Here is a 54,628-nt window from a genome sequence, read left to right as displayed (position 1 = left end):
CGGCACGAGACACCCGCACCCGGACCGCCCTCACTCAATTCCGCAACAGCCCCCCCGCGGTTCATAAGTACTCACGGGCGGCGAAGCCGCAATGCTCTTACTAGCGGACGCTGCCCCTTGACCAGCTTCGTCTCGGCGACGCTCGCCGGGAACCAGCGGGCGTCGTCGACCTCGGGGAACTGTTGACGCTTCCCCGACCGCGGCGGCCACTCCAGTTCGAACGTGTTGCTCTTCACGAACGTGACGTCCTCGCTCACCTCGGCCGCGTAGACGGTGATCAGCTTGCGTGAGGGCTGCCGGAATTCGCCGAGCAGCTCGTACTCGACGGCCGGCGGCGGCGCGCCGATCTCTTCCTCGAACTCACGCAGCGCGGCCTTGTAGGGGTCCTCGCCCTCGACGTACTCACCCTTGGGGATCGACCACGCGGCCTCGTCCTTACGCGCCCAGAACGGGCCACCCATGTGCACGATCCACAACTGGAGCACCCCCGCATCGTCGGTGCGATACAGGAGCACTCCAGCGCTGGTGACGGTCATGGACCCAGGTTAGGCTGCGGCATCCTCTCGCTGGTCGCGCAGCTCGGCAGGTTCGATTTCCTGGGCGTAGTGGAAGTGCGGGCGGCGGTGTCCGAGGAACGAACCGCACCACGACATCACCGCGACGTACCGGTTGCGGAATCCGACCAGGTAGACGAGGTGCACGGCGAGCCACAGGAACCAGGCGAGCACACCGGTCAGCTCGACCTTGCCGACGCGGGTGATCGCACGGAACCGGTTGATGATCGCCATGCTGCCCTTGTCGCGGTACGTGAACGGCGTTCCGAGGGCGCGTTTCCCGGTGATGATGGCCGCGACGTGCCGTCCACCCTGCATCGCGAACGGCGACTGCGCGGGCAGATTGTTCAGCGACGCCATGTCGCCGATCGCGTAGATGTCGTCGTAGCGACCCACCGTGAGGTCCTCGTCGACCAGCAGACGGCCGCCGCGGCCGGTCTCGCAGCCGGTCCGGTCCGCGAGCACCGCTGCGAAGTCGTTGGCCTGGATGCCCGCCGACCAGATGATCGTGTCCGCCGTGAGGCGCTTCTCGAAGCCGGTGCTCGGCGACGACAGGGTGGCACCGTGTTCGTCGATGTCGGTCACCATCGTGCCCAGCACCACCTCGACTCCGGCCCGTTCGAGCGAATCCTGGGTGTACTTGCTGAGCTTGCCGCCGAACACGGGCAGCGTCTCCCCCGCACCCTCGACGAGGGTGACGGTGACGTCTTCGGACGTGATGTCGCGGAGCGACTTCTCGAAGTAGCGGCCCGCCAGTTCCTTGATCTGACCTGCCAGTTCGACACCGGTCGGACCGGCACCGATCACGATGAAGTGCAGCAGGTCGCGGCGACGCTCCGGGTCCGAGGTGGTGTGCGCCTCCTCGAAGCAGCGGACGATCTGGCGGCGCAGCCGGTCGGCGTCGGCGACGGTCTTGAGCGCGTACGTGACCTCGGCGAACTCGTCGTGGCCGAAGTAGGCCTGCCGGGCGCCGGTCGCGGCGATCAGGCTGTCGTAACCGATCGTGTGGCTCACCCCGCCGGCCTCGTAGACGACCTGCTTCTTGTCCGGGTCGACGTCGACGACGCGGCCGAGCCGGACGTCACCGCTGGGGTACTTCGCGAGGATCGCGCGGATGGACGGGGCGATCTCGCCGGGCGAGATGACACCGGTGGCCACCTGGTACAGAAGGGGCTGGAACAGATGCTCGGTGGTCTCGGAAATCAGCACGAAAGGCGTGCCTGCCTTGCCGAGCTTCTTCGCCGCCGCGAGGGCGCCGAACCCCGATCCCACGATGACGACCTGTGTGCGATCCACCGAAAACCTCCTACTGCTTCTGGCGTCTACTTAGCGCCGCGTATGAGCTCCACATTAGGGATCGACCATTGTTAATCGCCAGTAAGCTGGGGAAATCGAAATTGTGTTATCTCGATTGCTCATAAGTCTTCACGGAAGGACGTAACCTCAGGTCATGGAGTTCCGACAGCTTCGCTACTTCCTCGCGGTCGGCGAGGAGGGCAGTTTCTCGCGCGCGGCGCAACGCTGCTTCATCTCCCAGTCCGCGATCAGCCACCAGATCGCGAAGCTCGAACACGAGTTGGGCACCACCCTCCTGGAGCGGTCGACTCGCGCCACGCGGCTGACCGCGGCAGGCGAACGGCTGATGCCCATCGCGGCCGAGATGATGGGCCTCGAGGCCCGCGCGCTGTCGGTGGGACTCGATCCCCGCAACCGGCTCCGCATCAGCGCGAGCATGAGCTTCGCGACACAGAGCCTCGAGGCGATATCGGCTGTCCGCGAAGACTTCCCACAGCTCGATATCGAATTCGTCATCAAGGACTTCACCGACCGGATGACCGCCGTCGCGTCGGGGGACGCCGATCTCGCGCTCATCCGCGGCGGCGTCGACCGGCCGGGGCTCGAAACCGTGGAATTCGGGCTCGAAGACCTGGTGATCGTCACGTCGAGCAAACACCCGCTGGCGGGGGTCTCGACCGTCGACCTGAGCGAACTGGCACCGTACCCCCTGCTGCTACCGCCACGCAGCAGTCAGATCCTGATCCACACCGTGGTCGAGGACGCGTTCCGGCAGGTCGGGCAGCGGGTCATGCTCGGACCGTCGATCCCCAGCGACCACACCGCGACCCTCGACGTACTGACGACGCCGCGGTCGTGGACGGTGCTGTACGCGGACACCGCCGATGCGACTCCCCGCCGCGGGCTGAGCTTCCTGCGCGAGGCGCACGACCGACTGCGCATCCCGGTGTGCGGGGTCGTCCGGAGCGGAACGGCGACGAGACCCGAACTCACCCACCTGTTCCGCGCGCTCGCACAGTCGATCGCCGGGTCCCGCGGATCGGCCGAAACCTAGGCGTCGATCAGTCCGTGACGGTCAACCCACGTGAGCACGTGGTCGAGCATCGTGTCGGGAACCTCGAGCTGCGGGGTGTGCCCCACGTTGCCGAGAATCACGCTGTCCCACCGCGGGTTTGCCGTTGCCACCTTGCGGGCGGCCGCGACCGGGACCAGTCGGTCGCGGTCGCCGTGGAGCAGGAGAACGGGTTGTGCGATCGACCGCATGGTGTCGAGGTATCGGCGCGGGCGAGCCAGGACCCGCATGAGGGACCGGCTGGCCTGAAGGAACGCCGCATCCTCGGACGGCAGCCCGCGCCGGTATCCCGCGAGAGCCGCTGCGGCGTCGAGGGAATCTTCCGATGCCCGGCTCGGCTCGGCGAAGCACAGGTCGATCATCCGCTGGACCAACTGCCGGTCCGTCAACTTCCTGCTCGAGTACTGCAGGAACCGCTCCCCCACGAACGGCGTGAAGTACATCGCGAACTGCGCGGCGATCCGTGGGTCCGGGATCCGTTGCGCAACAGGCAGTGCGGGATCGACGAGAACCAGCGCCGAGACCATCTCGGGGTGCGCCGCCGTCTCGAACAGCGAGATCATGCCGCCCATCGAGTTGCCCATCAGGATCACGGGACCGCCGACGACGTCACGGAGGAAGCGATGCAGCACCTTCGCATTGGCGCCCACCCCCGTCCGGCGGCGCCCGGACGGACTGAGCCCGAAGCCGGGGAGATCCACGGTCAGCACCCGGGTGCGCTCCGCGAGGACCGGTGCGATCCGGACCCAGTTGAGATGCGAGCCGCCGAGTCCGTGAACCATCACCACGGGAGGAGATCCGGTGTCGGCACCGTATTCGACCCAGTGGACGGGACCGTCGAGGTCGACGACGCTGCCGGAGCCGCCCCACTGCTGCGCGAACTCCTGCCGGGAAGGTTCGCCGACTCTGTTCGGATCCACCATGTGTCCGTCCGTTCCGACTGTTGGCGTGTCGAGGCCACCGGCCAGTCTACGGTGCAGTTCGCGACGTGGGAGCGAAGCATGGATCGACCGCGACGTCGTCATCGCCGGGCCGGCGGGCAAGTACCCCGGCATCACCGCCGAGGACTACATCTACCAGCGCGTCGACGCGAACTTCGCCGAGGAAAAGTATGTTGAACGCATGCAGCGCGGACCGGTGAGACCACGATGACGATCGGGGGCGTGCTGCTCGCCGCCGGGGCCGGTTCGCGCATGGGCATGCCCAAGGCTCTCGTCGTCGGCGCGGACGGAGAACCGTGGCTCGCGCGCGGAGTGCGAGTGCTGTCGGAGGCGGGATGTGAGCCCACCGTCGTGGTGCTCGGTGCCCGCGCCGAGGAGGCCGAGGACCTACTGCCGGGCGGTGTCCCCGTCACCGTCGGGATCGCGGAGGACTGGCAGTCGGGGCTGTCCGCGTCCCTGCGCCGGGGGCTGGAGGTCGCGGCAACGTTCGACGACGTCGATGCCGTCGTCATCACCCTCGTCGACCTCCCCGACCTCGGCGCCGACGCAATCCGGCGGGTGGCGTCGGTGCCGCCCGGCGACGCCCGAGCGTCGCTGCGTCAGGCTCACTACGCCGGCCGTCCGGGCCACCCCGTGCTGATCGGCCGGGACCACTGGCTCCCGTTGCGGCGCAGCCTCACCGGCGACTCCGGTGCACGCACGTACCTCGGGGCACACGGCGCCGAGACGGTCGACTGCTCCGACCTGGGGTCGGGACGCGACGTCGATTCACCGCGCGAACTCCCCTAGCCCTCTGGACGAACGGGACGCTCGTTCGATCTGACGCAACGAGCGTCCCGTTGGCCCGGCGGAGGTGGGTATACGCCGCGACGTGATCGGCAGACAATGGAGTCATGTCACTGGAAACGAACAAGGAATTGATCCGGCGTTTCTACACCGAGATCGACGCAGGCAACATCGACGCACTGGACGAACTCGTCGACGAGAATTACCTCGACCATTCACCGCCGCCGTTTCCCGGCCTCGAAGCACCGGGGCGCGAGGGACTGAAACAGGTGTTCCGGTTGTTCTGGGAGGCCACTCCGGGGACGCACCTGATCGAGGATCAGGTGGCCGAGGGCGACAAGGTCGTCACCCGGCTGCTGTGCGCCGGAACGCAGACGGGTGATCTGCCCGGAATTCCCGCGACGGGGAACCGCATGGAAATGACCGCCACCGTCATCCACCGCATCGAAAACGGGCGGATTGCGGAGAAGTGGTCGGACAAGGACGTCCTCGCCATGCTCCAGCAGTTGGGGGTGATCCCTGCCGCGGGGCGGTGACCGTCGCCCTCAGCGGCTGACGGCCTTCTTGTAGCGCCGGATCGCGAACGGCACGAAGATCACCAGCAGCACCGCCGACCATGCCAGTGAGGCGATGATCGGGTGCTGCAACGGCCACGCGTCGGGAACGGTCATGTCCGGGTTGGTGTTTCCGAACAGTTCCCGCACGGCCTGCGTCACCGCGGACACCGGATTCCATTCCGCGATCACCTTCAGCGGACCGGGCAGGTTGGTGGTCTCGACGAACGTGTTCGCGATGAACGAGAGCGGAAAGATGACGATGAAGCTGGCGTTGTTGAACACCTCCGGTGTCCGGATCCACAGGCCGACCACCGCCATCACCCACGACAGCGCGTAGGCGAACAACAGCAGGAGCAGGTAGCCGAGCAGCGCTTCGCCGAGACTCGAGTGGATGCGCCACCCGATGATCAGACCCGTCAGTGACATCACGATGAGGCTGACGATGTTGATCAGGACGTCGGTGGAGGTGCGGCCGAGGAGGACGGCGGACGGGGCCATCGGCAGCGACCGGAACCGGTCGATGATCCCCTTCTGCAGATCCTCGACCATCCCGAGACCCGTCCACGTGGCCCCGAAGATGACTGTTTGCGTGAAGATCCCGGCGATCAGGAACTCCCGGTAGGACATCCCGGGAACCTGAATGGCACTACCGAACACGTACGCGAACAGCAGCACGAACATGATCGGCGACAACGTGGTGAACACGATGAGGTCGGGGACGCGCTTGATCTTGATCATGTTGCGCTTGGCGATCGTGAGCCCGTCCGCGAGCGCGGTGTGTACGGACGCCGTCTGTGGGGCGCTCATGAGACGTGCTCCTCTTCGGCTTCGTGTCCGGTCAGGGTGAGGAAGACGTCGTCCAGGGTCGGTCTGCGCAGGCCTACGTCGAACACCTTCACTCCTCGAGTGGAAAGGCGGCCCAGCGCCTCGACGAGGGCGTCCGCACCGCCGGTCACCGGCACCGTCACCCGGCGGACGTTTTCTTCGACCAGAATGTCGCCTGCGGCGAGCGGGGCCAGTTCGTCGCGCACGACGGAGAGTTCGATGCCCTCCCGGACGCTCAACTCGATGCGCTCACCGCCCACGCGGTCCTTCAATTCGTCGGCGGTTCCGCGGGCGATGACCGAACCGTGGTCGATGACGGCGATCTGGTCGGCGAGGCGCTCGGCTTCTTCCATGTACTGGGTGGTCAGGAGAAGCGTGGTGCCCCTGGCTACCAGATTGTCGATGACGTCCCACAGCGCCAGCCGGGCGCGGGGGTCGAGCCCGGTGGTCGGTTCGTCCAGGAACAACACTTCCGGCTCGGCGACGAGCGCTCCCGCGAGGTCGAGCCGACGACGCATGCCACCCGAGTAGCCCTTGACGGGGCGATCTCCTGCCTCGACCAGGTCGAACTGTTCGAGCAGTTCGCGGGCGCGCGCCTTACTGCGTTTGCCCCCGAGGTGGTAGAGCCGCCCGACCATCTCGAGGTTCTCGAACCCGGTGAGGTACTCGTCGACGGCGGCGTACTGACCCGACGCCCCGATCCGGGACCGGAGCACCCGCGCGTCGCGGACGACGTCGAGACCGGCCACCTCCGCCCGGCCTGCATCCGGGACGAGAAGGGTGGTGAAGACCCGGACCGCGGTCGTCTTGCCGGCGCCGTTCGGGCCGAGCAGCGCCATCACCGTTCCCGACGGGACCGCGAGGTCGACCCCGTCCAGTGCGGTGACCTTGCCGTACTTCTTGACCAGACCCTCTGCCGATATCGCATCGACCATCAGAAGTTCCCATCCGTTGGCGTGTGGACCCAGTGTGACTCGAGGCACCGACAGGTTGCAGGGAATATTCACCGTTCCCGGCGGGCCCGGTGCGGCGGTAGTCTGAAATCCGAGCAGGTCAGCGCGCAGATCTTCGGCAGGAGACAGTGATGTCCGACGCGGCGTCGGAACTCCGGACGGGCCGTGCGGCCTTCGAACGACGAGACTGGCGCGACACCTACGCCCGACTGTCGGGCGCCGACCGGCAGGACCCGCTGTCCGGTGACGACCTCGAACTGGTCGCCACCGCCGCCTACCTTCTCGGTGACGACGACGCCAGCACCGAATGGTGGGAACGGGCGGTGCACGAGTGGGCCCGCGCGGGTCGGCCGGTGCGCTCCGCGCGGTGCGCGTTCTGGCTCTCGCTCGTCCTGATCATGCGGGGCGAGCAGGCGCGCGGTGGCGGCTGGCTGAGCAAGGCCCAGCGACTGCTGGACACCGCGGGCGTCGATTGCGCCGAGCGGGGCTACCTGCTGGTGCCGCAGGGACTGCAACGGATCGACGCCGGTGACGGCAAGGCCGCCCACGACATCTTCCGTGCGATCACGGAGGCGGGCACCCGGTTCGCCGACCCGGATCTGACGACGCTCGGGGTGCTGGGCACCGGCCATTCGCTCGTCCTGCTGGGGGACGTTGCCGACGCGGTGTCGGCGTTCGACGAGGCGATGGTCGGGGTGACGTCCGACGAGGTGTCCCCGGTGGTGGCGGGGATCGTGTACTGCGCCGTGATCGAGCAGTGCCAGAACATGTGCGATCTCCGCCGGTCCCGGGAATGGACTGTGGCGCTGGAGGAGTGGTGCTCTTCGCAACCCGACCTCGTCCCCTACCGCGGTCAGTGCCTCGTCCACCGCGCCGAGATCCTGCAACTGCAGGGCGAGTGGCCCACGGCGATGGATTCGGCGCGGCGGGCGCACGAGCGGCTCGCCTCGCATGCCGCGGCCGGGTCCGCCGCCTACGTGATGGCCGACCTCCACCGCCTGCGCGGCGAGGTCGCCCAGGCCGAGAAGTTGTTTCTGGAGGCGAACCGCTGGGGCAGGCGGCCGCAGCCCGGACTCGCGCTGCTGCGGATGGCGCAGGGGCGGGTCGGCAGCGCGGTCGCCTCGATCCGCTGCGCGGTGGACGAGTCCACCGGCGCGGTGGAACGCGCCCGGCTGCTGCCCGCCTGCGTGGACATCCTGCTCGCCGCCGGCGACGTCCCGGCGGCTCGCACCGCAGCCGACGAACTCGACTCGATCGCAACACGATTCGCGATCCCCTACCTGTGTGCTCTGTCCGCTCAGGCGTCGGGGTCGGTGCTGCACGCCGAAGGACGGGGTAGCGACGCGCTGACCGTTCTGCGCGACGCGTGGCGGCGCTGGCAGGACATCGGCGCGCCCTACGAGTGTGCGCGGGTCCGGGAGTCGGTCGCGCTGGTGTGCCGCGACCTGGGTGACGACGACACCGCGCAGATGGAGCACGACCTCGCGTCCGCCACCTACCGGCAACTGGGTGCGGTCCCGGACCTCGAGCGACTGCGGGCGGAGTTCCGCCCCGACCCGACGGTCAGCACTCCCCTGACTCCGCGTGAAGTGTGCGTGCTCCGCCTCGTGGCGGCAGGCAAGAGCAACCGGGCGGTGGCGACGGAACTGTTCCTCAGCGAGAAGACGGTCGCGCGGCACCTGAGCAACATCTTCCTCAAGCTGGGGATCTCGTCGCGGTCCGCGGCCACTGCCTATGCCTACGAGCATCGCCTCGTCGGCCCGTCTGCATGAAAGTACCCATACGGTCGTACGTATCTGCGCCATTCTCCCGACGCGCCGAGATCGGCCCGGTCATAGCGTTGAGCACGACCACCGATCACCCGAGGGAAGAAGACAGACGATGTCCACAGAACGCTTCGACACGATCGTGATCGGCGCCGGACAGGCCGGCCTCGCCACCGGATACCACCTCACACGATGCGGGCAGCGATTCGTGATCCTCGACGCCCACGACCGCGTCGGGGACGTGTGGCGGGAGCGATTCGACTCGCTTCGGCTCTACAGTCCCGCCCGGTACGACGGCCTGCCAGGCTGGGGAATTCCCGCCCCGGCTTGGTCCTGGCCCGGGAAGGACGAGGTCGCCGACTACTTCGAGGCGTACGCGCAGCGATTCGCACTGCCGATCCGGACCGGCACCACCGTCGACGGCCTGTCCCGTGCCGGCGACCGTTACGTCGTCACGGCCGGGACGGACCGATTCGAGGCCGACAACGTCGTCGTCGCCTCCGGAACGTGGCAGTCCCCGGTCCTCCCGGATCTCGCCGAGCGTCTCGACCCCCGGATCCGGCAACTGCATTCGAGCGACTACCGCAATCCCTCCCAACTGCAGGACGGGCCGGTGCTGGTGGTCGGGTGCAGCCACTCCGGCGCGGACATCGCGCTGGAAGTCTCCCGTTCGCATCGCACCACGATCTGCGGGCCCGTCCGCGGGGAGGTGCCGTTCGACCTCGAGGGGCGCCTCGCCCACATCGCGATCCCGATCATGTGGTTCATGGCCAATCACTTTCTGACGGAACGCACACCCGTCGGCCGGAAGATGCGCACCCACGTCCGTTCGGGTGGCGGACCACTCCTGCGGGTCAAACGGGCCGACCTGGCCGCCGCTCGTGTGGAGCACTTCCCCGCGAAGGTCACCGGTGTCCACGACGGCAGACCGGTCCTCGACGACGGCACCGCACTCGACGTCCGCAACGTCATCTGGTGCACCGGGTTCCGCAAGGACACGTCGTGGATCCAGATCCCCGTCACCGGATCGGACGGGTGGCCCGAGCAGTCCCGCGGAGTGTCGCCGGACCATCCCGGACTGTATTTCGTGGGGCTGCCGTTCCTGCAGGCGTTCGCCTCGATGCTCACCGGCGGGGTGGGCAGGGATGCCGGGTATGTCGCGAAACACATTGCGCACAGACAGACTCGGGCCGGACTCAGGCCGTCAGCACCAACCCTGACGTAGGCACACCGGTCCCGGCGGTGACGAGGACGTTCTGCACATCGGAGACCTGGTTCACGGACGTGCCGCGGATCTGACGCACACCCTCGGCGATGCCGTTCATCCCGTGGATGTAGGCCTCGCCGAGCTGGCCTCCGTGGGTGTTGAGCGGCAGACTGCCGTCGAGGTCGATGGCACCGTCGGCGATGAAGTCCTTGGCCTCGCCGCGGCCGCAGAAGCCGAGTTCTTCGAGCTGCATCAATACGTATGGGGTGAAGTGGTCGTAGAGGACGGCCAGATCCATGTCCTGCGGTCCGAGCCCGGCCTGATCCCACAGCTGCCTGCCGACCAACTCCATCTCGGGCAGTCCCGCGAGCTCCGGGCGGTAGTAGCTGGTCATGATGTACTGGTCGCTGCCGCTCCCCTGAGCCGCCGCGGCGATCACGGCCGGTTTCTGCTTCAGATCCTTCGCCCGCTCCGGTGACGTGACCACGATCGCGATGCCGCCGTCGGACTCCTGGCAGCAGTCGAGCAGGTGCAGGGGCTCGGCGATGAATCGGGAGTTCTGGTGGTCCTCGAGGGTGATCGGCTTGCCGTAGAAGAAGGCGTTCGGATTGGTGGCGGCGTGCATGCGGTCGGTGACCGCGACCCGTCCGAAATCCTCGCTCGTAGCGCCGTATTCGTGCATGTACCGCTGGGCGACCATCGCGACGAACGCCGCCGGCGTCGACAGGCCGTGCGGGTAGGAGAACGCGTTGTCGGTACCCGACGAGTTCACCTGCTGCACCAGACCGGAGTTCACCTGCCCGAACCGCATTCCCGACCGCTCGTTGAACGCCCGGTACGCCACCACCACGTCGGCGACACCGGTGGCGACGGCCATCGCCGCCTGCTGCACGGTCGCGCACGCCGCACCGCCGCCGTAGTGGATGCGGCTGAAGAACTTCAGATCCGGAATTCCGACCGAACGGGCCACGGCCGCTTCGGTGTTGGTGTCCATCGTGAAGGATGTCAGGCCGTCGACGTCCGCGGGGGTCAGCCCGGCATCGTCGAGCGCCGCCGTGACCGCCTCTGCCGCCAGCCGCAATTCGCTGCGGCCCGAGTTCTTCGAGAAGTCGGTTGCGCCGATACCGGCGATGACAGCCTTGCCCGACAGCCCGCTCATGCACCCGCTCCGTTCGTGCGTCCGTCCAGGACGAGGGTCACCTTCGACGTGATGTGGTCGCCGAGACCGTTCTTCCCGACGACGTCCAGCGTGACGACGCCGTCGTCCACCGCCGCCACCGTGCCGCTCAGCGTGAGGGTGTCGTAGGCGTACCACGGAACGCCGAGGCGCAACGCGATCGACTTGATCACCGCGTTCGGCCCCGCCCAGTCGGTGACGAACCGCTGCACCAGACCCGTGTCGGTGAGGATGTTGACGAAGATGTCCTTCGACCCGCGTTGCTGCGCCAGGTCGCGGTCGTGGTGGACGTCCTGGAAGTCGCGTGTCGCCAATGCGGCCGAGACGACGAACGTCGGGTCGCCGGTGACGGTCAATTCCGGAAGCGTCGTTCCCACCGCGACATCGAGTGTGGACGTCATGACTGCTCCTTCGCTCCGCGCTGCCACGCGTACAGGGTCCACGGCGTGCCGCCCGTCTCGTCGTCGCCCGGGAAGTCGAGGTAGATCGCCTCCACCGGCATCCCGACCGTCACCTCGGCGGGGTCGACGCCGCGCAGCTCACCGAGCATGCGGACGCCTTCCTCCAGTTCGACCAGCGCCACCACGAACGGCAGCGAGCGTCCCGGCACCTTCGGCGCGTGGTGGACCACGTAACTGAACACGGTGCCGCGACCCGACGAAACGACGTAGTCCGTCGTCTCCGTCTTGTCCTTCCACAGCGCGGGCACCGGTGGGTGCTGCAGCGATCCGTCCTTACGCTGCTGGATCCGCAACTCGTGCGCGGCCACCCCGTCCCAGAAGAACTGGGTGTCCTGTGAGGCGCTGGGCCGCATCAGCTTGGTGGGGTCCAGATCGTCGAAAGACGCCCCCTGACCGTTCGCCGACTGTGACGCCGGTTCAGCGGATTTGGGCGCGAACTTCAGGATGCGGAACAGCATCTCGGCGACAACCTCGCCGGTGCCGTCGTCGCCGGCGACCCGCCACAGGCTGCGGGTGGTGAAGAACCACCCCTCACCGAGGCCCGTCTTCTTCGGACCCACGACATCCTCGAGGGTCGTGGTGATGGTGACCTCCTCACCGACCTTCAGGTAGCGGTGGTAGATCTGATCGCAGTTGGTGGCGACGACGGACGTGAACCCGGCCTCGTCGAGGATGGTCGTCATGCGGCCGAGCGGGTCGTCGGGTTGCCGAACCGCGTTCAGCCCCTGCATCGTCCACACCTGCGCCATCGCGGGCGGGGCCACGATGCCGTCGTGTCCCGCTGCCCGCGCCGCCGCCTCGTCGACGTAGATCGGATTCCGGTCGCCGATCGCCTCCACCCAGTTGCGGATCATCGGCAGATTGATCGGGTCACGCCCGGGGCGAGGGGCGCTCGGGCCCGCCGACCGGACCTCGTCCGCGGCAGCGAGAATCTGTTCGGAACTCATTTCGCGCGGCGCTCCTATCGCGGGACTCGGGGAAGTTTCAGACCGGCTGTCGCGATCAGCTCACGCATCACCTCGTTGACACCGCCACCGAACGTGATGACGAGGTTGCGCTTCACCTGCATGTCGAGCCACCTCATGAGGTCGGCGGTCTCCGGCTCGGACGGGTCGCCGTAGCGCCCGACGATCTCTTCGACGAGCCTGCCGATGCGCTGAATACGTTCGGTGGCGAACACTTTCGTCGCGGACGCGTCGGCGATGTCGACGGCGTCCGCCTCACTCGACGCCACCTGCCAGTTGAGTAGTTCGTTGAGGCGGAACGTCGCGTGGATCTCGCCGAGCGCGCGCCGCACGTCCGGCTCGTCGAGCAGGTCGTGCGCGACGGCCCAGTTGCGGATGCGGTCGTAGAGGCCGCCGACCCGGCCGGCCGGTCCGAGCATGACGCGTTCGTGGTTGAGCTGGGTGGTGATCAGTCGCCAGCCCTGATTCTCCTCACCGACCAGCATGTCCGCGGGAACCCGGACGTCGGAGTAGTAGGTGGCGTTCACGTGATGTGCACCGTCGCACGTGATGATCGGTGTCCAGCTGTAGCCCGGGTCCTTGGTGTCCATGATCAGGATGGAGATGCCGCGGTGACGCGAATCCGCCGAGCCCGTGCGGACGGCGAGCCACAGGTAGTCGGCGTCGTGACCGCCGGTGGTGAAGATCTTCTGCCCGTTGACGACGTACTCGTCACCCACGCGCACGGCCGTGGTCCGCAGCGCCGCGAGGTCGGTGCCCGCTTCCGGTTCCGTGTAGCCGATCGCGAAGTGCACCTCGCCGGCCAGGATCGCGGGAAGGAATTTGCGCTTCTGCTCCTCGGTCCCGTACTTCTGCAGCGTCGGACCCACCGTCTGCAACGTGACCGCGGGTAGCGGCACGTCGGCGCGGGTCGCCTCGTTGACGAAGATCTGCTGCTCGATCTCACCGAAGCCGCGGCCCCCGAACTCCACCGGCCAGCCCACCCCGAGCCAGCCGTCCTTGCCCATCCGGCGGATGACCTCGCGGTAGGTGCTGCCGTGGCGCTCCGTGCGCATCACCTCGGCCTCGGCAGGCGAAATCAGCCCGGAGAAGTAGCGCCGGAGTTCCGCTTGCAGCTCACGCTGCTCGTCGGTCAGATCGATGAACACCGGGCCCCCACGAGGTCGAGTCGGTACGAGGCGCCGCCCACGAGGCGGGCCAGGTCTTTGGCGGTCGAGTAATAACGGTGCAGCGGGTACGTGACGTCGACGCCGATCCCGCCGTGCAAGTGGTGCAGAACCTGCATGGCGGCAGGCACTTCGGCGGCGATCCAGTACGCCATCACGTCCAGATCGTCCTGGGCGTCCAGGCCTTCGGACACCCGCCACGACGCCGCGAGCGCCGACACGTGGAGGGTGCGGGACGTGACGTAGACGTCGGCGATCTGCTGCGACACGGCCTGGAACGTGGCGAGCGGCTTACCGAACTGGTGGCGCGTCGCGAGGTGCTCCCCTGCCAGAACCGTTGCGCCCGACAGCAGTCCGTCCGCGACCGCCCCGATCGACGCCAGGGCGATGCGGTACAGCGTCTGCACCGCGTCGTCGCCGGCGGCGAGCAGTTCACCCCGCGCGCCGTCGAACGTGATCGCGAATTCGGGGCTCCCCGACGCCGAGGGTGTCGGCGTGAGCGTGACGCCGTCCGCGCCCGGATCCACCAGCACCACCCCGGTGTCCGTGGGCACGAGAATCCGATGTGCCCGCTCGGCGAACGGAACCGCGAGCACGCGCCCGGTGACGGAGTAGCCGTCCCCGTCCGCGACCGCGGTCACCGAGGGCCGTGCCGGGAACTGCGCCCCGGGTTCGGCGAGCGCCGCGGTGAACGTGCGGCCGTCGGCGAGACCGGTGAGCAGTGCGTCCTGTTGGGCGTCGTCGCCCAGCGCGACGATGGGCAGCACACCGAATCCGAGCGTTGCGAGGGCCGGGACCCGCGCCGCCTTCCGCCCGACCTCGGTCAGCAGCGCACCGACGTCGGTGACCGAGAGCCCTTCACCGCCGAGGCGTTCCGGCAGTGCGAGGGTCAGCAGGTCGGCGTCGGCGAACGCGGCCCAGAGGGCGTCGTCGTCGAGGTCGCGGGCCAGCAGTCCGGCCGCGACCTGGGCCACGGCCTCCTGGGTTTCGTCTCGAATGAAGTCCACGCTGACAATCCCACTTTCAATTTAGAACGTGTTCTAGTTGTATCACCATCCCGGACCTCGCGAAAGACCATCGCGACGCGGCTCAGCCCCGCGGCAGCCCGAGAATCCGCTCGGCCGCGACCGTCAGCAGGATCTGCGTCGTTCCGCCCGCAATCGACAGGCAGCGTGTGTTGAGGAACTCCCGCGCCAGCGGACCCTCCACCCATCCGTCCACGCCACCGAGTTCCATCGCGAATTCCGCGACCGCCTGCCGCTGGCGGACACCGACCAGCTTGCGGACACTCGATTCCGGTCCGGGGTCCTGACCGTCCAGCTGCCGGAGGGTGGTGCGCAGTTCGAGCTGCGAGCCGACGAGCGCATTGCCGATGAGATGCCCGAGCCTGTCCTCGGTCACGGGGTCGCCGTCCCCCGCGAGCGCGAGCAGTTCCTCCATCGCCGCACCGAGCGAGGAGCCTCCGCCCATCGCGACCCGCTCGTTCGCCAACGTGGTTCGGGCCAGCTTCCAGCCGTCGCCGAGATTCCCGACCACCAGCTCGTCCGGTACGAACACGTCCTCGAGATACACCTCGTTGAACAGGGCGTCGCCGGTGATCTCGCGCAGCGGCGAGATGGTGATGCCGGGGCTCGTCATGTCGACGAGGAAGTAGCTGATGCCCTTGTGTTTGGGCGCGTCCCGGTCGGTGCGGGCCAGGCAGATTGCCCAGTCCGCTTCCTGCGCCCTCGACGTCCAGACCTTCTGACCGTTCAGCCGCCACCCGCCGTCCACCTTCTCCGCGGACGTCCGCAGCGCCGCCAGGTCGGAGCCGGCGCCGGGTTCGCTGAACAGCTGGCACCAGATGATCTCGCCGCGCAACGTCGGGGTGGCGAAGCGCTCGATCTGCTCGGCGCTGCCGTGCTCGAGGATCGTGGGCACGGCCCACCAGCCGATCACGAGGTCGGGCCTGCCGATCCCGGCGGCCGCCAGCTCCTCCTCAATCAGGATCTGTTCCGCGGCCCGCGCACCCCGCCCGTAGGGTGCGGGCCAGTGCGGGGCCAGGTAGCCCGATTCCGCGAGGGCCGCGCGTCGCTCCGACTCCGGCCGCGCCACCAGCTCGGCGATTTCGGCGCGGATCTGCGCCCGTTCGTCGTCGAGCCCGGTCAGGTCGATCGACAGGTGCCTGCGAGCACCGGTCCGCGTCAGTTCGGTGACCCGCGCCCGCCAGCGGGTGGAGCCGCCGAGCAGCTGCCGCAGCGACGTCGCCCGGCGGAGGTAGAAGTGCGCGTCGTGTTCCCAGGTGAAGCCGATACCGCCGAGCACCTGGATGCAGTCCTTGGCGGTCTCGACGGCGGCGTCGAGCGTGAGCGACGCCGCGACCGCGGCCGCGATCGGCAGCTCCCCGCCGTCCGCGTCCCACGCGTCCTCCGCCGCCACGGCCGCATCCCACGCCGCCGCACCGGCTTGTTCGACGCGGCACAGCATCTCCGCGCACAGATGCTTGATCGCCTGGAACGATCCGATCGGTTTGCCGAACTGCTCGCGAATCTTGGCGTACTCCACCGCCGTTCGCAGACACCAGGCCGCGATCCCGGATGCCTCCGCGGCGGCGAGAGTCGCCGCGAGGTCGGGCACGAGCCCGTCCCGCACGCCGGTGACCACGCGGTCGGCCGCCACCGCCACACCCTCGCAGCGCACCCGCGCGAGAGGGCGGCTCTTGTCGATCGTGTCGGCGACCGTGATGTCCAGGCCGTCGGCTTCGCCGTCGATCAGACACCACACGACGCCGTCGCCCGCGTCGGCGGGCAGCAGCACGGACACCCCCGCGTCACCGCCGATCGCGAAGCCCGCGTCGCCGGTGACCGTCAGCCCGCCGTCGGCCCCGAGCGTCGCGTTCACCGGGGAGTTGCTGCCGAGAGCCACCGCGCACGGCATCGCGCCGTCCGCGAGTTCCTCGGACCACCGTTTCGCGGCGGCGCCGGAGCTTCGGCCGACGATGAGAGCGGCGAGAGCGGTCGAGAGAACAGGACCCGGGACGAGTTCGGTCGCGGCCTGTTCGAGCATCGCGGCGAGATCGACGATCTCCGCTCCCGACCCACCGACCTCGTCGGGCACGGCGACCGAGAAAATTCCGAGCGAGGCGAAGGACGGCCACGACGTCCGCCACGAATCTGCTGGTCCTTGCCGTACTGTGACCAGCGGGTCCGTGGACCGCGCCCAAGCCTGGATCGAACCCGCTGCAGCCTTCTGTTCTTCGGTGGTGGCGATTGTCACAACGGGTATCCGCCTCTCCTGAATGACACATTCGTCTAGAACGTGTTCTAATATGACACCTGGCCATGAGTCAAGGCGCGAAGGAAAACAGGTAATGACGACCAGCTCTCGATCACGGTCCACGACGGTCGCTGCGGCGACGCTGGGCGAGGACGATCTCAGTTCCAACGCGCAGAAAGAACGGCGCAAGCGGATCCTCGACGCGACCCTGGCCCTGGCCTCCAAGGGCGGATACGAAGCCGTGCAGATGCGGGCCGTCGCCGAACGCGCCGACGTCGCCGTGGGGACGCTGTACCGCTACTTCCCGTCCAAGGTGCACCTGCTGGTGTCGGCGCTCGCCCGCGAGTTCGAGCGGATCGACTCGCGGGGAAAGAACCCGCCGGGCCGGAACCCGCTCGAGCGGATGCAGCTGATCCTCAGCCAGATCACCCGGGCCATGCAGCGCGACCCACTGCTGACCGAGGCCATGACGCGTGCCTTCATGTTCGCCGACGCGTCTGCCGCCGCCGAGGTCGATCAGGTGGGCAAGCTGATGGACCGCCTGTTCGCCCGCGCGATGACGGACACCGAGCCCACCGAAGACCAGTTGGCGGTCGCCCGCGTCATCTCCGACGTGTGGCTGTCGAACCTGGTGGCCTGGCTCACCCGCCGCTCGTCCGCGACCGATGTCGCGAATCGCCTCGAACTCACCGTCGAACTGCTGCTCGGTGACGGAAGCCGCAGACCCGAGTAGGACGCGATCGGGGCACAGCCCCGGCCGACAACGCGCTCACAGCCGTCACATCCCCTAGATTTGAACATGTGAGCGCCCATGATCTGCCCATCGAACTTCGTCGTGCCCTCTCGAGGGTTGCGCGGACCCCTCGCCTGCTCGTCGCTTCCGATTACGACGGCACGATGGCCCCCATCGTCTCCGACCCCGAGAAGGCGTTCCCCCACGCCGAATCGGTGCGCGCTCTCCGCGCCCTGGCCAGCCTCGCCGGAACGACGGCGGCCGTGATCTCGGGCCGCGCACTCAAGGACCTCGCCGCGCTGTCGCGGCTGCCCGCCGAGGTGCAACTGGTCGGCAGCCACGGCTCGGAATTCGACATCGGATTCATCCATGCGATCGACGCCGACGCCAAGAAACTTCTCGGTGAGATCACCGAGGAACTCACCCGGATCGCCACGCTGCACGCCGGTACGTCGGTGGAGGCGAAACCGGCGAGCGTCGCCCTCCACGTCCGCAACGCCGACGCCGAGGAAGGCGCCCTGGCCCTGGCCGCGGTGCGCGCCGATGCCGGACAGCGCGTGGGCGTGCAAATCACCGAGGGCAAGTCCGTCATCGAACTGGCCGTCGTCGCCACCGACAAGGGCCACGCACTCGACCTGATCCGCCACCAGGACGGTGCGACGGCAGCCGTCTTCGTCGGCGACGACGTCACCGACGAGAAGGCATTCGCGCGTCTCCAAGGCCCCGACCTCGGCGTGAAGGTGGGCCCCGGCGACAGCCTCGCCGAATTCCGGGTGTCGACCACCGAAGACGTGGCCGCGGCCCTCGCGTTCCTACTCGAGGAGCGCCGCACCTGGCTGTCCGGGGCACACGCCCCGCCGATCGAGCGCCTCACCATGCTCGCCAGCCCGCGGACCGTCGCCCTCGTCACCCCCGACGCGACCCTCACCTGGCTGTGTCATCCCGAACCCGACTCGGCGTCCGTGTTCGCGCATCTGCTCGGCGGTCCGGAGGCCGGCCACTTCAGCGTCGGCCCGCACCGCAGCGCACTGCCGCTGAGCCAGCGGTACATCGACAGCACCATGACCGTGCAGACACGGTGGGCCAGCCTCTCCGTCACCGACTACCTGCCGCACGACGTCCGCCAGGGCCGCACCGACCTGACCCGGGTGATCAGCGGGCAGGCCGCCGCCGTCGTGACGTTCGCACCGCGGCCCGAATTCGGGCAGGGCCAGGTCATCCTGGAGCCGGTCTCCGAGGGACTGCGGGTGCACGGCACCAACGAGCCGATCGTGCTGCGCTCCCCCGGCGTGCAGTGGAACGTCACGTCCGACGGCAACCAGCAGACCGCGCATGCCGTCGTCGACCCGTCCGGCGGCGACGTCGTCCTGGAATTGCGGTGCGGCACCGAAGAACTCGGACCGTCGGAGACTCCCGAGGAGGAGCGTCGCGCGCTGGCCGAATCGTATTGGTCGGACTGGGCGAAGAGCCTCACCCTGCCCACGCTCAAACCTGACCTGATGAAGCGCTCCGCCCTCACCCTCCGCGGTCTGGTGCACGTCGACTCCGGAGCGATCATGGCGGCCGCCACCACCTCGCTGCCCGAGGAGATCGGCGGCGTCCGCAACTGGGACTACCGCTACTGCTGGCTGCGCGACGCGGCGCTCACCGCGTCCGCGCTCGTCAGCCTCGGCTCCCTCAGCGAGGCCGAGGGCTACCTCGACTGGGTGCACGACGTCCTCGAGACGCTGCCCGGCCCCGAACGCCTGCACCCCCTCTACACGCTGCACGGTGGCGGTCTGCCGCCCGAGGCCGTCATCGACTCGCTGCCCGGCTACGCGGGCTCGCGGCCGGTCCGCATCGGCAACGCGGCCAACCAGCAGGTGCAACTCGACGTGTTCGGACCCATCGTCGAACTCATCCACGACCTGTCCCACGCCCGCGAGAAGCAGGGCGTCGAGGTGGCGCTCAACGACCGCGACTGGGAACTGGTCTGCGCCATGGTCGAGGCCGTCGAACGCCGCTGGTTCGAACCCGACCACGGCATCTGGGAGATCCGCGACAACCCGCGTCACCACGTGTACTCCAAGGTGATGGGCTGGGTCACCGTCGACCGTGCGGTGGCGCTGGCCGAGCACTTCGGCCGCGACGTCGAGCCCGGCTGGACGTCGTTGCGCGACAAGATCGCCGAGGAGGTGCGCGAGAAGGGCTGGAAGGACGAGGTCCGCTCGTACACCGCCGCCTACGACGGCACCGACCTCGACGCCGCCACCCTGTACATCGGACTGTCCGGGCTGATCGACCCGTCGGACGAGAAGTTCGCCGCCACCGTCACGGCCACCGAGGCGGAACTGCGCAGCGGCTCGACCGTGTACCGGTACCACCACGACGACGGGCTGCCCGGAACCGAGGGCGGGTTCCACCTCTGCGCTGCGTGGCTGGTCGAGGCGTACCTGCTGATCGGTCAGCGGTCACAGGCCGAGGCCTTGTTCGCGCAACTGGTCGACGCCGCCGGCCCGACCGGACTGCTCAGCGAGGAGTACGACCCCGTCGCCGAGCGGTCGCTGGGCAACCACCCACAGGCGTACAGCCACCTGGGACTGCTGCGCTGCGCTCAGCTCCTGGCCTAGCGCGTATGGGATGGCCGGGTCAGCGCTTGGCGGGCCCGGCCGTCGAACCCCGCAGCAGTTCGGTCTCGAGCATCTCGACGGTCGCGACACCGGAGTGCGACGGGGACATGAGCAGGGCACCTGCCCGGCGACCCTTCTCCTCCTGCGGTTGCCGCACGGTGGTCAGGCCCTCACGCAGTGCGTCGTCGACTCCGTCGAATCCGGTGATCGACAGCCGGCCGGGCACGTCGATGCCCTGCCAGCGCGCCCAGTCCAGCGCGCCGAGCGCGAGGACGTCGGTGGTGCACACGAGTGCGGTGATCCGCGGATTCACGCCGAGCGCCTGCGCGGCAGCGGCGTGCCCCGACTTCCCGGTGTGCTCGAACCGCTCGACGACGGTCAGCGTCCGAGGGTCCAGGCCGGCGTCGGACATGGCGTCGCGCACTCCCTCGATGCGTTCGCGCTGGACGTGGAAGTTCGGTGAGCGCAGACGCTCGGCGTCGGCGACCCCGTCCGAGCGGTCGCGCCCCAGCCTCATACTCAGCACGCCGATGTCGCGGTGGCCGAGCCCGATCAGATAGTCGGCGAGGCCCCGCATCGCGCCGCGGTCGTCGATCCCGACGAGCGACGCCCCCGGGATTTCCCGCGGCTGATCGCACACGACCATCGGCAGGTGACGCTCGCACACCGCCGCGAGGTAGGGGTCGTCGTCCGCCACCGAGTACACGACGAACCCGTCGACGCCCGCCTGCTGCACGACCGCGGCGGCGTCCGCCTCCTCGCGACCCGGGCCCGCCGGAATCAGCAACAGACCCTGCCCGGCCGCCTCGCACGACTCGGCCAATCCGGACAGAAAGCTCATCGCGGCGGGGTCGCGGAAGGAGTAGCTGAGAGCCTCGGTGAGCAGCAGTCCCACGGCACCGGCCTTGCGGGTGCGCAGGGAGCGGGCCACCGGGTCCGGACCGGGATAGCCGCGGCGCTTGGCCGCCTGCAGCACCCGGTCGCGGAGTTCCGCGGAGAGTTGATCCGGCCGGTTGTACGCGTTGGACACCGTCGTGCGCGAAATGTTGAGCTCGGCCGCGAGCGACGCCAGCGTGGCTTGGCGACGAGGCTGTCGAGACCTGGGCATAGGGGGACGTTAGTACCTGGCCCGCGTTCGGGCGCGTCGGGGCTGCACCGAAAGTGCACTACCAGGACCTATCCGCTAAAGTGCAACGGTAACGGTTTCCAATAGCGTTTAGCGTTCGTCTTCGGTCAGGAGTTTTCTGTGCGCGCTTCCTCAGGTTTTCGTGCCGCCACGGCGGCCGTCGGGCTGTCGTTCGCCGCGGCCCTCACCCTCACCGCGTGCGGCTCCGACACGACCGGTGACGGCACGCTGACCGTCGTCGCGTCGACGAACGTGTGGGGCAGCGTCGCGCAGGCCGTCGCCGGCGACAAGGTGGACGTCACCTCGATCATCACCGAACCGTCGTCCGACCCGCACTCGTTCGAGGCGAGCCCCACCGACGCCGCCAAGCTCACCGACGCCTCCCTGATCGTCTACAACGGCGGCGGGTACGACCACTTCGTCGACGACATCATCGGCACCGGCAACAGCGACCAGCTCACCGTCAACGCGTTCGACCTCCTCGAGGGCGGCGCGCACGCAGGCGAGGACGAACATTCCGAGGGCGGCGACTCGCACGAGGGCCACGACCACGGCGACGTGAACGAGCACGTCTGGTTCGACGTCGACACCGTCGACGCCACCGCACAGTCCATCGCGGACAAGCTCGGCCAACTCGACCCCGACAACGCCGACACCTACAAGGCCAACGCCGCCACCTTCCACGGTCAGCTCGAGCAGATCTCCGCGATCACCGACGGCATCGCGGCAGCGCACAAGGACGCACCCGTCGCCCAGACCGAACCGATCGCCTACTACCTGCTGCAGTCCGCGGGCCTGAAGGACGTCACCCCGCCCGACTTCACGAGCGCCATCGAGAACGGCAACGACCCCGCACCCGCCGCCATCGCCGCGACACGACAGCTGCTCACCGACAAGCAGGTGCAGGCCCTCGTCTACAACGTGCAGACGCAGGACCGGGTCACCCAGGACGTGCGGGCCACGGCCGAGTCTGCGGGCATCCCCGTCGTCGAGGTGACCGAAACCCTGCCCGAAGGCCTGGACTACATTCAGTGGCAGACCAACACCGCCGAGTCGCTTGCTGCGGCTCTGCAATAGAACTGATCGGCTTGTGACAGAACCCACTTCGAAGAACGCCGGCAACGGTCGCGTCCCCGCACTGGAATTGACGGGGGCGCGACTGTCCTTCGGCGAACGCACACTCTGGCAGGACCTCGACCTCACCGTGGAACCCGGCGAATTCGTCGCCGTCCTCGGACCCAACGGGTCGGGCAAGACATCGCTGCTGAAGGTGCTGCTCGGCCAGCTCGCCCTCAGCTCCGGTACCGCGCGCATCGCCGGATCCCCGGCGCGGAAGGGCAATTCGCACGTCGGGTACATCCCCCAGCAGAAGTCGCTCGACGACGGGCTGCCGCTGCGGGGCCGCGACCTCGTCGGCCTCGGCGTCGACGGCCACCAGTGGGGAACCGGCATCCTCCGGCGAGGCCGGCGCCGGGCGATCGTCGACGCGGCCATCGCCGAAGTCGGCGCCGAGAACTACGCGGACGCCCCGATCGGTTCCATGTCCGGCGGTGAGCAGCAACGACTGCGGATCGCGCAGGCCCTCGTCGGCAACCCCCAGATCCTGCTGTGCGACGAACCGCTGCTCAGCCTCGACCTGGCCAACCAGAATCTCGTGTCGGGACTCATCGACCGGCGGCGCCGCACCCACGACACCGCGGTGCTGTTCGTCACCCACGAAATCAACCCGATCCTCCCCCTCGTCGACCGCGTGCTCTACCTCGTCGACGGACAGTTCCGCATCGGCAAACCCGAAGAGGTCATGACGTCGGAGGTGCTGTCCGAGCTGTACCGCACCGACGTCGAGGTGCTGCACGTACGCGGCCGCCTCGTCGTCATCGGCACCGGCGACGCCATCGACGCGCTCGGCAGCGCGGGCGGCCTCCGCCCCGGTGAGGGTGTGCACCACACGGACGAGGGACACGCATGAGCAACAAGTTCACCGACGCGATGTCGCACATGTTCGACGTCTCGGCCACCGTCGACCTCCTGCAGTACGACTTCGTCCAGCAAGCGCTGATCGCAGGTGCCATCCTCGGCCTGTTGGCAGGAGCCATCGGCCCGCTGATCGTGAGCAGGCAGATGTCGTTCGCCGTGCACGGCACGAGCGAGCTGTCGCTGACCGGTGCGTCGGCGGCCCTGCTCATCGGAGTCAGCGTCGGGGCCGGCGCCATCGCCGGGTCGGTGGTCGCGGCGGTCCTGTTCGGGCTGCTCGGCGCGAAGGCCCGCGACCGTGACTCCGTGATCGGCGTGATCATGGCGTTCGGGCTCGGTCTGTCGGTGCTGTTCATCTGGTCGTACCAAGGGCGCACCGGCACCAGTTTCTCGCTGCTGATCGGCCAGATCGTGGCGCCCGGAGACAGCGGCCTCCAGCTGCTGCTGCTCTGCGCCGTCCTGGTCATCGGGGTCCTCGGCCTCATCTACCGCCCCCTCCTCTTCGCGAGCACCGACCCCGACGTCGCCGAAGCCCGCGGCGTCCCGGTGCGTGCGCTGTCGATCGTGTTCGCCGTCCTCGTCGGCATCACAGCCGCCCTCGGCGTCCAGATCGTCGGGGCACTGCTGGTGATGGCACTGCTCATCACCCCCGCCGCGGCCGCCGCCTACGTCACCGCCAGCCCACTCAAGGCGACGATCCTGTCGATCGTGTTCGCCGAACTCGCCGCCGTCGGCGGCATCCTGCTGTCCCTCGCACCCGGAGTGCCCGTATCGAGCTTCGTCACCACGATCTCGTTCGTCATCTACCTCGTGTGCCGGCTCAGCGGATCCTCACGACGCAAGAACGCGGGACGCATCACCCCCACCCACGCACACACGCACTGAGCCGCCCTACAGGTGGTCGGGGAAATACGGCGCCAACGCCGTAGCCACCTTCGTCGCCTGATCGCACGCCGCGTCGACGGTCGTGAAATCCTCCAACTCGCTGTACCCGATCATGAACTCCAGAATCCCCGGCTCGATCGCCACCGACACCGTGCACGCACTACCGCCGCGGAAATCCGACACCAGAGCACGCCGCCCGCCGATCTCGGTCTCACTCAGGACGTCGAAGCGGTCGTCGCTCTTGACCTTGTCGAGTGTGTCAGGGCGCGACGCGATCGTCAGCCCATATTCGGGTGCATTCGATAGATAGCCGCACCCCAGAGACTTCGGGTTGTCGTGATCGCGACGGTCTGGCGGACGGACGTCGAGCCCCAAACTGTGAATAGCCTCCGCGGGAATTGCGTCGCAGGGATGAAACGTGATGTCGGGAGCCACCTCCGCGCCCGGATCACCCTGCGTCGACGGTGCGCAGCCCGCAGTCACGAGGATCGAGGAGACGCCAAGTAGGAGTAAAGCGGCACGGCGATTCATACGTCCGCGCCCGCCGAACCCAGCTCAGCTGCAAACGCGGCATCCTGCTCGCGGTAGCGCCGCAGTACCGCTTCGAACATCGATCCCATGTCCTTCGCATAAGCCTGGTGGGCCAGAAACAGCCCAACGGCCGTGTTCGATACGGCGATGGCATCGCCGCCTCCGACTGCCTTTTCGTCGAATTTCCGCGCAAGCTCCTTCGCCGAGTCGATGTCTTTCTCACCGATCCCGAGTTCAGTTGCTCGTAGGTCATCGCGCGCCCGGTCCGCGAGAAGGCGCATATCCTCCGCATGCTCCTGGCACAGCTTGATGCACTGCTCTATGCCTGCGGGGTCGAGTTCGAGCCTGCCTCCCCCGGTGACGTTCTCGGTGAAAGCCTTCCATCCGGCTTCCGGTGCTTCTGGCCCCGCCATGTCGGTGTCCCCTCCGTGTGTCGTGCTGTGTCCCCACCTGTGCAATCGCCGGCGCGTGGCAATCTACCAACCGCGGGCACCGACCGACCCCGCTCGAGGAGTGGTGCCGACCCTGATCAGGGTGTCGAGCGACGATACGAGCTGTTCGGGGCCTGCCGGGTGCGCAGCGGATGGGTCGTGCGGTCCGATCGCGTAGCGTCCGTCGCCGGCGATGTCGATCCAGTGCATGACGCCGACGTCCCTGCCGGTGCCGTAGCGGGGGCCGCGGAAGACGCGGATCTTCCCGCGTCCCGCGTATCCCTTCTGTACGGCGGGTTCGAGTCGCGGGGCGGGGGCCGCCCGATTGACCTCCTGCAGGATTCCCTGAGAGAAGTGGGTGTCCTGTTCGTCGCGCCGCTGGAATCGGCGGCGGCCGGCGGCGTTCTGCGGGATCAGCCCGATCAGTTGGGCGCCCAGCCGCCCGGCCGCACCGGCGCCGATCACCACGTCGCCACCGATCTGCGGTGCCCGGCCGGGGAGTTGCGACGCGATCACCACCCACTGCCGGTGCTGCGCACCGATGATGCGGATCGGGGTCTCGTCGGCGGCCGAACCGGAGACCTCGACATACACGTCGGGCTCGGCGAGCACACCCAACGCCGACCTCACATCGTCGTGCTCGGCTCCCGCGAACGCTTCGCGTATCCGGTTCTGCTCGGCGACATAGGCATTGAGCCCGGGGTGCGCGCTCACGATCCGGAACGGGTACGGGATGCGGTCCTGCCCTGCGCCGGCCCACAGGGCGTCGAACAGTTCGGGACGCAGCCGCCAGTTGCGCATGTTCATGCGCCGATCACCGGCGGCGAGACGAGGGGCAGTTTGCCGATCAATTCGTTGCCGTTGTCGAGGGTGATCAGGTAGTCGGGCGTCTTGTGTTCCTTGTCCTCGCCGCCGCCCTTGGCAGCTCCTCCGCCGCCCATCATTCCCCCGCCCATCGGGCCGGTGCCCCGCATCCCGGCACCCGCGCGACCTCCGGCGTTGGCCCCCGGAACCCCGGGTGCGGTGCCGGGCCGGGCCACGGTCCCCGGCTGATTCCCGGCACCGACGCCACCGCCGAGTCCGCCGACTCCCAGTCCGCCGCCACCGGAAGCCCCACCCACACCTGCGGATCGCGAGCCGGCACCCGAGGACGAATCGGCGGTGGAAGGCATGCCCGTCCGGCTCTGCACGTGATCCCCCGTCGCCGAGGCCGGGGCCGTCGTCGCCGGTGTGGTGGCAGCCGACGGCGCGGTGGCCGCATTCTGCTGCGTGCCGTCCGCAGCGGGCGCGCCGTCCACTCCGGGCTCGGCGGACGGGTCGCTCACGGGCGCGTCGCCAAGAGAGGGCTGCCCGGCGCTCGGTCCGCCGAGCCGGTCGCTCGAACTCGGGGCGCCGCTCGGGTAGTCGCCACCGGGCCCGGCCGGACCCGAGGGAACGTCGACGATGCTCTCCGGTTTCGTGAACGACGGGACGTTGCCGTCCGACGTCGCGAGTCCGGGGTTGTAGATCGTGGCCATCTTCTCGCGCGCTTCGCCCTCGCGCCGGTAGTACTCGTCTTCGGTGTCCGTGTCCCAGGGCGTCAACTTGTCCCACAGTCCGGTGCCGATGGTTTCGGGAATCTGCGACCGAAGCGACGCGACCGTCTCCGCCAGCGGCGTCAGCGCGTCCGCCACTCCGTGAAGTTGCTGCTGCGCCTGCGGCGCGGAGGTCGAGTACCGTTCGGTCTCGCCGTAGGCCGCCGACGCGGCAGCACCGTGCCAGCTCCCGCTGATCGTCTTCTTGATCGCGTCGCTGAACTCGACGATCGCGTCGTGGGCCGTCGTCCCCAGTTCGGCCCAGGCTCGTGCGATGCCGCTGACGTTCTCGACATTCATGCCGGCGACGGCGCTCGCGATCTTCGCATGATCCCACTGGTCCGAGTGAAAGTTCTCGGGATCCTTGATGTATGCCGGGTCGGTCACGTTTCCCCCTCCGATGGCGCAGTCCACCACGCACGGTCAATTGTTCTGACGCAGCAGGACCCTCACCGGTTCCGCCCGCCCCCGCGAGAGAATCTACAAGACGGCACTCGGAACCCTAGTATCGAATATGTGCCGGCAATCGATCTGAACAGCGACCTCGGCGAGAGCTACGGTGCCTGGACCCTCGGCGACGACCTGGCGATGCTGAAGCTCGTGACCAGCGCCAATGTGGCCTGCGGTTTTCATGCGGGCGATCCCACTACCCTGTCGGCCACCTGTTCGGCGGCGTCCGAGCTGACGGTCCGGATCGGCGCGCAGGTCGGCTACCACGACCTCGCCGGGTTCGGGCGCCGGTTCATCGACGTCGCGCCGCGTGACCTGACGGCCGACGTCGTTTATCAGATCGGCGCCCTCGACGGTCTCGCCCAGGTTTCCGGCTCCGCGGTGGCGTACGTGAAACCGCACGGCGCGCTGTACAACGCGATCGTCCACCACCGCGAGCAGGCCCGCGCGGTGGTCGCGGCGGTCAGCGCGTACGACGAGACGCTGCCCGTCCTCGGTCTGCCCGGTTCCGTGTTCCTCGAGGAGGCCGAGAAGGCCGGCCTGCGGACGGTCACCGAGGCGTTCGCGGACCGCGCGTACACGCCCGAGGGAACGCTGGTGCCGCGCACGACGGACGGGGCCGTCCTGCACGATCCCGCGGTGGTGGCCGAACGGGTCCGCAGGCTCGTCGCCGATCACACCCTCGAAGCGGTCGACGGCACGGCCCTCACGGTCACCGCCGAATCCGTCTGCGTCCACGGCGATACGCCCGCAGCCGTCGAGATGGCCACCGCCATCCGGTCGTTGCTCGACACCGAGGGCATCACGGTGGAGCCGTTCGTGTGATGCGCATCCTCGACGTCGGAGAAAGCGCGGTCCTCGCCGAATTCGAGGACCTCGGCACCGTGCTCGCGCATTTTCGTGCGCTGGACGACTCCCGGCCACCCGGGGTCGTGGAGGTGATCCCGGCGGCGCGCACCATCCTGGTGCGGTTCGACCACGGCGCGACCAGCCGCGACCGCGTCGCCAAGTGGGTGCGGACCACGGAACCGGAGGAGACGGTCGCCGAGGATTCCCCGGACGAGATCCGGATAGGGGTGCGCTACGACGGTCCCGACCTCGAGGACGTGGCCGAGCTGACCGGTCTCGGTGTCGACGGCGTCGTCGCCGCACACACCGGAACACCGTGGACGGTGGCGTTCTGCGGCTTCGCCCCGGGTTTCGGTTACCTCACCGGCGGCGCACCCGAGCTGCACGTGCCGCGCCGCTCGACGCCTCGGACCTCCGTCCCCGCCGGGACCGTGGCTCTGGGCGGGGAGTTCACGGGAATCTATCCCCGCAGCTCGCCCGGCGGCTGGCAACTCATCGGCACCACCGACGAACCGATCTGGGATGCCGAACGCACTCCCCCCGCCCTCCTGCGCCCCGGCGTCGTCGTGCGCTTCGCGCCCGTGAGTACTTATTAACCGCCCGACGTTAATAAGTACTCACAGGCGCGAAGCGCATTGGCCGCGACCGACAGCGACGCGAGATCGTGGGTGGACGCGGCGTCGATCTCCGACAGCGTCCGGCGAGCGCGCTCGATCCTCGCTCGATTCGTACTCTCCCACAGCAGAATCCGGGAGTCCGGCGCATCGCCGGGCGCCCCCGACGACAGTACGTCCCGGGTCAGGAGGCGGACGGAGCGGTACAGGTCGTCCCGCAGCGCCACCCGGGCGAGGGTGTGCCACCGCCCGCCCCGCGGAAGCGCCGACACCTTGATGAGCCATCGATCCACGCCGAGGTGATCGGAGAGTGCGAAGTAGAGCGGCGCCACCTCGGCGACGTCGTGCTCCAGTTCGCGGGCGACGTCCACGATGTCGAGCAGGCTGAAGCGGTAGAGGCCGTCCGCGATACGCCGGGCGATGGACGTCTCGACGCCCGCCTCGTCGTAGGAGCGACGCGTGTCCTCCATCGCCAGCACCTCCGCGCCGCGGAGCCATCCGCCGACGTCGCCGGAATGCGTGTGGACGTGGCGCCGGAAATCGTCGATCTCGGCGTCCACCGACAGCGGCTGACGACGGTTGGCGAGGAACCACCGCGACGCCCGGTCGAGCAGCCTGCGGGCCTCGACGACCAGTTCGTACTCCGTCGCCGGTGGCAGCTTCGCCGCGGCGATGTCGGACCAGAGTTCCGCGAGCCCGAACACTTCCGACGTGATGACGAACGCGCGCACCACATCCGCGGGCCCGGCCCCCGTCTCCTCGCGCAGCCGGTACGCGTACGAGAGCCCGCCGCGGGCGAAGATGTCGTTCACGATCTCGGTGGCGAGGATCTCCTGACGGAGGGGGTGCGCGTCGACGGGGAGGACGATGCGCAGCGCGGCGGGGAAGTACGCGCCGAGCCGCTCAGAGAAGTACCCGTCGGAGAAGACGTCCGTATCCTCGAGTTCCGCTTTCAAATCCAGCTTGGCGTGGGCGAGGAGGGTCGCCAGTTCCGGCGAGCTCAGCCCGAGGCCTGCCTCCGACAGTTCGGCGAAACCCTCGGGGTTCGGAAGCGCCTCCAGGTCGCAGTCCAGACCGCGCTTGTCGACCAGGTCGTTCACCATCCTCGCGTGCACGTCCACCATCCGGTGGGCGCTCGACCGGGCGTCGCCGAGTACCCGGTTCTGCGCACGGTTGTTGGCGAGCACGAGTTCGGACACGTCGTCGGTGAGCGCCCCGAGCAGGTCCGAGCGCCGCACCGGGTCCAGCCGCCGGTCGACGGGCAGCGAGTCGAGCAGGATCTTGATGTTCACCTCGTGGTCGGAGCAGTCCACTCCGGCCGAGTTGTCCAGTGCATCCGTGTTGACGAGCCCACCCGTCCGGGCGAACTCGATGCGGGCGAGCGGCGTCATGCCCAGGTTGCCGCCCTCGGCGACAGCGCGTGCACGCAGCCGGCGTGCATCGATCCGGACGGTGTCGTTCGCTTTGTCGCCCGCGTCCGTGTGCGACTCCGACGAGGCCTTGACGTACGTCCCGACGCCGCCGTTGAACAGGAGATCCACCGGGGCGGCGAGGATGGCGCGGATCATCTCCGGCGGCGTCAACGTCGTCACCGACGAGGCGAGACCGAGCGCCGTCCGCATCTGGCTGCTCACCGGAATCGATTTGCTCTCACGCGACCAGACGCCGCCGCCTTCACCGATGAGGGTCCGGTCGTAGTCGGCCCACGACGACCGCGGCAGCTCGAACAGCCGGCGGCGTTCCTGCCAGGCCTGCTCCCTGCCGGGAGTGGGGTCGACGAAGATGTGGCGGTGGTCGAACGCGGCGACCAGCCCGATGCCGGCACTCTCCAGCATGGCGTTCCCGAAGACGTCGCCGCTCATGTCGCCGATCCCCGTGACCGTGAAACTGTCACGGTCGACGTCGATTCCGAGTTCGGCCAGATGCCGGGTGACGCTCACCCACGCACCCTTCGCGGTGATGCCCATCTTCTTGTGGTCGTAGCCGACCGAACCGCCGGACGCGAAGGCGTCACCGAGCCAGAAGTCGTACGTCCGGGCCACGTCGTTGGCGGCGTCGGAGAACGTGGCAGTGCCCTTGTCCGCCGCCACCACGAGGTAGGGGTCGTCGCCGTCCCGGCAGACGACCCGGTCAGGATGTACCGATTCGGCTGTGCCCAAACGGTTGTCGGTGACGTCGAGCAGCCCGGAGATGAACTGGCGGTAGCAGTCCTGGCCGGTGGACGACGGGTTGCGAACGACGAATCCGCCCTTGGCGCCTGCGGGCACGATGACGGCGTTCTTCACTGCCTGCGCCTTGACGAGTCCGAGGATCTCGGTGCGGTAGTCGTCGAGGCGGTCGGACCAGCGGAGCCCGCCGCGCGCGACGGGTCCGTATCGCAGGTGCACGCCCTCCATGTCCGGTGAATACACGAAGACCTCGTAGAACGGCCGTGGCCGCGGAAGTTCGTCGATCTCGCCGGAGCGGAACTTCAGCGACAACTGAGGACGAGCGGGGCCGAGCGCTCCGTCCTGATAGAAGTTGGTGCGGGTCGTCGCCGCGACGAGGCCCGAGTAGGCGCGCAGGATACGGTCGGCGTCGAGGCCTTCCACGTCTGCGAGCAGCGATTCGACCCGGCGCGCACACTGTTCGACGTCGTCGTCGCGAGACGTGCCGCCACCGGGACGGGATGGATCGAAATGCGCGTGGAACAGCTCCACGAGCGCGGACGCGAACTCAGGACGCGACAGCAGGACCGCCTCGATCCGGCCCTGGTCGTAGGGCAGAGCACTCTGCCGCAGGAAGCGTGCGTACGCGCGCAGGAGCACGACCTCCCGCCAGTCCAGGCCGGCAGCGAGCACCAGCACGTTGAACCGATCCGCCTCCGCGCGACCCGACCACATCGCACGAAACGTCTCCAGGACCGCCTCGGGTTCGACGGATCCCGACGCCACCGCGGACGTGACGAGCGGTCCCGCGGACACCCGGAAGTCGTAGAGCCGGCACACCAGTCCGTCGGCGCGGCGGAACACCGACGTCCGCTGACCCTCGACCTCGAGGTCGAGGCTCCCGAGAAGCCGCAGCACCCGTTCGAGCGACACGGTCGAGCCTCCGCTGTAGAGCGTGACCCGCAGTTGCCGGTTCTCGTTCGGTCCGACGGTGTCGACGTGCAGGTCGAATGCGTCGGCAGTCAAGCGGTCGAGGATGGCGACGTCGGGAACCGGCGGCCGATCCCGTTCTTCGACATAGCCTTCCGGCAGGGACAGTGCGAGCGTGGACGTGGTCGAGCTCATAGATTCTCTCCGTTGAGATCCGGGCGCCGTGTGTTGTCGTGGAAACGAGAAAGATCCGTCCCGCGGGCGCCATTGACCGCGGGACGGATCGAGTGTCAGGACACGGATGTGTCGGCAGACGGGGTGTCAGGAGTTGCGGTGTGCGTCCGCGATGTCGAGAACCGTGTCGAGGATCGCGAGTCCTTCGCGGGCCTCGGCCTCGGTGACGGTGCACGGCGGCACAGCGTGAATGCGGTTGAAGTTGGCGAACGGCAGCAATCCTCCTGCCTTGCACGCCGCGATCACCTCGTTCATCGCCGGACTGGAGGCGCCGTAGGGCGCGAGCGGTTCCTTCGTGGCACGGTCGGCGACGAGTTCGATCGCCCAGAACACGCCGAGTCCGCGAACTTCACCGATCGACGGGTGCCGGTCGGCCAGGCCACGCAGTCCGGGGCCGAGGATCTCGCTGCCGATCCGGGCCGCGTTCTCGACGATCCGCTCGTCCTCCATCGCGTTGATCGTCGCGACGGCGGCTGCGGTGGCGAGCGGGTGCCCCGAGTAGGTGAGTCCGCCGGGGTACGGCCGGTCGGCGAACGTCGCCGCGATCTTCTCGCTGATCGCGACACCACCGAGCGGGACGTACCCGGAGTTGACCCCCTTCGCGAACGTGATCAGGTCGGGGACGACACCGAAATGGTCGATCGCGAACCATTTTCCGGTCCGGCCGAACCCGGACATCACCTCGTCGGCGATGAACACGATGCCGTAGCGGTCGCAGATCTCGCGGACACCTGCCATGTAACCGGGCGGGGGCACCATGATTCCCGCGGTCCCGGGAACCGATTCGAGGACGATCGCTGCGATCGAGTTCGGCCCCTCGAGGCGGATCAGCTGGTCGAGGTGCTCGAGCGCGCGCTCGGTTTCCTGCTGCTCGTTCTCCGAGTGGAATTGCGACCGGTACCGGAACGGTCCGTGGAAGTGGACGACTCCGCTGTTGCCGTAGTCGTTGGGCCACCGGCGCGGGTCGCCGGTGAGGTTGATCGCGGTGTCCGTGCCGCCGTGGTACGAGCGGTACCGCGACAGCACCTTGTAGCGGCCGGTGTGCAACCGAGCCATCCGCACAGCGTGCTCGTTGGCGTCGGCGCCGCCGTTGGTGAAGAACACCTTGTTCAGGTCACCCGGGGTCCGCTCGGCGATCAGCCGGGCGGCCTCGGAGCGGGCGTCGTTCACGTACTGCGGTGCGATGGTGCACAGCTTCGCGGCCTGGTCCTGGATGGCGGCAACGACTTTGGGGTGCTGGTGCCCGATGTTCGTGTTGACGAGCTGGGACGAGAAGTCGAGCATGCGGTTCCCGGCACCGTCCCACACATACGAACCCTCGGACGCGAGGATCGTCATCGGGGTGATCTGCTCCTGCGCGGACCACGAGTGGAACACATGCGCCCGGTCGAGGGCATACGCGCGCTCCCCTTCGACACGGGCCGCGTCGAGGGACTGACCGGTGGGCAGAAGTTCCTGGGAGACTGTCGTCGTCATGACCGTAGGTCCTTTCCGGCTCAGTTGTTCTGGGGGAAGCCGAGGTTGATGCCGCCGTGGCTGGGGTCGAGCCAGCGGGTGGTGACGACCTTGCCGCGGGTGAAGAAGTGGACGCCTTCGGTGCCGTGGGCGTGGGTGTCGCCGAAGAGGGAGTTCTTCCAGCCCCCGAAGGAGTAGTACGCCATGGGGACGGGGATGGGGACGTTGATGCCGACCATGCCGACCTCGACCTCGTTCTGGAACCGTCGGGCGGCGCCGCCGTCGTTGGTGAAGATGGCGGTGCCGTTGCCGAACTGGCTGGAGTTCACCAGTTCCAGGGCCTCGTCGTAGGAGTCGACGCGGATGACGGAGAGGACGGGTCCGAAGATTTCGTCGGTGTAGACGCTCATGTCGGTGGTGACGTGGTCGATGAGGGTCGGGCCGAGCCAGAACCCGTCCTTGCCGCCGTTTGCCTGCACGGTGCGGCCGTCGACGACGATGGTGGCGCCGTCGTTTTCGCCGGCGTCGATGTAGGAGGCGACCTTGTCGCGGTGCACCTTGGTCACCAGCGGTCCCATGTCGGAGTCTTGGGTGCCGTCGCCGATCTTGAGGGTGTCGGTGCGGTCTTTGATCTTGGCGACGAGTTCGTCGGCGATGTCGCCGACCGCGACCAGGGCGCTGATGGCCATGCAGCGTTCCCCGGCGGAGCCGAAGCCGGCGTTGACCATGGCGTCGGCGGCGAGGTCGAGGTCGGCGTCCGGGAGGACGATGGCGTGGTTCTTCGCCCCGCCGAGGGCTTGGACGCGTTTGCCGTGGGCGGTGCCGGTGGCGTAGACGTACTGGGCGATGGGGGTGGAGCCGACGAAGCTGATGGCCTTGATGGCGGGGTGGGTGAGCAGTTCGTCGACGGCGGTCTTGTCGCCCTGCAGGACGTTGAACACCCCGGCGGGCAGGCCGGCTTCGGCCCAGAGTTCGGCCATCCAGATCGCGGCGGTGGGGTCCTTCTCGCTGGGTTTGAGGACGACGGTGTTGCCGGCGGCGATGGCGATGGGGAAGAACCACATCGGGACCATGGCGGGGAAGTTGAACGGGGAGATGATGCCGACCGGGCCGACGGGTTGGCGGAGGGAGGAGACGTCGATGTTGGTGGAGGCGTTTTCGGTCATGCCGCCTTTGAGCAGGTGGGCGATGCCGCAGGCGAATTCGACGACTTCCTGGCCGCGGCTGACTTCGCCGAGGGCGTCGGAGACGACCTTGCCGTGCTCGGCGGTGATGATTTCGGCGAGTTCGCCCTTGCGGGAGTTGAGCAGTTCCCGGAATGTGAAGATCACCTGGGTGCGCTTGGCGAGGGAGGTGTCGCGCCAGGCGGGGAACGCGGCGGCGGCGGCGTCGATGACGGCGCGGGCGTCCTCGACGCTGGCGAGGGCGACCTGACCGGTGACGGCACCGGTCGCCGGGTTGGTGACCGGGGCGGTGTTGCCGCTGGTCCCGGTGAACGTCTTATTGTCGAACCAGTGCGAGATGGTCCGGGTCTGCGCTGCGCCATCGCTGTGTGTCATGGGTGTCCTTACCGAGAGAGCCGATACGCGGAAACTCCGCGCGAAGTGCGATGTCTTCACTCTGGTCCGCCAACAAGGCGCTGGAGCCCGACGATCTGTAAGGAAATCCAACTTCTGATTTACACTGCGTAAATGCAGCCCACCATCGTCGACATTCTGGCGCTCCCGGTCGTGCAGGCGGGAACACCCGAGGTGATCGGCGGCGGACCGCTCGACAGACCGGTCCGATGGGTGCACGTCAGCGATCTACCCGATCTGTCGAACCTCCTCCAGGGTGGAGAACTCGTCCTCACCACCGGCCAGCCGCTCGCGGACGACTCGTCGAGCGTGGCGTACCTGGAGGGACTGGCCGCGGCGGGCGCAGCCGGACTCGTCGTCGAACTCGGCGTCCACGTCGACACCGTGCCGGACGGGGTTGCGCGCGCCGCCGACAGACTGTCGTTTCCGGTCATCGCACTGCACCGTCAGATCCGGTTCGTCGAGGTCACCGAGGAAGTACACCGCTCGATCGTCGCGGAGCAGTACGACGAGGTCGCCTTCGCACGGCACGCGCACGAGGTCTTCACCGACCTGAGCATGAAACGGGCGTCGCTCGGTGAGATCGTCGACGCCGCAGCCGGCATGCTCGGCGCCCCGATCGTCCTCGAGGACCTCAACCGGCAGGTACTGGCGTTCGCCGCGCAGGGAACCACGGCGGCGGACCTCCTCGCCGAGTGGGAACGTCGGTCGCGGCTGACGCCCGTGTCGCACCAGACCGCGATCGACGGTCCGGAGTCGTGGACGACGACGCCCGTCGGCGCACATCGGCAGGAATGGGGACGACTCGTCGCCCCCCGACCCGTCGCCGCCGAAGGTCGGGCGCGGATGACCCTCGAACGTGCCGCGCAGGCGCTCGCACTGAACCGCATGGTCGAGCAGGACCGGACCGCACTCGAGCAGCAGGCCCAGAGCGGACTCGTCGACGAACTCCGCCGCGGACGCATCCAGGACGAGGCCGAGGCGACCGCGCGCGCCCATGCGCTCGGCCTCCGGCCGGCACTAACCTACCTGCCGATGACCGTCCAGGTCAGCGAAACCCTCAGCGCCGACCAGGTTCTCGCGCAGCGACGCCGAGTGAACATGCTGGACGCCGTCCGCCACGCGGTCCGGACGTCGCGGCAAACCGCACTCACCGCGAACACCCGCGCCGGACAGATCGACGTGCTCCTGTCCCATCCACCGGCGTCCACACCCGACGCGCTGCCCGAACTCTGCGCGGCGATCCGTGCCGCGCTCGCCCGGCTCGACGGCGTCCTGCAGTGCACGATCGGCGTCGGTCCCGAGTCGACCCGGCTCCTGGACGCCGCGGGCGGCCTGACGGAATCCGCTCACATCGCCGAGGTCGCGCTGTCGTTGCCACCGGGCGACAAGGTCTTTCACCGTGCAGCCGACATCCGGTTGCGCGGTCTCCTCGCCCTCATCCGGACCGATCCGCGGGTGCAGGCCTTCGCCGAGACCGAACTCCGCGGCCTGCTGGAGCATCAGGCGCGGCACGGCGGCGACAGTGTCGACGTCCTGCGCAGCTTCCTCGAACTCGGTGGCAACAAGACGGAACTCGCGAAACAGCTTCACCTCTCTCGCCCCACGCTGTACGCGAAACTTGCCACGATCCAGCGACTGCTCGGTGTCGACCTCGACGACGCCGAGTCCCGGACGTCGCTGCACACGGCCATGCTGATCCTGCGGCTCCGCCACCCGTGAGTACTTCTTAACGTCGGGCGGTTAATAAGTACTCACGGGGCGGAGCCACCCTCCGAACATCGTTCGACGAGGACCGACTCAGGGTGCCCGCATTCGAATAGTCAAGAATCAGTACCCCGATGTTGAGAATTATCTTCACAACTCTTGGCATGAATGGTCGTTTTCTTCACTATTGGCACCTACCAATCGAATTTTCGACAGCACGGAGCTCTCATGAAGATCGGCATCCCCCGCGAAATCAAGAACCACGAATACCGCGTGGCCATCAGCCCCGCCGGTGTCCACGAACTCAGCGAACGCGGCCACGAAGTCGTCATCGAATCCGGCGCAGGCATCGGCTCGTCCTTCGCCGACGAAGATTTCAAAGCCGCAGGCGCCCAGATCCTTCAGGCCGCCGACCAGGTATGGGACACCGCCGACCTCCTCCTGAAGGTCAAGGAACCCATCGCCGAGGAATACGCCCGCCTGCGTCAGGACCAGGTGCTGTTCACCTACCTGCACCTGGCCGCCTCGAAGGAGTGCACCGACGCCCTGCTCGCGTCGAAGACCACCTCCATCGCCTACGAGACCGTCGTCGGCGCCGACGGCTCCCTCCCGCTGCTCGCCCCGATGAGCGAGGTCGCCGGACGCCTCGCCCCACAGGCCGGCGCCTACCACCTCATGCGCCACGGCGGCGGCCGCGGCGTCCTGATGGGCGGCGTCCCCGGTGTGCGCCCCGCCAAGGTCGTCGTCATCGGCGCCGGCGTCTCCGGCAAGAACGCGATCGCGATCGCCTACGGCATGCAGGCCGACGTCACCGTCCTGGACTTGTCCATCGCCCGCCTCCGCGAGATCGACGCGCTCTACCAGGGCCAGGTCAAGACCATCACGTCCAACAGCCTCGAACTCGAGCAGGCCGTCCTCGACGCCGACCTGGTCATCGGCGCCGTCCTCGTCCCCGGTGCCAAGGCCCCCACCCTCGTCTCCAACAACCTCGTCTCGCGGATGAAGCCCGGCTCGGTGCTCGTCGACATCGCCATCGACCAGGGCGGCTGCTTCGAGGACTCACGACCCACCACCCACGCCGAACCCACCTACCAGGTCCACGACTCCGTCTTCTACTGCGTCGCCAACATGCCCGGCGCCGTCCCCCGCACCTCCACCTACGCCCTCACCAACGCCACCCTCCCCTACGTCGTCGCGCTCGCCGACAAGGGCTGGAAGGAAGCCACCGCGACCGTCCCCGGACTCGCCGCAGGACTGTCCACCCACGACGGACAGCTGCTGTCCACCGAAGTCGCTGCCGCGCACGGCTACACCGCAGTCTCCTGAGCGACTGATCCGACGAGAGCGTATCCAGCAGACCTGCGGATGCGGGACAATCGAACGATGGCTTGGCTCGAGGTCGTGCGCACCGGACCCTTCACCACCGTGCAGGATCGGGGCCGCCCCGGTTACGCGTCGATTGGGGTCGGCGAGTCGGGTGCCGCCGACCGAGACGCACACGACAGCGCAAACAGGTTGGTGGGCAACCACTCCGGCGCAGCCACGCTGGAGGTCACACTGGGCGGGCTCGCGGTGCGTGCGGCCGGGACCGTCTCCGTCGCCGTTACGGGCGCCCGCAGCCCCGTCACCGTCAACTCCGAACCCCGGCCCGACTACACGATGCTGCACCTGGCTACCGGCGACCTGCTGGAGATCGCGTTCGCGTCGGAGGGACTTCGCAGCTACGTGGCGGTGCGCGGAGGTTTCGACGTGCCCGCGGTGATGGGGAGCCGGTCCACCGACACTCTGTCGGGGATCGGCCCCGATCCCGTCGCCGAGGGTGATCGGCTGCTGGTCGGTGCAGATGCCGGCGACTGGCCTGCGGACGAGATCATCCCCCCACCCGTCGCTCCCGAGGATCCCCTGATGATGCGTGTCCGGCTCGGACCGCGGGACGACTGGTTCACACCAGCGTCCGTCGCAGCCCTTCTCCGCGAGACGTGGACGGTCAGCTCCGACACCAATCGTGTGGGAGCGCGGCTCGAGGGTCCGGGACCGCTACACCGCGCCGTGACGGAAGAGATGCCGAGCGAGGCGATGGTGGCGGGGGCGTTGCAGGTGCCGCCCAACGGTCGGCCCATCCTGTTCCTGGCCGATCATCCGGTGACCGGCGGCTATCCGGTGATCGCCGTGGTGGCCGAGGCCGATCTGCCGGTGGCCGCGCAGTTGCGGCCCGGGCACCGGGTCCGCTTCCACCGAACGGTGGCGTCGACCATTCCGCGGTGACGGTCTATCTTGCGGCCAGGGCGGTCCGGAGCCCACGAAGGCGTCCGGTCACGGGATCGGCGCCGAGCGCCGACCGCCCACGGAACTTCACTTCCGAGGCCGTCTCCGGCGCGTCGTCGGACGTCGCCCGGAGGAACCGGTTGGGCAGCGCCAGTTTGTGAATGGTGCGCAGCGTCAGAAGGTACTGCCGCGCAAGCGAACCAGTGGTGTACGGCAAGTCGTACTTCTCGCACAGGCCGCGCACCGCGGTCGAGATCTCGGCGTACCGATTGCTGGGAAGGTCGGGGAAGAGGTGGTGCTCGATCTGATAGCACAGGTTGCCGCTCATGAAGGCCATGACGGCGCCGGCCCGGAAGTTCGCGGTGCCGAGCATCTGGCGGAGATACCACTCGGCCCGGCTTTCGTGCTCGAGTTCCGCGAGCGTGAACTTCTCCGCTCCGTCGGGGAAGTGCCCGCAGAAGATCACGACGTACGACCACACGTTCCGCAGGAGGTTGGCGACGAGATTCGCCTTCAGCGTTCGTCGCCACCGCCGCCCACTGAGAACGGGGAACAGCACGTAGTCCTTGCCCATCTGCCGCGCGATCTTGCCGAGCAGATCTCGCACCGGTGGACGCAGACGCCGACTCGCCCTGTCTTCGGCACTGGGCGGAAGCAGATCGTGGAGCGCGATGCCCCATTCGAACGACGCCGCGAGCAGGAGATTCTGAATCGGCTGCAGCAGGTGGATCGGACGCCATTCCTGATCACGAGTGACCCGCATGACGCCGAACCCGACGTCCTCGTCCATTCCGAGCACGTTGGTGTACTTGTGATGACGGAAGTTGTGCGCATACTTCCACTGCGACGACGGCCCCACCTGATCCCACTCCCAGGTGCTCGAGTGGATCTCGGGATCGTTCATCCAGTCCCACTGGCCGTGCGAGACGTTGTGGCTGATCTCCATGTTCTCGATGCTCTTGGCCGTACCCAGTGCCGTCGTACCGAGAACCACGCCCGTGGTCGTCCGGCTTCCGTGGATGACCAGTCGCGCGAGTCCGTCGAGCACGCGCTGGAACGCGATGGTGCGGCGGATGTACGTCGCGTCTTTCTCCCCGAGGGACTCCGCGACGTCGCGGCGAAGTGCGTCGAGTTCGAATCCGAGCGCCTCGACGTCCTGCTGGGTGAGGTGCGCGTACTCCTTGATATCGGTGATTGCCATGACCGGCCTCCAACCTCGCGGCCACTGATGATCTCAGTGAACGCCGCTGGTACCAGCCTGTCAACACTGTAGGTCTACGGTAGGTGCCGACAGCGTCGACAGCGACGCTCTCGGACCGCTACCGGTTGTGCGGGCTTCCCCGAGTACGCCGTGCTGTTCGCGGTTCCGCAGCCTAGCCGCGGCGACGGCGGGCGATGTCGGCGAGCACGACACCCGCGGCGACGGACGCGTTGAGCGATTCGACGGGCCCTGCCATCGGGATGCTGAGGATGGCGTCGCAATTCTCGCGGACGAGACGCGACAGCCCCTTGCCCTCGGAGCCGACCACGACCACCACGGGGCCGCTGCCGTCGAACTCGTCGAGTGTGGTGTCGCCACCCGCATCGAGACCGACCACCTGAACGCCCTTGGACGCCCAATCCTTCAGCGTGCGAGTGAGATTGGTGGCGCGGGCGATCGGCAGGCGGGCTGCCGCACCGGCGCTCGTCCGCCACGCGACCGCGGTGACCGACGCACTGCGACGCTCCGGGATCACGACACCGTGACCGCCGAACGCGGCCACCGAGCGCACGACGGCACCGAGGTTGCGGGGATCGGTGATGTTGTCGAGGGCCACGAGCAGCGGCGCCTCCTGGTGCTTGCGCGCTTCCGCGATCAGGTCGTCGGGGTGCGCGTAGCGGTACGGCGGCACCTGCAACGCGATGCCCTGGTGCATGCCGTTGGCACTGAGCCTGTCGAGATCGGTCCGGGGTACCTCGAGGATGGAGATGCCCGCGTCGGCCGCCCGCTGAACGGATTCCTTCAGGCGATCGTCGCTCTCGGTCCCGACCGCGACGTACAGCGCGGTCGCGGGGACGCCGGCGCGCAGGCACTCGACGACGGGGTTGCGGCCCAGCACGTTCTCCGGGCCGTCGAGCACCTTGCGCCCGGCGGTCTGACGACCGCGGCCGGGCTGCTTGTCGGCGTCCCTGGCTGCGCGGGCGGCGCGCTTGGCGGCGGGATGCTTGGTGCGGGCCTCCGCGGGCGGGGTGGCGCCGCGACCTTCCAGCCCCTTGCGGCGCTGGCCACCGGAACCGGCGACCTGCCCCTTCTTGGTACCGGCCTTGCGGATGGCTCCGCGCCTACTCGAATTTCCAGCCATTACTACTGTCCTGCCTTGAGAGACCACTCGGGCCCGTTGGGGGTATCGGTGACCTCGATGCCCGCCCGGATGAGACGGTCACGCACCTCGTCGGCCACAGCCCAGTTCTTCTCGGCGCGGGCACTCTGCCTGCGCTCGAGTTCGGCCCGGACCAGAACGTCCAGGGCATCGGTTGCCGCGGACGCGTCCGCGGTCTCCTGAGTCCAGTGCTCGTCCAGCGGGTCGACGCCGAGGATTCCGAGCATGGCCCGGACCTGCGACGCGATCTCGCGCGCACCCTCGAGGTCTCCACCATCGAGCGCGATGTTGCCCTCGCGGACCTTGCCGTGTACCTCGGCGAGCGCGGCGGGGACGGCGAGGTCGTCGTCGAGCGCGCGAGCGAACGCCTCGGTCCACAGGCCGACCGGAACCTCCCCGGCACGCTCCTGCGTACGCAGGACGAACGACTCGATCCGACGGAACGCCGCGGCCCCCTCGTCGAGCGCGGTGTCGGAGTATTCGAGCATCGATCGGTAGTGGGCACTGCCCAGGTAGTACCGAAGCTCTTGCGGGCGAACCTTTTTCAGCACGTTCGGCACCGAGAGAACGTTGCCGAGCGACTTCGACATCTTCTCGCCACCCATGGTGACCCAACCGTTGTGCAGCCAGTACTGCGCGAAGTCGTCGCCGGCGCACTTGGCCTGCGCGATCTCGTTCTCGTGGTGCGGGAACACCAGGTCCAGACCACCGCAGTGGATGTCGAACGCGGCGCCGAGGTAGAACTCGGCCATCGCGGAGCATTCGAGGTGCCAACCCGGACGGCCCCGGCCCCACGGCGTCGGCCACGACGGCTCGCCCGGCTTCTCCGCCTTCCACAGCGTGAAGTCGCGGGGATCGCGCTTGCATTCGCCTGCGCTCTCGCCCTGGTGGACGTCGTCGAGCTTGTGCCCCGACAGGCTGCCGTACCGGGGGTAGCTGCGGACGTCGAAGTAGACGTCCCCGCCCGCCGCGTACGCGTGGCCGTTGTCGATGAGGCGCTGCATCATCTCGACCATCTGCGTGACGTGCCCGGTGGCCCGCGGCTCGATGGACGGCGGCAGCACGCCCAGCTGCTGATAAGCCCAGGTGAAGGACCGCTCGAACGTGGCGGCCCACTCCCACCACGGCCTGCCCGCCTCCGCAGCCTTGTTCAGGATCTTGTCTTCGATGTCCGTGACGTTGCGGACGAACGCCACGTCGTAGTCGTGGGCGAGCAGCCACCGCCGCAGCACGTCGAATGCGACGCCGCTGCGTACGTGGCCGATATGGGGGTCGCCCTGCACCGTGGCGCCACACAGGTACACCGATGCGTGTCCAGGGGCCAGCGGAACGAAGTCACGCAAGGCCCGCGTCTCGGTGTCGAATAGGCGCAGGGTCACGACCAGCGATCCTACCTGGCGCTTCGACCGGGAATGACCAACGCGGTGGCCATGGCGGCGATCCCCTCGCCGCGCCCGGTGAGCCCGAGCCCGTCCGTGGTGGTCGCGGACACCGAAACCGGCGCGCCCAGAATGTCGCTCAGCACCTTCTGCGCCTCGTTTCGGCGTGGGCCGATCTTCGGCCGGTTCCCGATCACCTGGACCGCGGCGTTGGCGACGTCGAAGTCGTCCTCGTCGAGGAGACGGCGTACCTCGGCGAGCATCGCGGCACCGCTCACCCCGGACCACTCGGGCCGCCCGGTTCCGAAGACGGAGCCGAGATCGCCGAGTCCGGCGGCGGAGAGCAGAGCGTCGCAGAGTGCGTGAACGGCCACGTCGCCGTCGGAGTGACCCGCGCAGCCGTTCTCGTCCTCGAACAGCAGGCCGGCCATCCAGCACGGCCGTCCCTGCTCGATCGGGTGGACGTCCGTCCCGATTCCGACTCGCACTAGTGCGCTCCCTCTTCCACCAGCGCGCGGGCCAGCACGAGGTCCAGCGGCGTGGTGATCTTGAATGCTGTGGGTTCTCCGACGATGCTGCGCACCCGTTCCCCGAGGCGCTCCACCAGGCCGGCGTCGTCGGTGGCGATGCCGTCGGCGGCGGCGTAGGCGCGCCGGAGCAGTTCCGCGGTGAAACCCTGCGGCGTCTGCACGGCCCGCAGTTCGGACCGTTCGGGGGTGCCGGTGACCGCGCCGAGAACGTCGACGGTCTTGATGGTGTCCGTCACCGGCAGGACGGGGATGACCGCGTTGCGGCCGCACCGCAGCTCCGCGACCACCCGCGCGATGAGCGACGGTGGCGTGAGCGCACGGGCGGCGTCGTGGACGAGCACATATTCTGCGTCGTCCGCGACGGCGAGTCCGGCGCGAACCGAATCGGTCCGCTCACTGCCGCCGGCCACGACGGTGACCTCACCGGGAAGGAGGGTTCGCGTCGACTCGACGAGCTCCTCCGGAACGATCACGACGACGCGGTCGACAGCCCCCGACTGCAGGAGCCCGTCGACCGCGCGTGTCAGCATGGTCGTCCCACCCAGATCAACGAATGCCTTGGGCTTGTTCTCGCCCAAACGCACTCCCTGACCTGCGGCGGGAACCAGCGCGACTACAGGACCTTTTCCGTCGGCCACTGTGTGTATCGCGACTGTCTAGGACGCGGCCGCGAGGACCTCGTCGAGGATGGTCTCGGCCTTGTCGCTGTCGGTGCCTTCGGCCAGTGCAAGCTCGCCGACAAGAATCTGCCGCGCCTTCGCGAGCATGCGCTTCTCTCCTGCGGACAGGCCGCGATCCTGCTCACGACGCCACAGGTCCCGAACGACCTCGGCGACCTTGTTGACGTCACCTGACGCGAGCTTTTCGAGATTCGCCTTGTAGCGGCGTGACCAGTTGGTGGGTTCTTCGGTGTGCGGTGCCCGCAGTACCTGGAAGACCTTGTCGAGACCTTCCTGGCCGACGACGTCGCGTACGCCCACGTACTCTGCGTTGTCTGCGGGAACCCGTACGGTGAGATCGCCCTGAGCAACCTTGAGAACGAGATATTCCTTCTGCTCACCCTTGATGGTGCGGGTTTCAATTGCTTCGATCAGCGCCGCACCGTGATGGGGGTATACGACGGTGTCTCCGACCTTAAAAATCATCTGTCCCGTGCCCCTTTCGATCATTCGAGTTTAACACGTGTCCGGAAGCTGGTCGCATCAACGGTGCAGGTCAGGGGCATCATGGCCTGACCGTAGGGGTTGACAGGGTCCCCGATACGTGCATTCCGGACACCCCGATCGGGCGGTTCTCCAGCGCCGAAACCGCACGCAGACAACCATTGTGAGTACCCAGCGAGCAGGCCACGCGGACGAACTACTACTCTGCCTAGTTGAAGTGCGAACCTGACACCGGAGGACAACTCGTGACTGCTCTCGACAAGTCGACTCGCCGAGTCGCTACCGCCGTCGCTCTCGCTGCCGGCGCAGCACTCGTGCTGTCCGCCTGCAGCGCGGGCCAGATCACTCAGACGTCGAGTCAGGTCGCCGCGGTCAACGGCAACAGCGCGGACGTCGGGTCGATCGCCCTGCGGAACGTGCACGTGGTCTACCCCAACTCCGCCGAGTACAGCCTCGAGCCGGGCGGCAACGCCGTCCTCGCGTTCACCGCGATCAACAACAACGAGGACACCCCGGACAAGCTGACCCGGATCAGCACCGACTTCGCGCAGTCCGTCACCCTCGGCGACAAGGCGGGCGGCCTCGAGATCGCTCCGCAGACCGCGCTCGTCGCCGGACTGCCGGGCGAGGAAGCCGCTGAGGGCGCGGAGGCCGCGGGCCAGAAGGACGCCAGTGCCGACGCACCGGCCGACGTCGTCCTCGTCACCCTGGACGGCCTGAAGGAGGGCGTCCGCCCGGGCCTCACCTTCCCCGTCACGTTCGCGTTCGAGAAGGCCGGCGACGTCACCGTGTCCGTTCCCGTCGACGCCGGCCACGAGACCGAGCGCCACGTCTCCGACACGTCGCCCGGATCCGAAGCCGAGGGCGGCGGACACTAGCAGCCGGATCGGGTCCGCTGTCGGACCCGATACCTAGGCTGGCCCGGTGGCCAAACTCAAAACCAGCTTCCGCTGCTCGTCGTGCCAGTGCACGGTTCCCAAATGGGTCGGCCGGTGCCCCGAGTGCGGTAGCTGGGGATCGATGGACGAGGCCCCGATCGTCGCGTCCGTCGCGAGCCGCCCCGGCGCCTCGCTCGCGAAAGCCGGGGCCGGAGCGGTACTTCCGTCCACCCCGGCCACTCCGATCACGCGGATCGACAGCACGTCCACCCGCGCCAAGCCCACGGGCATCGACGAACTGGACCGTGTTCTCGGCGGCGGCGTGGTGCCCGGTTCCGTCGTTCTCCTCGCCGGCGAACCCGGCGTCGGCAAGTCCACCCTCCTCCTCGAGGTGGTCCATCAGTGGGCCCGCCGCGGCCCGGACGACCGTTCCCTCTACGTCACCGGTGAGGAATCCGCCGGGCAGGTGCGACTGCGCGCCGACCGCACCGGCGCCGTCCACGAGCGGGTCTACCTCGCCGCCGAATCCGACCTCGCGACCATCCTCGGCCACGTCGAGCAGGTGCGTCCCACCCTGCTGATCGTCGACTCGGTGCAGACCATGCTGGCCGCGGACGTCGACGGCGTGGTCGGCGGAGTCACCCAGGTGAAGGCGGTCACCAGCGCCCTCACCTCCCTCGCGAAGGCAAGCGGCGTGCCGGTGCTCCTCATCGGCCACGTCACCAAGGACGGCGCGGTCGCCGGACCACGGTCGCTCGAGCATCTCGTCGACGTGGTGCTGCACTTCGAGGGCGACAAGCACTCCACGCTGCGGATGGTGCGCGGCGTCAAGAACCGTTTCGGCGCCGCCGACGAGGTCGGTTGCTTCGAACTGCGGGAAGACGGCATCGCCGGCATCAGCGACCCGTCCGGACTGTTCCTCCACCACCGTGCCGAGGCCGTTCCCGGAACCGCCGTCACCGTCATGATGGACGGCAAACGTCCCCTCCTCGGCGAGGTGCAGGCCCTCGTGGCCGCCACGTCCATGCCCGCACCCCGGCGTGCCGTGAGCGGGCTCGACAGCGCCCGCGTGGCCATGGTCCTGGCCGTGCTCGACCGCCGGTGCGGGGTGCCGATCGCGAAGAACGACGTCTACGCGGCCACCGTCGGCGGAATGCGGATGACCGAACCGTCCGCCGATCTCGCGCTGGCCCTCGCCGTCGCGTCCGCGGTGAAGGACAAGCCCGTTCCGGATGGACTGGTGATCCTCGGCGAAGTGGGACTGGCCGGCGAGGTCCGCCGGGTACCCGGCGTCGGGCGCAGGCTCGCGGAGGCATTCCGCCTCGGATTCACCCGCGCCATCGTTCCCCTCGACTCCGGGGCGGCCCCGAAGGGCATGAAGGTCACCGAGGTCGGGAACCTGGGGGCCGCCATCGCGTCACTGCGGTGACGGTCGGATCGAGGTGTCGTTCAGATCGACGACGTGCCGAACGGGCGCTCCGGCACGCCGTCCACGAAATCCTTGGTCTTCTCGAAGTGCTCGGCGGTGACGGTGAGGAACAGCCCCCGCGACGTCGCCACCACCACGTCGGGGTCGGCCGTCGGCCCCTCGACGATGCGCGCCTCGGCGCTCGCATACACCTTGCGGCGGATCGATCCGTCGATGTTCGCGTGGAATTCGAGGACCGAACCCAGCGGGATGGGCCTGGCGAAGTCGATCTCGAGATGACCCGTGACCACCGGACCGTCGACGATCGATCGGCACACCATGCCCAGCGCCTCGTCGAACGCGGTCGAGAGGATGCCCCCGTGGATCACTCCCGGACCGCCCTGGTAGCGGGGTGCCACCTCGAGCCGGCCCCACACGTCGAGCCCCTCCCCGGCCGTGAAGCTCATCGACATCCCGGCAGGCGACTGGTCGCCGCACCCGAAGCACCGTGACCAGTGCTGCGGCACGGGCTGACCTGCGGCAGGGAAGCTGCCGACCGGTGCGGGCAGGGTCAGGTCGTCGGGCAAAGTCCAGGTACTACTCATGGATAGGTAATCTAAACGCGGGTCCGGACGTGTTTCCGCGGCGGTCCCCGACAAGTGACGTCTACCTCAGCGGGAGTATTGCGCGATGAACGATGCCGAGTCGTCGTCTGCGCTGCGCGAAACGATAGCCCGGCTGGCTCCCGGAACGGCACTTCGCGACGGCCTGGAGCGAATTCTGCGCGGTCGCACGGGCGCACTGATCGTCCTCGGCTACGACGAGCAGATGGAAGAGATCTGCGACGGCGGCTTCGAGCTCGACGTGGAGTTCGCGCCGACCCGCCTGCGCGAGCTGTCGAAGATGGACGGCGCCGTGGTCCTGTCCACCGACGGGTCCCGCATCGTGCGCGCCAACGTCCAGCTGGTCCCCGACCACAAGATCCCGACCGTCGAGTCCGGCACGCGTCACCGCGCCGCCGAGCGGACGGCCATGCAGACCGGGTACCCCGTGGTGTCGGTCAGCCAGTCGATGAGCATCGTCAGCGTGTACGTCGGTGGCATCCGGCACGTCATCGACGGGTCCGCCACGATCCTGTCGCGTGCCAATCAGGCGGTGGCCACCCTCGAGCGGTACAAGGCGCGGCTCGACGAGGTGACCCGCCAGCTGTCGGTGGTCGAGATCGAGGATTTCGTCACGCTCCGCGACGCCCTGACCGTGGTGCAGCGACTGGAGATGGTGCGGCGGGTGTCCGTCGAGATCGAGCAGGACGTGCTCGAACTCGGCACGGACGGGCGTCAGCTCGCCCTGCAACTCGAGGAACTCGTCGGCGACAACGACGTGGCGAGGGAACTCATCGTGCGCGACTACCTGGCCGGCACCGGCCCGGCGCCGGCCGAGGATGTCGCGAAGTCGCTCTCCGCGCTCGACAGGATCACGGACGCAGACCTTCTCGACCTCACGACGCTGGCCCGGGCGTTCGGCTATCCGGGCACCATCGAAGCGCTCGAGGCGCCGATGAGTCCTCGCGGCTACCGCGTCCTCACCCGCGTTCCCCGACTGCAGTTCAACCAGATTCACCGGCTCGTCGGCTCGTTCGGGACGCTGCAGTCACTGCTCGCCGCAACCGCCGCCGACCTGCAGTCGGTGGAGGGGATCGGCGGGCTGTGGGCCCGGCACATCCGCGAGGGCCTGTCCCGGCTCGCCGAGACGTCGATCTCGGGGCCGTACGACTAGGGCTTGTCTTCGTCCTTACTGCCGGCGGTCCGGGCCTGCTTCTCCGACCACGGATTCCAGTGCGACCCGGACGGCGTCCAGGTGTTCGGCCATGGCGCGGGCGGCCTTGTCGTAGCTTCCGGAGGCGATGCCCTCCACGATCCGGTCGTGCTCGTCGTTCGACTTCTGCTGCCGCCCCGCAACGAGATTCAGCGTCTCGGACTGCCGGGTGAGGGCCTCGCGAATATCGACGATCACGGATTCGAACACGCGGTTCCGGCTCGTCCGGGCGATGAACGCGTGGAACTGCGCATCCAGGGACACCCACACGAGGGGATCGTCCTCGTCCCGCATCTGGTCCACGAGGCCGCGCAGGGCGGCCAGGTCTTCGGCGGTGTGCCGCTGCGCCGCCCATCCGGCGGCGGGAATCTCCACGTGCGGGCGCGCCTCGACGAGTTCGTTGGCCGCGTAGTTCCCGAAGTCGAGGTCGCGAGCGATCGAATCGCTGACGACGAACGTCCCGAGGCCCGACTTCGTCTCCGTGAGCCCGAGCGCATGGCACGACCGCAACGCCTCCCGGATCACCGACCGGCTGACCCCGTGCCGCGCCGCGAGGGATGCCTCGGACGGAAGTCGTTCACCGACCGACAGCTCACCCGACGTGATCGCGTCACGAAGATCCGCGAGGACCGCCTCCGCGGCGCTGACCCGCGCCGTCACAGGACGCCTGGCTGCCCAGCTGTCTGACAGGTTCATGGGGATATTCTGCTCACGCCCCACCCGCAGCGTCAATACGGGACACCCCGGGGTTGACGCCCGCAAGTGAGCGAGGTAACAATTACACCTGTCTGACAGCCTGGCAGGTGGATAGCCGGGTGGCTCGACCGAGAAATCTACCTCTTCGAGCAGCAGACTCCGTCCACCGCATCCGTGCAGAGCAACGGCTCGCGCGAATCCCCGTGAGGAATGATCAAGTGCTCGAAACGCGAACAGAACACGATCTGCTCGGCGACCGCCAAGTGCCTGCGGATTCCTACTGGGGAATCCACACGCTGCGGGCCGTGGAGAACTTCCCCATCACCGGCCGGCCGATCTCCACCAACCCGTATCTGATCCGCGGGCTCGCCTACGTCAAATGGGCCGCGGCAACCGCGAACGAGAAGCTCGGGATCCTCGACCACCGCCGGGCCGACGCGATCGGGCAGGCGTGCCGGGAGATCGTCGACGGCCGCTGGCACGAGCAGTTCGTCGTCGACGTCATCCAGGGCGGCGCCGGGACGTCGACCAACATGAACGCCAACGAGGTGATCGCCAACCGGGCACTCGAGATCCTCGGCCACGGGCGCGGGGAGTACGCGGAGCTCCATCCCAACGAGCACGTGAACCTCAGCCAGTCGACCAACGACGTCTACCCCACCGCGGTCAACATCGCGACGATCTTCGCGATCGACGACCTGCTCGACGCGATGCGCGTCCTGCAGGAGGCCTTCGCGACCAAGGCGGTCGAGTTCACCGACACCGTGAAGATGGGGCGCACCCAACTCCAGGACGCGGTGCCGATGACGCTCGGCCAGGAGTTCGCCACCTACTCGGTGATGATCGACGAGGACCGCACCCGCCTCGACGAGGCCGCCCTCCTCGTCCACGAGATCAACCTCGGCGCCACCGCGATCGGCACAGGCCTGAACGCACCTGCCGGCTACGCCGAGGCAGCGTGCGACACGCTGCGGGGACTCACCGGATTCCCCCTCGTCCTGGCCACGGACCTGGTCGAGGCAACCCAGGATGTCGGTCAGTTCGTCCACCTCTCGGGGGTGCTCAAGCGGATCGCGGTCAAGTTGTCGAAGGTGTGCAACGACCTCCGCCTGCTGTCGTCGGGGCCGCGCGCGGGCCTGAACGAGATCAATCTCCCACCGGTACAGGCCGGTTCGTCGATCATGCCCGGCAAGGTCAATCCGGTGATCCCGGAAGTCCTCAACCAGGTGGCCTACGAGGTCATCGGCAACGACGTCACCATCACGATGGCCGCCGAATCCGGGCAGCTCCAGCTCAATGCGTTCGAACCGATCATCGTGCACTCCCTGTCCGAGGGAATGCGCCACCTCGGCGCAGCCTGCCGGATCCTGGCCGACCGCTGCGTTCTCGGCATCACGGCCAACACCGATCTGCTGCGTGCCCGGGTCGAGGACTCCATCGGACTCGTCACCGCGCTCAACCCGTACATCGGCTACACCGCCTCGACCCGGATCGCGCAGGAAGCGCTGGTCTCCGGTCGCAGGGTCGCCGACCTCGTGATCGAGGCCGGTCTGCTCGACCGTGAAGAACTCGACCGCCTCCTCAGCCCCGAGCATCTCGCCAACTTGAGAGCGACCGGTTCGCCACGGCAGACACCCGTCGCCGCTGCCGCGGAGGTGGTCTCGTGACGATCGAGAAGGACGACACCTCCGGCGCCGACATCTTCGTCGAGGAAGACCTCGGCTACCGGAAAGCGCTCGGCCCCAGACAGATCCAGATGATCGCGATCGGCGGAGCGATCGGTACCGGCCTGTTCATGGGCGCGGGCGGACGCCTCCAGCAGGCCGGCCCCGCACTCGTGCTCGTCTACGCCCTCTGCGGCTTCTTCGCCTTCCTGATCCTGCGGGCGCTGGGCGAACTCGTCATGCACCGCCCCACCTCCGGGTCGTTCGTGTCGTACTCGCGCGAATTCTTCGGCGAGAAGATGGCCTTCGCCGCAGGCTGGCTGTACTGGATGAACTGGGCGATGACGGCAGTCGTCGACGTCACCGCCGTCGCGCTGTACATGAACTTCTTCAAGAAGTACTGGGCACCGCTCGGGAACGTCGACCAATGGGTCTTCGCCCTCGCCGCAGTCGTACTGGTCCTCGGGCTGAATCTCGTCTCCGTCAAGGTGTTCGGTGAGCTGGAGTTCTGGTTCGCCCTCATCAAGGTCGTCGCTCTCGCCGCGTTCCTCGGCTTCGGCATCTACTTCGTACTGTTCGGAACGCCGCTCGAAGGACATTCGTCGGGCTTCAGCATGATCACCGACAACGGCGGACTCTTCCCCAACGGAATCCTGCCCGCCGTCGTGGTGATCCAGGGCGTCGTCTTCGCCTATGCCTCGATCGAACTCGTGGGAACCACTGCGGGCGAGACGAAGAACCCACAGAAGGTCATCCCCAAGGCGATCAACACGGTCATCATCCGGATCCTGGTCTTCTACGTCGGGTCCGTCCTGCTGCTGTCGCTGCTGCTCCCCTATACCGAGTACCACGCCGGCGAGAGCCCGTTCGTCACGTTCTTCGGCTCCATCAACGTGCAGGGCGCCGACGCGATCATGAACCTCGTGGTGCTCACGGCCGCGCTGTCCTCGCTCAACGCGGGCCTGTATTCCACCGGCCGAATTCTGCACTCGATGGCCATGGCCGGATCCGCGCCCTCGTTCGCCGCCCGGATGAACAAGGCAGGAGTGCCGTACGGCGGCATCGCCCTCACCGGATTCGTCATCCTGCTCGGCGTCGGACTCAACGCCGTCGTCCCCGCGCAGGCGTTCGAGATCGTGCTGAACCTCGCCGCGCTCGGGATCATCAGCGCCTGGGCCGTGATCGTGCTGTGCCAGTTGAAACTGTGGAAATTCGCCAAGGAAGGGAAACTCACCCGGCCCGGTTTCCGGATGTTCGGCGCCCCCTACACCGGGCTCCTGACGCTGGCCTTCCTCGCGTGCGTCGTCATACTGATGGCGTTCGATCACCCCGTCGGAACCTGGACCGTCGGGTCCATCGCGATCATCGCTCCACTGTTGGTGATCGGCTGGTTCGGCGCGCGGAACCGCATCCGCACCCTGGCCTCGGACCGCCCGACCGGATAGCGAGAGAGGACAACAGTGCCGAAAGTCGCCATCGTCACCACCGGAGGCACCATCGCCAGCAGGCGGGACGGGCAGGGTGTCAGCAGGCCGGTGGTCACCGGCCCGGACCTGCTGGGCAGTGCGTGGACCGGGACGGAACTCCGTGTCGTCGACGTGATGTCGAAGGACAGTTCGAGCATCACATTCGCCGATATGGACCGGGTGCGCGACGCCGTCACCGCGGAACTGCGCGATCCCGATCTCGACGCGGTAGTCGTGCTCCACGGAACCGACACCATGGAGGAGACCGCTTTCCTGGTCGACCTTCACCACGCCGACCCGCGGCCGGTGGTGTTCACGGGTGCGCAACGCACGTTCGACCACCCGGAATCCGATGCCCAGGCCAATCTGGCCGACGCGGTCGCCGCGGGATCAGACCCCGCTCTGCGCGGAGCGGGTGTGATCATCGCGTTCGGAGGCGCCCTGCACCGGGCGTCGGGTACGCGGAAGGTCGACACGACATCCCTCGACGCGTTTCGATCCGTCCACCCCGCCGGTGCCACCCCGCGGCGAAGTCTCGATCCACTGCCGTGGCATCCGATCTCCGGAACCCGCGTCGACATCGTCGCCGCCTATCCAGGGGCCGACCGCGTCCAGATCGACGCGTGCCGAGCCGCCGGGGCCCAGGGGCTGGTGCTCGACGGGCTCGGATCCGGAAACGCGAACCCGGCGATCGTCGAGGCGGTGCGGGACTGCGCGTCCGCCGGGATCCCGGTCGTGGTCACCACCCGCGTGCCGAACGGCCCGACCTCCGCCACGTACGGCGGTGGGGGCGGCGGGCACGACCTCGTCTCGGCGGGTGCACTGTTCTCCACCGACCTCAGAGCAGGTCAGGCCCGCATCCTCCTCGCGGCGCTGCTCACCGACCCCGAGCACACCGACCTCGACAAGGAATTCGATCGACGCTCACGCATCGACCCCGCACCGAGGATCAGCTGAGGTTGAACGGCTCCGGCGCGCTGCGGAGCTGACCGAGCTGGCCGACCACGGTGTACGCACCGGGCCCCACCGGATCGCGCTGGGGTTCCGGTTGCGTCAGGCAGTCGGGAGCGGACGTCTTGGCCGACCACTTCACGGTGAACTGAGCTTGCTCGCCGGGCGCGAGGGTCCGAACGTCGGCCGCGGACTGCGGGAAGCAATCGATGTTGGACCACAGCCGCACGGCACCGTCGATCGTGTAGACGAGCACCTGCTGGAGGCTGCTGCCCAGATCACGTTCGCACGGTGTGGTGCCGATGTTGGTGACGACCGTCGTGAAGCTCGGCTCCTCACCCGCCAGGTACGTCGGCTTGTCGGCGGCCACCTTGATGGCCAGCGACTGGTCCGGGCACTGTCCCGCAGCGACCGGCTGACCGCTCGGAGCAGCGCTGCTCGAGGCACCGCTGCTCGACGCCCCGGACGAACCGGACGTGCCCGAGGAGGCCTCCCCGCCGGCGGCAGCGGCGCCACCGCCGCCGCCACCGGAACCGCCTGATCCGCCACTGGACGTGGACGAACCCGAGGCTGTCGGGGAAATCGACACAGGAGTGGTCAACGAGGAACTCGCTGCCGCCGGATCCGTCTCGGAGTCACTGCCACCACGAAGTGAGTTGATCAACCACACCACGAGCAGCAACACGACGATGGCGCCGCCGATCGCCAGCGCCCTGCGGCGCCAGTAAATCTCGGGGGGCAACGGTCCATTCGGTTCCAGCACGACGTCAACGGTAGTTCGGCGTCGCGCGGCAACGGCTCAGCGGGTGCGGCGTGTCGCGGTCAGTCCGTGAGCTCACCGATGTCACCGACGGCGCCCTGCAGGTGGGTGCGACCGTCGGACAGCTTGTACGTGACACCCGCGATGGCGCACGCGCCGCTCTCCACCTTCTCCGCGATGATGCGCGACCGCTGCATGAGCAGGGCCCCGGTCTCCACCACGTGGCGGCCCTCGAGTTCGTCGACGGTGCTGAGTCCCTCTCGGCGTCCCATGAGGATCGACGGCGCGACCCGTTCCACGATGCTGCGGATGAATCCGGGCGGCACGTTGCCGTCGTCGAGGGCGTCGAGCGTCGCCTTGACGGCACCGCAGCTGTCGTGACCGAGCACGACGATGAGCGGCACGTTCAGCACGCCGACGGCGTACTCGATGGACCCGAGCACGGCGTCGTCGATCACGTGACCGGCGGTGCGGACGACGAACATG

General features: G+C 68.2%; 50 protein-coding genes. 21 read left to right on the top strand and 29 right to left on the bottom strand.

All coding sequences use genetic code 11. The features are described from left to right. Positions 1–71: 71 nt before the first annotated feature. Both QM693_RS31960 and QM693_RS31955 read right to left on the bottom strand, forming a co-directional pair. On the bottom strand, positions 72–536 hold the full coding sequence (locus QM693_RS31960) for an NUDIX hydrolase (RefSeq protein ID WP_283334914.1): 465 nt from the start codon (positions 534–536) through the stop codon (positions 72–74). A gap of 9 nt (positions 537–545) precedes the next feature. Next, on the bottom strand, positions 546–1,850 hold the full coding sequence (locus QM693_RS31955) for an NAD(P)/FAD-dependent oxidoreductase (protein ID WP_283354336.1): 1,305 nt from the start codon (positions 1,848–1,850) through the stop codon (positions 546–548). Positions 1,851–2,004: 154 nt separating this feature from the next. Between QM693_RS31955 and QM693_RS31950 the strand changes: the two genes are divergently transcribed. Next, entirely contained in the window at positions 2,005–2,904 is a 900-nt protein-coding gene (locus QM693_RS31950) for a LysR family transcriptional regulator (RefSeq protein ID WP_009477562.1), read from the top strand. Here the strand turns inward: QM693_RS31950 and QM693_RS31945 are convergent. Next, entirely contained in the window at positions 2,901–3,845 is a 945-nt protein-coding gene (locus tag QM693_RS31945) for an alpha/beta fold hydrolase (RefSeq protein WP_280779057.1), read from the bottom strand. The genes QM693_RS31950 and QM693_RS31945 overlap by 4 nt on opposite strands. Positions 3,846–4,070: 225 nt before the next feature. Here QM693_RS31945 and QM693_RS31940 point away from each other — a divergent pair, with 225 nt between their 5' ends. Together QM693_RS31940 and QM693_RS31935 are read left to right on the top strand one after the other, a co-directional pair. Continuing rightward, the gene (locus QM693_RS31940) at positions 4,071–4,652 is read left to right on the top strand and encodes a nucleotidyltransferase family protein (protein ID WP_283334917.1); all 582 of its coding nucleotides are present in this window, start codon (positions 4,071–4,073) and stop codon (positions 4,650–4,652) included. A gap of 104 nt (positions 4,653–4,756) precedes the next feature. Beyond that, the gene (locus QM693_RS31935) at positions 4,757–5,185 is read left to right on the top strand and encodes an ester cyclase (RefSeq protein ID WP_280779060.1); all 429 of its coding nucleotides are present in this window, start codon (positions 4,757–4,759) and stop codon (positions 5,183–5,185) included. A gap of 9 nt (positions 5,186–5,194) precedes the next feature. On the opposite strand, the gene QM693_RS31930 is transcribed toward QM693_RS31935, so the two are convergent. Together QM693_RS31930 and QM693_RS31925 are read right to left on the bottom strand one after the other, a co-directional pair. Beyond that, positions 5,195–6,013: an ABC transporter permease gene (locus tag QM693_RS31930; RefSeq protein ID WP_105420896.1), complete on the bottom strand. Its 819-nt coding sequence runs from the start codon at positions 6,011–6,013 to the stop codon at positions 5,195–5,197. Next, positions 6,010–6,966 carry an ATP-binding cassette domain-containing protein gene (locus QM693_RS31925; RefSeq protein ID WP_283354335.1) on the bottom strand — a complete coding sequence of 319 codons (957 nt, stop codon included), beginning with the start codon at positions 6,964–6,966 and terminating at the stop codon, positions 6,010–6,012. The genes QM693_RS31930 and QM693_RS31925 overlap by 4 nt, the downstream gene beginning before the upstream one ends. A gap of 149 nt (positions 6,967–7,115) precedes the next feature. Here QM693_RS31925 and QM693_RS31920 point away from each other — a divergent pair, with 149 nt between their 5' ends. Both QM693_RS31920 and QM693_RS31915 read left to right on the top strand, forming a co-directional pair. Continuing rightward, positions 7,116–8,756 (top strand): helix-turn-helix transcriptional regulator, encoded by a 1,641-nt coding sequence (locus tag QM693_RS31920; protein WP_283354334.1) that lies wholly within the window; start codon positions 7,116–7,118, stop codon positions 8,754–8,756. Between the two features lie 109 nt (positions 8,757–8,865). Beyond that, positions 8,866–9,975, top strand: coding sequence for a flavin-containing monooxygenase (locus tag QM693_RS31915; RefSeq protein ID WP_283354333.1), 1,110 nt, complete (start codon positions 8,866–8,868; stop codon positions 9,973–9,975). Here the strand turns inward: QM693_RS31915 and QM693_RS31910 are convergent. The 6 genes from QM693_RS31910 to QM693_RS31885 form a co-directional block, all read right to left on the bottom strand. Beyond that, on the bottom strand, positions 9,947–11,116 hold the full coding sequence (locus QM693_RS31910; protein WP_283354332.1) for a lipid-transfer protein: 1,170 nt from the start codon (positions 11,114–11,116) through the stop codon (positions 9,947–9,949). The genes QM693_RS31915 and QM693_RS31910 overlap by 29 nt on opposite strands. Next, positions 11,113–11,535 carry a MaoC family dehydratase gene (locus QM693_RS31905; RefSeq protein WP_005566081.1) on the bottom strand — a complete coding sequence of 141 codons (423 nt, stop codon included), beginning with the start codon at positions 11,533–11,535 and terminating at the stop codon, positions 11,113–11,115. The genes QM693_RS31910 and QM693_RS31905 overlap by 4 nt, the downstream gene beginning before the upstream one ends. Then, entirely contained in the window at positions 11,532–12,542 is a 1,011-nt protein-coding gene (locus QM693_RS31900) for a bifunctional MaoC family dehydratase N-terminal/OB-fold nucleic acid binding domain-containing protein (RefSeq protein WP_283354331.1), read from the bottom strand. Before QM693_RS31900 ends, QM693_RS31905 begins: the two co-directional genes overlap by 4 nt. Before the next feature lie 14 nt (positions 12,543–12,556). Further along, on the bottom strand, positions 12,557–13,708 hold the full coding sequence (locus QM693_RS31895; RefSeq protein WP_280779066.1) for an acyl-CoA dehydrogenase family protein: 1,152 nt from the start codon (positions 13,706–13,708) through the stop codon (positions 12,557–12,559). Beyond that, positions 13,693–14,733 (bottom strand): acyl-CoA dehydrogenase family protein, encoded by a 1,041-nt coding sequence (locus QM693_RS31890; protein WP_283354330.1) that lies wholly within the window; start codon positions 14,731–14,733, stop codon positions 13,693–13,695. Before QM693_RS31890 ends, QM693_RS31895 begins: the two co-directional genes overlap by 16 nt. An 82-nt stretch (positions 14,734–14,815) precedes the next feature. Beyond that, on the bottom strand, positions 14,816–16,981 hold the full coding sequence (locus QM693_RS31885; RefSeq protein ID WP_283354329.1) for an acyl-CoA dehydrogenase family protein: 2,166 nt from the start codon (positions 16,979–16,981) through the stop codon (positions 14,816–14,818). A gap of 94 nt (positions 16,982–17,075) precedes the next feature. On the opposite strand from QM693_RS31885, the gene kstR reads away from it, so the two are divergent. Next, positions 17,076–17,714 (top strand): cholesterol catabolism transcriptional regulator KstR, encoded by a 639-nt coding sequence (gene kstR, locus QM693_RS31880; RefSeq protein WP_005566090.1) that lies wholly within the window; start codon positions 17,076–17,078, stop codon positions 17,712–17,714. A 68-nt stretch (positions 17,715–17,782) separates the two neighbouring features. Next, complete coding sequence (otsB, locus tag QM693_RS31875) at positions 17,783–20,323, top strand: trehalose-phosphatase (RefSeq protein WP_283354328.1); 2,541 nt, start codon at positions 17,783–17,785, stop codon at positions 20,321–20,323. 19 nt (positions 20,324–20,342) lie between these two features. On the opposite strand, the gene QM693_RS31870 is transcribed toward otsB, so the two are convergent. Further along, entirely contained in the window at positions 20,343–21,431 is a 1,089-nt protein-coding gene (locus QM693_RS31870; protein ID WP_061043583.1) for a LacI family DNA-binding transcriptional regulator, read from the bottom strand. Between the two features lie 138 nt (positions 21,432–21,569). On the opposite strand from QM693_RS31870, the gene QM693_RS31865 reads away from it, so the two are divergent. Genes QM693_RS31865 through QM693_RS31855 form a run of 3 tightly spaced genes read left to right on the top strand, consistent with a single transcriptional unit; the run spans position 21,570 to position 24,308 of the window. Continuing rightward, the gene (locus QM693_RS31865; protein ID WP_283354327.1) at positions 21,570–22,526 is read left to right on the top strand and encodes a metal ABC transporter solute-binding protein, Zn/Mn family; all 957 of its coding nucleotides are present in this window, start codon (positions 21,570–21,572) and stop codon (positions 22,524–22,526) included. A gap of 13 nt (positions 22,527–22,539) precedes the next feature. Further along, positions 22,540–23,418, top strand: a complete 879-nt coding sequence (locus QM693_RS31860) for a metal ABC transporter ATP-binding protein (protein ID WP_283354326.1) — start codon at positions 22,540–22,542, stop codon at positions 23,416–23,418. Then, positions 23,415–24,308: a metal ABC transporter permease gene (locus QM693_RS31855; protein WP_005566094.1), complete on the top strand. Its 894-nt coding sequence runs from the start codon at positions 23,415–23,417 to the stop codon at positions 24,306–24,308. The genes QM693_RS31860 and QM693_RS31855 overlap by 4 nt, the downstream gene beginning before the upstream one ends. Before the next feature lie 6 nt (positions 24,309–24,314). Here the strand turns inward: QM693_RS31855 and QM693_RS31850 are convergent, their stop codons facing one another. From QM693_RS31850 to QM693_RS31835, 4 genes are all read right to left on the bottom strand, one after another. Beyond that, positions 24,315–24,839, bottom strand: a complete 525-nt coding sequence (locus QM693_RS31850; RefSeq protein WP_283354325.1) for a DUF3558 domain-containing protein — start codon at positions 24,837–24,839, stop codon at positions 24,315–24,317. Then, entirely contained in the window at positions 24,836–25,252 is a 417-nt protein-coding gene (locus QM693_RS31845; RefSeq protein WP_280779076.1) for a hypothetical protein, read from the bottom strand. The genes QM693_RS31850 and QM693_RS31845 overlap by 4 nt, the downstream gene beginning before the upstream one ends. A 63-nt stretch (positions 25,253–25,315) precedes the next feature. After that, positions 25,316–26,077 (bottom strand): ESX secretion-associated protein EspG, encoded by a 762-nt coding sequence (locus QM693_RS31840; RefSeq protein WP_283354324.1) that lies wholly within the window; start codon positions 26,075–26,077, stop codon positions 25,316–25,318. Beyond that, positions 26,074–27,231, bottom strand: a complete 1,158-nt coding sequence (locus tag QM693_RS31835; RefSeq protein ID WP_283354323.1) for a hypothetical protein — start codon at positions 27,229–27,231, stop codon at positions 26,074–26,076. Before QM693_RS31835 ends, QM693_RS31840 begins: the two co-directional genes overlap by 4 nt. Positions 27,232–27,360: 129 nt before the next feature. Here QM693_RS31835 and QM693_RS31830 point away from each other — a divergent pair, with 129 nt between their 5' ends. Beyond that, positions 27,361–28,119, top strand: coding sequence for a LamB/YcsF family protein (locus QM693_RS31830; RefSeq protein WP_283354322.1), 759 nt, complete (start codon positions 27,361–27,363; stop codon positions 28,117–28,119). Beyond that, a complete protein-coding gene (gene pxpB, locus QM693_RS31825; RefSeq protein WP_283354321.1) occupies positions 28,119–28,739 on the top strand; it encodes a 5-oxoprolinase subunit PxpB in 621 nt (206 codons plus the stop codon). The genes QM693_RS31830 and pxpB overlap by 1 nt, the downstream gene beginning before the upstream one ends. On the opposite strand, the gene QM693_RS31820 is transcribed toward pxpB, so the two are convergent. The 3 genes from QM693_RS31820 to QM693_RS31810 form a co-directional block, all read right to left on the bottom strand. Further along, on the bottom strand, positions 28,736–32,029 hold the full coding sequence (locus QM693_RS31820; RefSeq protein ID WP_283354320.1) for an NAD-glutamate dehydrogenase domain-containing protein: 3,294 nt from the start codon (positions 32,027–32,029) through the stop codon (positions 28,736–28,738). The genes pxpB and QM693_RS31820 overlap by 4 nt on opposite strands. Positions 32,030–32,155: 126 nt before the next feature. Beyond that, positions 32,156–33,544: an aspartate aminotransferase family protein gene (locus QM693_RS31815; protein WP_283354319.1), complete on the bottom strand. Its 1,389-nt coding sequence runs from the start codon at positions 33,542–33,544 to the stop codon at positions 32,156–32,158. A 20-nt stretch (positions 33,545–33,564) separates the two neighbouring features. Continuing rightward, a complete protein-coding gene (locus QM693_RS31810) occupies positions 33,565–35,082 on the bottom strand; it encodes a CoA-acylating methylmalonate-semialdehyde dehydrogenase (protein ID WP_283354318.1) in 1,518 nt (505 codons plus the stop codon). 132 nt (positions 35,083–35,214) lie between these two features. Here QM693_RS31810 and QM693_RS31805 point away from each other — a divergent pair, with 132 nt between their 5' ends. The 3 genes from QM693_RS31805 to QM693_RS31795 all read left to right on the top strand — a co-directional run bounded on the left by QM693_RS31805 (position 35,215) and on the right by QM693_RS31795 (position 39,072). Beyond that, complete coding sequence (locus tag QM693_RS31805) at positions 35,215–36,822, top strand: PucR family transcriptional regulator (protein WP_283354317.1); 1,608 nt, start codon at positions 35,215–35,217, stop codon at positions 36,820–36,822. 213 nt (positions 36,823–37,035) lie between these two features. Beyond that, positions 37,036–38,133 carry an alanine dehydrogenase gene (ald, locus tag QM693_RS31800; RefSeq protein ID WP_283354316.1) on the top strand — a complete coding sequence of 366 codons (1,098 nt, stop codon included), beginning with the start codon at positions 37,036–37,038 and terminating at the stop codon, positions 38,131–38,133. 57 nt (positions 38,134–38,190) lie between these two features. Further along, positions 38,191–39,072 (top strand): 5-oxoprolinase subunit C family protein, encoded by an 882-nt coding sequence (locus QM693_RS31795; protein ID WP_283354315.1) that lies wholly within the window; start codon positions 38,191–38,193, stop codon positions 39,070–39,072. A gap of 4 nt (positions 39,073–39,076) precedes the next feature. Here QM693_RS31795 and QM693_RS31790 read toward each other — a convergent pair whose 3' ends face one another. From QM693_RS31790 to carD, 6 genes are all read right to left on the bottom strand, one after another. Beyond that, complete coding sequence (locus QM693_RS31790) at positions 39,077–40,273, bottom strand: fatty acid desaturase family protein (protein WP_283354314.1); 1,197 nt, start codon at positions 40,271–40,273, stop codon at positions 39,077–39,079. 172 nt (positions 40,274–40,445) lie between these two features. Beyond that, positions 40,446–41,414 carry a 23S rRNA (guanosine(2251)-2'-O)-methyltransferase RlmB gene (gene rlmB, locus QM693_RS31785; RefSeq protein WP_283334941.1) on the bottom strand — a complete coding sequence of 323 codons (969 nt, stop codon included), beginning with the start codon at positions 41,412–41,414 and terminating at the stop codon, positions 40,446–40,448. Positions 41,415–41,416: 2 nt separating this feature from the next. Next, positions 41,417–42,811 carry a cysteine--tRNA ligase gene (gene cysS, locus QM693_RS31780; protein WP_280779089.1) on the bottom strand — a complete coding sequence of 465 codons (1,395 nt, stop codon included), beginning with the start codon at positions 42,809–42,811 and terminating at the stop codon, positions 41,417–41,419. 11 nt (positions 42,812–42,822) lie between these two features. Continuing rightward, positions 42,823–43,299 carry a 2-C-methyl-D-erythritol 2,4-cyclodiphosphate synthase gene (ispF, locus tag QM693_RS31775; RefSeq protein WP_105419436.1) on the bottom strand — a complete coding sequence of 159 codons (477 nt, stop codon included), beginning with the start codon at positions 43,297–43,299 and terminating at the stop codon, positions 42,823–42,825. Then, a complete protein-coding gene (gene ispD, locus QM693_RS31770; RefSeq protein WP_280779090.1) occupies positions 43,299–43,979 on the bottom strand; it encodes a 2-C-methyl-D-erythritol 4-phosphate cytidylyltransferase in 681 nt (226 codons plus the stop codon). Before ispD ends, ispF begins: the two co-directional genes overlap by 1 nt. Positions 43,980–43,997: 18 nt before the next feature. Further along, positions 43,998–44,486 carry an RNA polymerase-binding transcription factor CarD gene (carD, locus tag QM693_RS31765; RefSeq protein ID WP_005262216.1) on the bottom strand — a complete coding sequence of 163 codons (489 nt, stop codon included), beginning with the start codon at positions 44,484–44,486 and terminating at the stop codon, positions 43,998–44,000. 263 nt (positions 44,487–44,749) lie between these two features. Between carD and QM693_RS31760 the strand changes: the two genes are divergently transcribed. Next, a complete protein-coding gene (locus QM693_RS31760; protein ID WP_247252192.1) occupies positions 44,750–45,382 on the top strand; it encodes a copper chaperone PCu(A)C domain-containing protein in 633 nt (210 codons plus the stop codon). 46 nt (positions 45,383–45,428) lie between these two features. Continuing rightward, the gene (gene radA, locus QM693_RS31755) at positions 45,429–46,811 is read left to right on the top strand and encodes a DNA repair protein RadA (RefSeq protein ID WP_280779094.1); all 1,383 of its coding nucleotides are present in this window, start codon (positions 45,429–45,431) and stop codon (positions 46,809–46,811) included. Positions 46,812–46,831: 20 nt separating this feature from the next. Here radA and QM693_RS31750 read toward each other — a convergent pair whose 3' ends face one another. Beyond that, a complete protein-coding gene (locus QM693_RS31750; protein ID WP_283334942.1) occupies positions 46,832–47,395 on the bottom strand; it encodes a PaaI family thioesterase in 564 nt (187 codons plus the stop codon). An 85-nt stretch (positions 47,396–47,480) separates the two neighbouring features. Here QM693_RS31750 and disA point away from each other — a divergent pair, with 85 nt between their 5' ends. After that, complete coding sequence (disA, locus tag QM693_RS31745; RefSeq protein ID WP_009477522.1) at positions 47,481–48,566, top strand: DNA integrity scanning diadenylate cyclase DisA; 1,086 nt, start codon at positions 47,481–47,483, stop codon at positions 48,564–48,566. Between the two features lie 15 nt (positions 48,567–48,581). Here disA and QM693_RS31740 read toward each other — a convergent pair whose 3' ends face one another. Then, positions 48,582–49,301 (bottom strand): FadR/GntR family transcriptional regulator, encoded by a 720-nt coding sequence (locus QM693_RS31740; RefSeq protein WP_009477521.1) that lies wholly within the window; start codon positions 49,299–49,301, stop codon positions 48,582–48,584. A gap of 218 nt (positions 49,302–49,519) precedes the next feature. Between QM693_RS31740 and QM693_RS31735 the strand changes: the two genes are divergently transcribed. The 3 genes from QM693_RS31735 to QM693_RS31725 are packed head-to-tail and all read left to right on the top strand — an operon-like array spanning position 49,520 to position 53,388. Next, the gene (locus tag QM693_RS31735; protein WP_283354313.1) at positions 49,520–50,968 is read left to right on the top strand and encodes an aspartate ammonia-lyase; all 1,449 of its coding nucleotides are present in this window, start codon (positions 49,520–49,522) and stop codon (positions 50,966–50,968) included. Then, entirely contained in the window at positions 50,965–52,410 is a 1,446-nt protein-coding gene (locus tag QM693_RS31730) for an amino acid permease (protein WP_280779097.1), read from the top strand. The genes QM693_RS31735 and QM693_RS31730 overlap by 4 nt, the downstream gene beginning before the upstream one ends. 15 nt (positions 52,411–52,425) lie before the next feature. Then, on the top strand, positions 52,426–53,388 hold the full coding sequence (locus QM693_RS31725) for an asparaginase (protein ID WP_283334945.1): 963 nt from the start codon (positions 52,426–52,428) through the stop codon (positions 53,386–53,388). Here QM693_RS31725 and QM693_RS31720 read toward each other — a convergent pair. Both QM693_RS31720 and QM693_RS31715 read right to left on the bottom strand, forming a co-directional pair. Further along, positions 53,381–54,145, bottom strand: coding sequence for a hypothetical protein (locus QM693_RS31720; protein WP_283334946.1), 765 nt, complete (start codon positions 54,143–54,145; stop codon positions 53,381–53,383). The two genes, QM693_RS31725 and QM693_RS31720, sit on opposite strands and share 8 nt — an antisense overlap. Positions 54,146–54,204: 59 nt before the next feature. Beyond that, positions 54,205–54,628: carbonic anhydrase (locus QM693_RS31715; RefSeq protein ID WP_283354312.1), on the bottom strand; the 424-nt coding region annotated here is incomplete at its 5' end.

Source organism: Rhodococcus sp. IEGM 1305 (assembly GCF_030058635.1).
GTDB lineage: Bacteria > Actinomycetota > Actinomycetes > Mycobacteriales > Mycobacteriaceae > Rhodococcus_F > Rhodococcus_F opacus_D.
This window is presented reverse-complemented; position numbering and strand designations above follow the sequence as displayed.

Coding starts and splice junctions, on each gene's coding strand:
- pxpB (WP_283354321.1), top strand. CDS start 28,119: ATGCGCATCCTCGACGTCGGAGAAAGCGCGGTCCTCGCCGAATTCGAG.
- QM693_RS31845 (WP_280779076.1), bottom strand. CDS start 25,252: ATGGCGGGGCCAGAAGCACCGGAAGCCGGATGGAAGGCTTTCACCGAG.
- QM693_RS31920 (WP_283354334.1), top strand. CDS start 7,116: ATGTCCGACGCGGCGTCGGAACTCCGGACGGGCCGTGCGGCCTTCGAA.
- QM693_RS31960 (WP_283334914.1), bottom strand. CDS start 536: ATGACCGTCACCAGCGCTGGAGTGCTCCTGTATCGCACCGACGATGCG.
- QM693_RS31925 (WP_283354335.1), bottom strand. CDS start 6,966: ATGGTCGATGCGATATCGGCAGAGGGTCTGGTCAAGAAGTACGGCAAG.
- kstR (WP_005566090.1), top strand. CDS start 17,076: ATGACGACCAGCTCTCGATCACGGTCCACGACGGTCGCTGCGGCGACG.
- QM693_RS31840 (WP_283354324.1), bottom strand. CDS start 26,077: ATGAACATGCGCAACTGGCGGCTGCGTCCCGAACTGTTCGACGCCCTG.
- QM693_RS31805 (WP_283354317.1), top strand. CDS start 35,215: ATGCAGCCCACCATCGTCGACATTCTGGCGCTCCCGGTCGTGCAGGCG.
- QM693_RS31810 (WP_283354318.1), bottom strand. CDS start 35,082: ATGACACACAGCGATGGCGCAGCGCAGACCCGGACCATCTCGCACTGG.
- QM693_RS31945 (WP_280779057.1), bottom strand. CDS start 3,845: ATGGTGGATCCGAACAGAGTCGGCGAACCTTCCCGGCAGGAGTTCGCG.
- QM693_RS31790 (WP_283354314.1), bottom strand. CDS start 40,273: ATGGCAATCACCGATATCAAGGAGTACGCGCACCTCACCCAGCAGGAC.
- carD (WP_005262216.1), bottom strand. CDS start 44,486: ATGATTTTTAAGGTCGGAGACACCGTCGTATACCCCCATCACGGTGCG.
- QM693_RS31750 (WP_283334942.1), bottom strand. CDS start 47,395: ATGAGTAGTACCTGGACTTTGCCCGACGACCTGACCCTGCCCGCACCG.
- QM693_RS31900 (WP_283354331.1), bottom strand. CDS start 12,542: ATGAGTTCCGAACAGATTCTCGCTGCCGCGGACGAGGTCCGGTCGGCG.
- rlmB (WP_283334941.1), bottom strand. CDS start 41,414: ATGGCTGGAAATTCGAGTAGGCGCGGAGCCATCCGCAAGGCCGGTACC.
- disA (WP_009477522.1), top strand. CDS start 47,481: ATGAACGATGCCGAGTCGTCGTCTGCGCTGCGCGAAACGATAGCCCGG.
- ald (WP_283354316.1), top strand. CDS start 37,036: ATGAAGATCGGCATCCCCCGCGAAATCAAGAACCACGAATACCGCGTG.
- QM693_RS31815 (WP_283354319.1), bottom strand. CDS start 33,544: ATGACGACGACAGTCTCCCAGGAACTTCTGCCCACCGGTCAGTCCCTC.
- QM693_RS31910 (WP_283354332.1), bottom strand. CDS start 11,116: ATGAGCGGGCTGTCGGGCAAGGCTGTCATCGCCGGTATCGGCGCAACC.
- QM693_RS31870 (WP_061043583.1), bottom strand. CDS start 21,431: ATGCCCAGGTCTCGACAGCCTCGTCGCCAAGCCACGCTGGCGTCGCTC.
- QM693_RS31820 (WP_283354320.1), bottom strand. CDS start 32,029: ATGAGCTCGACCACGTCCACGCTCGCACTGTCCCTGCCGGAAGGCTAT.
- QM693_RS31915 (WP_283354333.1), top strand. CDS start 8,866: ATGTCCACAGAACGCTTCGACACGATCGTGATCGGCGCCGGACAGGCC.
- QM693_RS31950 (WP_009477562.1), top strand. CDS start 2,005: ATGGAGTTCCGACAGCTTCGCTACTTCCTCGCGGTCGGCGAGGAGGGC.
- QM693_RS31850 (WP_283354325.1), bottom strand. CDS start 24,839: ATGAATCGCCGTGCCGCTTTACTCCTACTTGGCGTCTCCTCGATCCTC.
- QM693_RS31855 (WP_005566094.1), top strand. CDS start 23,415: ATGAGCAACAAGTTCACCGACGCGATGTCGCACATGTTCGACGTCTCG.
- QM693_RS31930 (WP_105420896.1), bottom strand. CDS start 6,013: ATGAGCGCCCCACAGACGGCGTCCGTACACACCGCGCTCGCGGACGGG.
- QM693_RS31940 (WP_283334917.1), top strand. CDS start 4,071: ATGACGATCGGGGGCGTGCTGCTCGCCGCCGGGGCCGGTTCGCGCATG.
- QM693_RS31935 (WP_280779060.1), top strand. CDS start 4,757: ATGTCACTGGAAACGAACAAGGAATTGATCCGGCGTTTCTACACCGAG.
- QM693_RS31795 (WP_283354315.1), top strand. CDS start 38,191: ATGGCTTGGCTCGAGGTCGTGCGCACCGGACCCTTCACCACCGTGCAG.
- QM693_RS31905 (WP_005566081.1), bottom strand. CDS start 11,535: ATGACGTCCACACTCGATGTCGCGGTGGGAACGACGCTTCCGGAATTG.
- QM693_RS31740 (WP_009477521.1), bottom strand. CDS start 49,301: ATGAACCTGTCAGACAGCTGGGCAGCCAGGCGTCCTGTGACGGCGCGG.